This is a genomic window from Pseudophaeobacter sp. A-200-2, from assembly GCF_041008815.1.
Taxonomy (GTDB): Bacteria; Pseudomonadota; Alphaproteobacteria; order Rhodobacterales; family Rhodobacteraceae; genus Phycobacter; species Phycobacter gallaeciensis_A.
The window spans coordinates 1-56281 of the sequence record NZ_JAXGFU010000014.1 but is presented as its reverse complement, the minus strand read 5'-3'; the positions used below and the strand labels follow the sequence as shown (position 1 = coordinate 56281).

The window sequence follows — 56281 nt, the reverse complement described above, 5'->3', positions numbered from 1 at the left end:
GTACAGCCCTGTCCTACACCTACGACCAGACGGGTCTGGCATGGCGCGTCGGCCTATATGCGCGCCTCATGCATCACTGGCAAACCGTATTCCCGGATCAGATCCTGACGGTCGACTACGAAGACCTTGTTGCAGACCCGGTGGCGGGCAGCCGCGCAATCGCAGATTATTGTGGGCTGGAATGGTTACCGGAAATGGCCGCGCCGGAAGGTAGCAGCGCCCCGACCCTGACGATGAGCGCCTCGCAGATCCGCCAGCCGGTTCACCAAAGATCCATTGGCGGTTGGCGTACGCAGGCCGATGAACTGGCTGAATTCCTTGAGGCCCTAGACACGAGCCTGTGGCCGGACCTGGCGGACTGATCTGACGCCTCCGCGCCATCTCACTTTTCGCAACCCTCAGCAGAGACCGTTCAAACGAAAAACGCCCCCGCAATGCGGAGGCGTTTGTCAGGCTATGCCGGGTAAGGCTTAGCCTTTTTCTTCAACGATCTCGACCATGTGCGAAATCTTGTTGATCATGCCACGCACGGCCGGGGTGTCTTCCAGCTCGCGGGTTTTATGCATCTTGTTGAGGCCCAGACCGATCAGCGTCTGACGCTGTTTGGCGGGGCGACGGATCGGGGAGCCGATCTGCTTTACAACGATGGTTTTAGCCATGTGTCCGTCTCCTTACGCTTCAGCGGCTTCGGCAGCCGGTGCTTCGTCCCGCTTGGGCAGGATGTCGGCGACCTTTTTGCCACGACGCTGTGCAACGGCACGCGGGCTCTGCTCTTTGGTCAGGCCGTTGATGGTTGCGCGGATCATGTTGTAGGGGTTCTGCGAGCCGATCGACTTGGACACAACGTCCTTGACGCCCAGCATTTCGAACACGGCACGCATCGGACCACCGGCGATGATACCGGTACCTTCCGGAGCGGTGCGCATGACGACCTTGCCGGCACCGTGACGACCGTTCATGTCGTGGTGCAGGGTGCGGCCTTCTTTCAGCGGCACACGGATCATCTGACGCTTGGCCTGCTCGGTCGCCTTACGGATGGCCTCGGGCACTTCTTTCGCCTTACCCTTGCCAAAGCCGACGCGGCCTTTCTGATCGCCTACGACGACGAGCGCGGCAAAGCCGAAGCGCTTACCGCCTTTAACGGTTTTCGACACGCGGTTGATCGCAACCAGGCGATCTGCAAATTCCGGTGTTTCTTCTTCGCGGCGGCCACGGCCACGGCGGTTTTCACGTTCTGCCATGAGGCATTCCTTTCTGACTGGCGCGTCCAACAGGCGGGGCGCCGGTTATCTCAATCCTGGTGAGGGACCCCATGCAGGCTCCCTCCCGGATCATCGGGGCGGCGAATTCGCCGCCCGCAAGTCTTAGATCTTCAGACCACCTTCACGCGCAGCGTCGGCCAGGGCCTTCACCTTGCCGTGGAACAGGAAGCCGCCACGATCGAAATAGGCCTCGGAGACGCCTGCCGCCTTGGCGCGCTCGGCGATAACCGAACCCACTTTGGTGGCTGCTTCGACGTTGTTCTTGCCAACGAAGCCGAGATCTTTTTCCAGGGTCGAGGCCGCTGCCAGGGTCTTGCCCTGCACATCGTCGATCAGCTGAACCGAGATGTTCTTGTTCGAGCGGTGCACGGACAGGCGTACACGGCCTGCGTTGACCTTGCGAAGTTTGTTCCGGACGCGCAGGCGACGCTTCAGAAACAGGGTACGTTTGCTGTTTGCCATTTTGCTTGTCCTTACTTCTTCTTGCCTTCCTTGCGGAAGATAAACTCACCCTTGTAGCGGATGCCTTTGCCTTTGTAGGGCTCGGGACGGCGCCATTCGCGGATTTTCGCCGCGACTTCGCCCACCTGCTGCTGGTCGTTACCTTCCACAACGATTTCGGTCTGCTTCGGTGCGGTAATGGTGATACCTTCCGGAGCAACGAAGTCGACGTCGTGGCTGTAGCCGAGGTTCAGTTTCAGGGTGTTGCCCTGAACCTGCGCCCGGTAACCCACACCCTGGATCTCCAGCTCTTTTTTGAAGCCGGTGGTCACGCCGGTCACGAGGTTCGCGACCATGGTGCGGGACATGCCCCACTGCTGACGGGCACGTTTGGACTTGCCGCGCGGCTCGACCATTACAACGTTGTCGTCAACGGACAGGGTGACGTCGTCGGTGGCGGTGAAGCTACGGGTCCCTTTCGGGCCTTTCACTTCTACGGTCTGGCCGGATACCGAAGCGGAAACGCCGCTGGGCAGTGCGACCGGTTTTTTACCAATACGGGACATCTGTAAGCCTCCTTAGAAGACGGTGCAGAGCACTTCGCCGCCGACGTTGGCTGCGCGTGCGTTTGCGTCCGACATCACACCCTTGGGGGTGGAGACAATCGACACGCCCAAGCCCTGACGGACCGACGGGATGTCATTGACGCCCATGTAAACGCGACGACCGGGTTTGGAAACCCGCTTCAGTTCACGAATGACAGGTTCGCCATCGAAGTATTTCAGGCTGATTTCAATAGCCGGGTGGCCATTTTCACCAGTGGTCTTCTCATAGCCGCGGATGTAGCCCTCGTCCGCCAGCACATCCAGAACCCATGCCCGCAGCTTGGAAGCCGGGGTCAGGACGGTGGATTTACCGCGCAGCTGAGAGTTACGGATACGGGTGAGCATATCGCCGATAGGATCGTTCATATCTGTCTCTCCCTTACCAGCTCGATTTCACCATGCCGGGGATCTGGCCGTTCGAGCCCAGTTCCCGCAGAGCGATACGGCTGATCTTCAGCTTACGATAGTAAGCGTGCGGACGGCCGGTCAGCTGGCAGCGATTGTGCAGACGAGTTGCCGACGAGTTGCGCGGCAGTTTCGCCAGTTTCAGACGCGCTTTGAAACGCTCTTCCATCGGGCGGTTTTCGTCATTCGCGATTTCTTTCAACTCGGCGCGCTTTGCGGCATATTGTGCCACCAGGCGCTCGCGCTTCTTTTCGCGTTCGATCATGCTTTTCTTAGCCATGTCTCTTCCTTCCCGCGCTTAGCTGTTGAAGGGCATGTTGAAAGCTTTCAACAGCGCCTTTGCTTCCGCGTCGGTTTTCGCGGTGGTGGCAATCACAATGTCCATGCCCCAGGGCTCATCGATCTTATCGAAATCGATTTCCGGGAACACCATGTGCTCTTTCAGGCCCATGGCGTAGTTGCCACGACCGTCGAACGAGTTACCCGATACGCCGCGGAAGTCACGGATACGAGGCATTGCGATGGTGATCAGGCGGTCCAGGAATTCGTACATCCGTTCGCCGCGCAGGGTCACCTTGGCGCCCATCGGCATGCCTTCGCGAACGCGGAAACCGGCGATGGAGTTCTTGGCCACAGTGGTCAGAGCTTTCTGGCCCGCGATTGCGGTCAGGTCAGCCTGGGCCGACTTGGCTTTCTTGCTGTCTTTGACGGCAGCACGACCACAGCCGATGTTCAGAACGATCTTGTCCAGCTTGGGGATCATCATCTCGTTCTTGTAGCCGAATTCCTCTTTCAGGGCGCCACGGATGGTGTCCTTGTAGAGATCCTTCAGACGCGGGGTGTAGTTAGCGGAATCAAGCATCGATCACGTCCCCCGTGGTCTTGGCAAAACGCACTTTCTTGTCGCCTTCCATGCGGAAGCCAACGCGGGTTGCTTTGCCGTTTGCGTCCAGCAGAGCCAGGTTCGACAGGTCGATCGGCAGTGCCTTGGGCAGGCGGCCGCCCTGTGCAGTCTGGGACTGACGGGTGTGACGGATCGCCATGTTCACGCCGTCAACAACGGCTTTACCGGCTTTGGGGTCAACGGAGGCGATGGTGCCTTCTTTGCCCTTGTCCTTACCGGCCAGCACGACGACCTTGTCGCCTTTGCGGAGTTTAGCAGCCATGATTACAGCACCTCCGGAGCAAGCGAGATGATTTTCATGAAGTTCTTCGCGCGCAGCTCACGAACAACCGGGCCAAAGATACGGGTACCGACCGGCTCGTTGTTGTTGTTCAGGATAACGGCAGCGTTGCGATCGAAACGGATCGCGGTACCGTCTTCGCGGCGGACTTCTTTGGCGGTACGTACGACGACGGCCTTACGGACGTCACCTTTCTTTACGCGACCGCGCGGGATGGCTTCCTTGACCGAGACGACGATGATGTCGCCAACGGATGCGTATTTACGCTTGGAACCACCCAGAACCTTGATGCACTGAACTCGGCGAGCGCCGGAGTTGTCAGCAACATCCAGATTTGTTTGCATCTGGATCATGTGGTTTCTCCCGACCTTTGGGGCAGCGATGCGTGCTGTGATCCCCCAGGGTTTCGACTGTGCTAAAAAGCCTAGTCGCCAGGAGCCTCAAGTGAGGCTCTTAGGCTTCCAGAACTTCCCAGCGTTTCGTTTTCGATTTCGGCGCGCATTCGATGATGCGTACGGTGTCGCCGACCTTGAAAGCGTTCTTTTCATCGTGAGCCCGATACTTCTTGGACTTACGGATGGTTTTCTTCAGAACCGGATGCGTAAAGCGGCGCTCGACGGAAACGGTAACGGTTTGTGCGTTTGCGTCGCTGGTCACAACGCCTTGCAGGATACGTTTGGGCATCTCAGAGGCTCCTTATTCAGCTGCCGCAGCGGCTTTTTCATTCAGGATGGTTTTAACACGGGCTGCGTTACGGCGCGCGTTGCGCACTGCAGCGGTGTTCTCCAGCTGACCGGTTGCCTGCTGAAAGCGCAGGTTGAAGCTCTCTTTTTTCATGGATGCAAGCAGATCGCGGAGTTCATCCACGGTCTTTTCGCGCAGATCATTGGCGTTCATCGCCTTTGTTCCTTTTCCTTGGCACCAGAGGGCCCCTTTTGATGGGTCACCCTTACGTCTGGTGGGTTATGTAGCCCGCGCCCGAAGAGTTCAGGGCACAGAAAATGGATCACCGCGACTCATCACTGAGCGCGGTGATGGGTTCATATAGGAGAGTTGGTGGTTGGGGGCAAGGGAAAGATGCAGCTTGTGCCAAACGGGCGGCAGAGAACCACACAAGTCTATGCGCACAACTCAGTACGCCGTTTAAAGTCAGCCTGGAACGGGCTGATGCCCGGGCCGCGCCCAACCCTCCCGACAGGGAGGTGCTTCACGCCCGCCCAGGGTCAGGCACTGCACTCATGTTGCGCAAATCCCAAGCAAGCAATGGACTCCGCCCGTTCGCGCCTGAAATGATCCCCCAGATCATTTCCAAGACGGCGCTCACTCCCACTTATAGTTGAAGCTCACCGAAATCCGCTCTTCCTCGGCCATGTTCAGCGGCACCTCGTGGCGGATGAAGCTCTCCCAGAGCAGCACATCGCCCACCTTGGGGGACTGGTAGACGAAGGTCTTCAGCTCCTGGCGGCAGTCCTTGCGGCGTGGCGGGTGGGCCATCATCATCGCGTGGCGCGGGTCTTCCAGCTTTAGGGCGCTAGCGCCTTCGGGCATCGACACATATGTGGTGCCGGAGATCACCGAATGCGGGTGGATATGGCTGGCGTGTGTACCGCCCTCGGGCAGAATGTTGATCCAGAGATCCTCCAGCACCAACGCGCGATCATCCAGATCCAGTTCCAGGTCCTCAGCAAAAGCCGCCACATGGGCATCCAGCGATCTCACCAAATCGGCGAAGATCGGGAACCGCCAGGGCAGATCCGTCAGCGAGGCATAGGAGGTATAGCCGGGATAGCCGTTCTCCTCGCACCAGTCCTGTCCGGCTTCATCATCACCAGCGATGACAAGGCAGGAGTTTTCAAGTTCGCCTGCGTCGATGCTCGGTTCGTGTTCGGACAATGCAGCGCGGTAGAGACGGGTAACGAAGAGAGAGTCGATCTGTGCCATAGCTGCCTTTTATCCTCGCCCGGCGCACTATTGCGAGTCCCAATTGGCTGCACCCCGCGCAATGGAACCCACTCCGGACAACGTCCGCCACATCGGGACATATATCAGCACGGCCAGCCATGACACTCTGGCAAGCCTGCCATGCCCAGACCGCCACTGGGGCGCAACACAATATTAGCGCGGCACTGCTACCCTGCCCCAGTATGACCTGAGTTCCGGTTGTCACCTAGCATCCCTATCTACCGAGTGCCCCACCATGAAGTTCAAAGTATCCATCAATCTCGCCATCCTGTCGATCATCGTGCTGGCCGCCGGCATCATGTTCACCCTGGCGGGCATTTCTCTTTATACCCATCAGGTTCGCGACGACATGCAAGTCCGGGCCGCGCAGATCGAAGCGGTCGACATGTCTCTTGTCGATCTGGAGCAGCAGTTTCTTTCGGCCCGCCGTGCTGAAAAGGATTTCCTACTGCGGAAGGACGAAAAGTACACTGAGCGCCATGCCGCGATCATGGATCAACTGGCGTCGACCTTTGACGGCCTGAAGCAAAATATCGCGCAGGTTCCCGAACTGCGGTCTACTGCCGTCACGCTGCCTGAACTGGAAACCGCGATCGCCGCTTATGGGGCAGCCTTTCTAAGTCTCGCGGACAGCAACCGGCGCCTGGGGCTTGATGAAAACGACGGACTGCAGGGCAATCTGCGGACTGCGGTGAAGAACGTCGAGACCGAGTTGCAGGGCCTCGAACAGCCCGAGATGCAGGTCAAGATGCTGATGATGCGCCGCCACGAGAAGGACTTCATCATGCGCAAGGATCCGAAATACCTGGATCGGTTGAATGCACGTGTCGATGAGTTCCACGCCTTTCCCGAAAGCTATTACGCGGATCGCGCGCAGTTTCAGTTGATATCGGATCTGATGGACACCTATCAGACGTCTTTTGCGGCCTATGTTGATGAGACCCTGAAAGAACAGGATCTCCGGAAACAGATGTCAGAGACCTATGCAGCTGCAGAACCTTTGGTCGAAGCCCTGCACAAAGAGTCCCGTATCGTCATGAGTCAGATCCTTGCCGACACTGCCGCGATCAGCGAACAGGCCGCCAGTAACTCGACCCGCGCAGGTCTGGGCGGCGCAGCTGTTTTCATTGTGCTCGCGCTGCTTCTGGCCCGCGGGATTTCCCGGCCCCTGAAACGCACTGACAGGGTTCTGAAAAAGATGCGGGAAAACGATTTCACCCCTGCACTCCCCGTGACCCCTATCCGAGAAATCTCGGCAATCGCCGAGGCGGTTGGTGACTTCCGCAAGGACGAAGAGATCAAGCACCGTATGACCAAGGACATCGCCCGCGTCATCGACGCCTGCGCCGAAGGTGACTTTTCCAAACGGGTCGATACCGCTGGTAGCAGCGGCATGTTCGCAGAACTGGGTAACGGAGTGAACGCCATTGGCACCGTCGCCGAAAAGGGATTGAAGGACGTTCAAGAGGTGATCGGCGGTCTGGCAACCGGTGACTTGAACCAGGCGATGCAACCGGGGCAAAAGGGCGTGTTCCGGGAAATCTCTGATGCGATTGACCACCTAACCAACAGCCTTGATGGCATGATCCGGCAACTGACCGGCAGCAGTGAAATGCTGAACAACACCGCCAACGAGATTTCTTCAGCCATGAACGATGCCTCGCGGCGCGGCGAAACCTCAGCCGCCGCGCTGGAAGAAACCGCCGCCGCGCTGCAGACCGTCAGCGACACGGTGCGTGACACTGCCTCCAGCGCGCAGGACGCCAAATCGCTGGTCGACAATGCGCAGAACAATGCAGAGGGCACCCGCTCGATCGCTGAGCAGACCGTCACAGCCATGCAACGGATCAAGGACTCCTCGGATGCGATTTCCAAGATCACCGACATGATCGACGATGTCGCCTTCCAGACCAACCTGCTGGCGCTGAACGCCGGGGTCGAGGCCGCCCGCGCCGGAGAAGCCGGACGCGGCTTTGCCGTGGTTGCCTCTGAAGTCCGCGCGCTGGCACAACGCTCATCGGATGCCGCTCAGGAAATCAACAACCTGATCAACACCAGCAGGGGCGAGGTCACCGTCGGCGTGAAGCTGGTCGACGAGACTGGCGAGTCCCTTGCAAAGATCGTGCAGACCATCATCCAGGTCGTGGAGCGCATGAATACGATTGCCGACAATACGGTGGAACAGTCCAACGGGCTGACTGAAGTCAATGTCGCTGTCGACTCGCTCGACAAAGACTCCCAAAAAAGTGCTGCCATGCTGGAGCAAACATCCGCTGCGGGTCAGCTGTTGCAACAGGAGGCACACCGCCTGTTCGAGGCGATCTCGGGCTTCCGCCTGAAAGGCAGCCACGCGCACCATGGTTCTGCCCCTGCCGCTGCGGAAAACGACTGGGCCGCATAGACCGGGAGCTCCGGCGTGCCGCCCCTGGACTGACGCCCGCGCGCAAAACGATGGCCCGCTCTGCACTCCGCCGAGCCGGCCATTTACTGCCTTCCCGACACTACGCAGCCCCCACGCCATACTGCCGTTCGCCCCAGGAAGGCAGACGGATTTTCCGGGAGTGACCACAAAGAAAAACCCCCGCCGATTGCTCGGCGGGGGTTTCTGATTTTCCAAAGAGCCTGGGCTTACCAGTCTTCGCGAACCACGACGCGGGTCTTGATCGGCAGCTTCATCGCAGCAAGGCGCAGAGCCTCGCGGGCGATGTCGTCATTGACGCCATCGATTTCGAACATCACGCGACCGGGCTTCACTTTGCATGCCCAGTAGTCGACGGAACCTTTACCTTTACCCATACGAACTTCGACGGGCTTGGAGGTCACCGGGGTATCCGGGAAGATCCGGATCCAGACACGACCCTGACGCTTCATGTGACGGGTCATGGCACGACGTGCGGCTTCGATCTGACGGGCAGTTACGCGCTCGGGCTGCAGAGCCTTGAGACCGTAGGTGCCGAAGTTCAGGTCAGAACCACCTTTGGCGAGACCGGAAATCCGGCCTTTGTGCATTTTGCGGAATTTCGTACGCTTTGGTTGAAGCATCTCATCCCCTCCTTAGCGACGACCGCCACCAGCACCACGGGGTGCAGGGCCGTCCTGGATTTCCTGAGACTTACGATCACGCGCCTGCGGGTCATGCTCCATGATCTCGCCTTTGAAGATCCAGACCTTGATCCCGATGATCCCGTAGGGGGTCATGGCTTCGGAGTGAGCGTAATCGATGTCGGCGCGCAGGGTGTGCAGCGGCACACGACCTTCACGGTACCATTCGGTACGGGCGATTTCAGCACCACCCAGACGACCCGCGACGTTCACCCGGATACCCAGGGCGCCCATGCGCATTGCGTTCTGAACGGCACGCTTCATCGCGCGACGGAAGGACACACGACGTTCCAGCTGCTGAGCGATGGACTCGCCAACCAGCTGTGCGTCCAGCTCGGGCTTGCGCACTTCAACGATGTTGAGGTGCAGTTCCGAGTCGGTCATCGCTGCCAGCTTCTTGCGCAGGACCTCGATATCGGCGCCTTTTTTGCCGATGATCACGCCCGGACGTGCGGTGTGAATGGTCACACGGCACTTCTTGTGGGGGCGTTCGATGATCACGCGGGCCACACCGGCCTGCTTGCACTCTGCCTTGATGAACTCACGCAGTTTCAGATCTTCCAGCAGAAGATCACCGTAGTCCTTGGTGTCGGCGTACCAACGGCTGTCCCAGGTGCGGTTCACCTGCAGGCGCATGCCGACCGGATTGACTTTATGTCCCATTAGGCTTGCTCCTCAACTTGACGCACCTTGATGGTGATCTCAGCGAACGGCTTCAGGATCTTGCCGAAACGACCACGGGCCCGCGGGCGACCGCGTTTCATGGTCATGTTCTTGCCAACCCATGCCTCGGCGACAATCAGTTCATCGACGTCCAGGTTGTGGTTGTTCTCGGCGTTCGCGATGGCGGACTGAAGGCATTTCTTCACGTCCTGCGCGATCCGCTTGTTCGAGAAAGTGAGGTCGGTCAGAGCCTTGTCCACTTTCTTGCCACGGATCATCTGAGCCACCAGGTTCAGTTTCTGCGGGCTGGTCCGAAGCATGCGGGTTTTCGCCATTGCTTCGTTGTCGGCCACGCGGCGGGGATTTTGTACCTTGCCCATGACTTACTTCCGCTTCGCTTTCTTGTCCGCAGCATGACCATAATAGGTCCGGGTCGGCGAATACTCACCGAACTTCTGACCGATCATGTCTTCCGAGACGTTGACAGGGATGTGTTTCTTGCCGTTGTACACACCAAACGTCAGACCCACGAACTGGGGCAGAATGGTGGAACGACGCGACCAGATCTTGATCACTTCATTGCGGCCCGATTCACGCGCAGCTTCGGCTTTCTTAAGCACATAGCTGTCGACGAAAGGACCTTTCCATACAGAGCGAGACATAGATTAACGTCCCTTCTTCTTGGCGTGACGCGAGCGGATGATCAGCTTTTGCGACGCTTTGTTTTTGTTGCGGGTGCGCTTACCCTTGGTCGGCTTACCCCACGGGGTCACCGGGTGACGACCACCCGAAGTCCGGCCTTCACCACCACCGTGCGGGTGGTCGATCGGGTTCATAACGACACCACGGACCGAGGGACGCTTGCCCTTGTGGCGCATACGGCCAGCTTTACCGTAGTTCTGGTTGCTGTTGTCAGGGTTGCTGACGGCACCGACGGTGGCCATGCATTCCTGACGGACCATGCGCAGTTCGCCCGAGGATAGGCGGATCTGAGCGTAGCCACCATCACGACCAACGAACTGAGCGTAAGTACCGGCTGCACGGGCGATCTGACCGCCTTTGCCGGGCTTCATTTCGATGTTGTGAACGATGGTACCGATCGGCATGCCCGAGAACGGCATCGCGTTGCCCGGCTTGATGTCTGCCTTCGCGGAGGCGATGACCTTGTCACCCACTGCCAGACGCTGCGGAGCGAGGATATAGGCCTGCTCGCCGTCTTCGTACTTCACCAGTGCGATGAAGGCAGTACGGTTGGGGTCATATTCAATGCGCTCGACGGTCGCGGCGACATCAAATTTATTCCGTTTGAAGTCAACGATCCGGTAAAGACGCTTTGCGCCACCACCACGGCGGCGAGAAGTGATCCGTCCGGTGTTGTTCCGGCCGCCCGATTTGGTCAGACCCTCAGTGAGAGACTTGACCGGACGCCCTTTCCAAAGCTCCGAACGGTCGATCAGAACCAGCCCACGCTGGCCCGGCGTCGTCGGTTTATACGACTTAAGTGCCATGCTTTCTGTCTTCCGTTTAGCGTGCCGAGCCTTAGGTTCTTGTCTTTGGCCCAGCTATGTTAAAGCCCCCTGACGTGCCGCATGCGGCGGTTCAGGTGACCGATGTAGAGGGCCCCGAAGGTCCCAGGTTATTCAGTATCCCGACAAAAGAGACAGCCCCGGACGAATCCGAGGCCTTCAGGATTGGAGCCATGTAGCAGTGATGTGGAAGGGTGTCTAGAGGCATTGCCACGAACAAAAGCGCACCATGGCTAGCACTTTATGTCAAAAAGGGCTTTAAGCACACGACAGACAAGACTGCGGTAGTCTTCTAGCTCTGCATCCGTGATTTGTACGGTCGCTCGCTCATGGATCAGCTTGTTTCGACGATCGTAGTAATGCCGAACTTTCCCCCAATCTTCATCATTAATTTGTGGCAGATGTTCTTTGACTTTGTTGATTACCTCATGCCTTTTCTTGAACAACTCAAGAAGTTGAGCGTCCGTATTTTTTGTGGTGGATATAAATCGACCCGATGCACAATGAACTCTTTGAGAGCAATCTCCAGATTGCTATCTAAAATGATCAAACCTATTCTGTTCTTGGTATGCAGGCGCTTTCGGGCTATGGTATCTGCCACGCCCATCGCCTCAACCAGCCCTAGAGTCCAAGGCTTGCTAAGTGTGATTCCAGCGTTTTCGTCAATTATTCTCTCAGAATACGCCTTGCGACGACCTCTTGGCAAAGGAAGATCGACTACCTTCTTGTAACTTTCTTTATGATCTAAAGAAATCTCTTCCATTTCTCCCTTTTGGTGGGCATAGACCTTCTCCTCTCGCTCGTTCTTCAAACGCCTGCTGACTTTTACGAAGTGGGCGTTCAAAGAAACTATTCTGCTTCGTATCTCCAAGAATGTAGGATGACTCCAGTTGATACCGCTTTTGTTTGAGGTCCATGGCATCAACTCTGGCGCCCCATTTATCTCCACAATCGTGCGAGCAAGAGAAGCATCGGGGTGTGGCACACCTGCTTCGCCCTTATAGAAGCCAACTTCATGGGATTTTTCGTGCGCAAGAATCAGGCGGTCGTTGCAGTATATGTATACACCATAGTTGCCCTCTTTGGGCTCCCTATCCTGAATGAGACCTGCCGAAAGGCGCACAGCAACCGTAGTACCATCTTCACTTGGTGAGATCGCGAAGTTCGATATCTTGGGACGGTGCTCGGGAGGGTAGGCCCAGTTGTCAAATTTGGTTCTTCCAACGCTATTGCCGTTCAGCCTAATATCACAATTCTCTCCAACGAAGTTTGCGTATATCTCAGCCAAGCGCCTACCCAATGCGTCGATGTCGGAAAACGAAAACCCCTGCCTCAGGCTGGAAATAGACACATTAGTTGATCCGGGTTCAATCTCTGGGACTCGTTCAACTTCCACCTCCCATGTATCTTGTGTCAGCCAATCATCCGACAATACGAAACGAAGTGTCTCTCCTTCTCCATGGCGGCTAGTAACCTCGACACGTTGGCCCAATGCTATTCCCGCTCGCTTGCCGCCAACACCGAAATTCCCAATGAATTGATGACCAGCCTCGTCTCTTGAGGCGCCGGGTGACACCAGCAATTGAATGTCACTTCTCGGCACGCCCCCAGCATTATCCCTTATGGCTATCAGTTGCCTATCAGCGTTCAAAAACAGTTGGATTAGCAAGGTTCGTTGACGGCCTGATGCTGTCCAATGGTCTATAGCATTATCAATCAACTCACATATCGACGTTAGCAGGCCATAGTCAGCGATGATTGACCTAAAAAGCCTTTTTTGCGGTGTGCCATCAACGATGAATGAGTCAGGGGCCACTTTGAATGGACTTTCTACAATATGATCACACAACCATGATGACTCGTCAAACCAACCTTTTCAACTAAAGCCTTCCCTAGGCAACGAAAAAGGCCCCCGCTTTCGCGAGGGCCTTCGATCTTTTCAAAAGGAACAGATCTCAGAGTCCGGTGGACACATCGATGGTGTTGCCTTCTTCCAGGGTCACATAGGCTTTCTTCACGTCCTTGCGACGGCCGATCTGGCCGCGGAAACGCTTGACCTTACCCTTGGTGATGGTGGTGTTGACCGCTTTGACCTTCACACCAAAGAGGGTTTCAACCGCCTCTTTGATCTGGGGTTTGTTGCTGTCGATCGCCACTTCGAACACCACTGCGCCGTTTTCGGACGCCATGGTGGATTTCTCGGTGATGATCGGCTTGCGGATCACGTCGTAGTGTTCTGCCTTCGCGCTCATTTCAGTCGAGCCTCCAGTGCTTCGACACCCGCCTTGGTGATCACCAGGGTGTCACGCTTCAGGATGTCATAGACGTTTGCACCCATCGTCGGCAGGATATCCAGACCGTCGATGTTACGCGATGCTTTGAGGAACCCTTCGTTCACGGCTGCACCGTCGATGACCAGCGCGCGTTTCCAGCCCAGGTTTTTCACCTGCTTGGCCAGAGCAGCGGTCTTGCCCTCTGCGGTTGCGTCCTCGATCACGACCAGTTCACCCGCTTTCGCCTTGGCGGACAGCGCGTGGCGCAGACCCAGCTTGCGGAACTTTTTGGTCAGCTCGTGGCCGTGGCTACGCGGGGTCGGGCCCTTGTAGATACCACCCTTGCGGAAGATCGGTGCGTTACGGTCACCGTGGCGTGCGCCGCCGGTGCCCTTCTGGCGATAGATCTTCTTGGTCGAGTAGGAGGTTTCCGAGCGGGTCTTGACCTTGTGGGTACCTGCCTGCGCGTTGTTGCGCTGCCAGCGGACCACACGGTGCAGGATGTCCGCACGCGGCTCCAGACCGAACAGGTCTTCGGACAGTTCGATGTCGCCTGCCTTGCCGCCGTCGAGTTTGATCACATCAAGTTTCATGCTTCACCACCTTCCGCGGGAGCTTCCGCCGGTGCTTCGGTTGCTGCTGTCTTCAGAGCCGCCGGGAAGGGCAGACCTTCGGGCGCTTTCTTCTTGACGGCATCCTTGACGGTTACCCAACCGGATTTCGGACCAGGTACGGCACCTTTGATGAACACCAGGCCACGGTCGGCGTCGGTCTTGACGACTTCCAGGTTCTGGGTGGTCACGCGGGCAGCGCCCATGTGGCCGGCCATCTTCTTGCCTTTGAAAACCTTGCCGGGATCCTGACACTGACCGGTCGAACCGTGCGAACGGTGCGAGATCGACACACCGTGCGAGGCACGCAGACCGCCAAAGTTCCAGCGCTTCATGGCGCCCGCGAAACCTTTGCCGATCGAGGTGCCGGTCACGTCCACTTTCTGACCTGTCAGGAAGTGTTCGGCCGAGATTTCGGCGCCAACTTCGATCAGGGCATCGGCGGGTACGCGGAATTCAACCAGCTTACGCTTGGGTTCAACCTTTGCAGCGGCAAAGTGGCCTCGCATCGCCTTGGAGACGCGCTTCACTTTGGCCGAGCCTGCGCCCAGCTGAACGGCGGTGTAGCCGTCTTTGTCTTCGGTGCGTTGCGACACAACCTGCAGACCATCCAGGTGAAGAACGGTCACAGGAATCTGCTTGCCGTCTTCCATGAACAGCCGGGTCATGCCGACTTTCTTTGCGATAATACCAGAGCGCATATTCATTACCCTCCGATCTTACGACTGCAGCTTGATCTCGACGTCCACGCCAGCGGCGAGGTCGAGCTTCATCAGCGCGTCCACGGTCTGGGGAGTCGGATCAACGATGTCGAGCATGCGCTTGTGGGTGCGGATCTCGAACTGGTCACGGGATTTCTTGTCGACGTGGGGACCACGCAGAACGGTGAATTTCTCGATCTTGTTCGGAAGCGGGATCGGGCCACGAACCTGCGCGCCGGTGCGCTTTGCAGTGTTCACGATTTCCTGGGTGCTGGCGTCCAGCACGCGGTAATCGAAAGCCTTCAGCCGAATGCGAATGTTTTGACTTTGCATTTCGTCAGCCTTTTATAGGCGTTGGAGTTGAGAGGAGGGCCCACGACCACCGCACACCCTCATCGAACCCAAAAGGCGGGAATCACCCCGCCTTGATATTCTCATTGAGAACTCGCGCGTCTTAAGCCTGCAGCGGCGGTATTGCAAGGGCAAATGAGGCCCGTGCGAATGCTCCCACGCTTTGGGTCCACCTCAGAAGCCATTACGGCGATCGGGCAAGGTCACTCCCCAGAAATCTTGCCGTCCCGTGTTAAAAACTGACGCAGGGCGGCCAGTGGCCCTAGTGGCGCCCTCCAAGTCCGGTTAATCTTGCGCAAAGCCTCACAACGGACAACCCAATAGTGCCGCCTCACAGCCCCGAAACCGAGCAAGTTCTGCTGATTGCGCGCAGTATCGCTGGTGAAACCGGTCATGCGCTCCTGGCGCGCCTGGTTGAGGCCCTGAGCGAGCATCTGGATGCAGCCTTCGTCGCAGTCACCTTTGGCGAAGGGGTGCCACCCACCCACGCGCGGGCGCTCTACGCTCTGCAGGACCACAAGGTTGCCCGCGGGATACGCTACGAATTGCAGGGCACCCCCTGCGCCCGAGTATATGCCGGGGAGGTGGTGATCATCCCCTGCGGGATTGCCGATCTTTATCCGCGCGAAGCGAGGTTTGAAGGCTACATAGGGATTCCACTCCGCGACACCACCGGCGAAGTAACCGGCCACCTGGCGGTTTTTTCCAACCGTGAGATCAAGGAGTCCGAGATCGCCACCGCGATATCGACAATTTTTGCCCTGCGCGCCGAGGCCGAATTGCGCCGTCTCTCCGTGGAAAAGGAACGAAAGAAGCTAATCGCGGATCTCGCGCGGATGAACCGGCGCCTGCAGCAGGGCTATTCCGAGGTGCGGCGCGAAAACGCGGAAAAGATCGCGCTCATGGGTTTGATTGCCCACGATCTGCGCAGCCCGCTGGCCGCAGTCTTGTCGCAGGCGGAACTCGGGCTCGCCAGAACCCGCAGCAACGCGCCGGATCAGGCCCGGATCGAAACTGCATTTCAGAAGGTCATCGACAATGCGGACCGGATCGCGCAGTTGATCGACGCGACGCTGGACCGGGCCAGGGTCGAAGGCGAAGCGCTGCGCCTGGATCGCAAGCCGGTCGATCTGACCGGGTTGCTGCACATTGCTGCCGAAGCCAACCGGGAAGAGGCTGCACGCAAATCTATCTCCTTGTCCGTCGACCCACCGCAGCGGACCATCGCAGAGGTTGATGAAACACTGGTCATCTCTGCCATCGACAATCTGATTAGCAACGCCGTGAAATATACCTATCCCGGAGGCGAGGTCCGGATTTCGGTCGCGCAGGAAGGTGAAAGCGTCACCGTTGCCGTCTCCGATACCGGTCAGGGCCTGACGCCAGACGACCTGACGCGCGCCTTCGGCCGTTTCCAAAGGCTTTCCGCGCAGCCAACGGATGGTGAAAAGTCCACTGGCCTGGGACTCGCGAATGTACGCGAAATTGCCTGTGCGCATGGCGGCAGCGCTCATGCCGAAAGCGAAGGCCCGGGAAAGGGAAGTCGTTTCGTTCTGACGCTGCCCTGTTCAGCTTTGTACACATAGAAAAAGGGCCTCCCAAAGGAGGCCCTTTCCATCCACAATCAGGAGACCTGGTTGCTCGATGATCCTCGACACAGTCTTTTTGGTGCGTCTCGAGATCATCGCGTTCAAACAAAAAGGGCGCCACTGGGGCGCCCTTTCCGTTTGATCATTCGCGAGTGCGAATTACTCGATGATTTTGGAAACAACGCCAGCGCCGACGGTGCGGCCGCCTTCGCGGATGGCGAAACGCAGACCGTCTTCCATCGCGATCGGGGCGATCAGTTCAACTTCGAACTTCAGGTTGTCGCCCGGCATCACCATCTCGGTGCCTTCCGGCAGGGTCACGGTGCCGGTCACGTCGGTGGTCCGGAAGTAGAACTGCGGACGGTAGTTCGCAAAGAACGGGGTGTGACGGCCACCTTCTTCTTTGGTCAGAATATATGCTTCTGCCTCGAATTTGGTGTGCGGGGTCACGGAGCCCGGCTTACACAGAACCTGACCACGCTCAACGCCGTCACGGTCAACGCCACGCAGCAGCGCGCCGATGTTGTCGCCGGCTTCGCCGCGGTCCAGCAGCTTGCGGAACATCTCAACACCGGTGCAGGTGGTTTTCTTGGTGTCGTGGATGCCGACGATTTCGATTTCGTCGCCAACGTTGATCACGCCACGCTCAACACGGCCGGTCACAACGGTACCACGACCGGAGATCGAGAACACGTCTTCGATCGGCATCAGGAACGGCAGGTCAACGGCACGCTCGGGGGTCGGGATGTACTCATCCACAGCCGCCATCAGTTCCTTGATTTTGTTTTCGCCGATTTCCGGGTCACGGCCTTCCATCGCCGCCAGAGCGGAACCTGCGATGATCGGGATATCGTCGCCCGGGAAGTCGTAGGACGACAGCAGTTCGCGGATTTCCATCTCGACGAGCTCGAGCAGCTCTTCGTCGTCGACCTGGTCAACCTTGTTCATGAACACGACCAGCGCCGGAACGCCAACCTGACGCGCCAGCAGGATGTGCTCGCGGGTCTGGGGCATCGGGCCGTCAGCTGCGTTCACAACCAGGATCGCGCCGTCCATCTGCGCCGCACCGGTGATCATGTTCTTCACATAGTCAGCGTGGCCGGGGCAGTCGACGTGTGCGTAGTGGCGGTTCTCGGTCTCGTATTCCACGTGGGCGGTCGAGATGGTGATGCCGCGGGCTTTTTCTTCCGGTGCGCCGTCGATCTGGTCGTAGGCTTTGAAGTCACCGAAGTATTTGGTGATCGCTGCGGTCAGCGTGGTTTTGCCGTGGTCAACGTGGCCAACGGTGCCGATGTTGACGTGCGGTTTATTACGCTCAAACTTTTCCTTAGCCATGGTGGCCTCCTTTTGATTGGAAGAAGGTCCGCGCGGGCCGCGAACCTTCCAATGTCATGACGCTTACGCGTATTTCGCCTGGATCTCGTCCGAGATGTTCTGCGGAACCGGATCGTAGTGACCGAACTGCATGGTGAACTGGGCGCGGCCCGAGCTCATCGAACGCAGGGTGTTGATGTAGCCGAACATGTTCGCCAGCGGCACGTTTGCGTCGATCGCAATCGCGTTGCCGCGGGGCTCCTGGCCGGACACCTGACCACGACGGGAGGTCAGGTCGCCGATGATACCGCCGGTGTATTCTTCCGGGGTGATCACTTCGACCTTCATGATCGGTTCCAGCAGCTTGGCGCCAGCTTTGCGCATGCCTTCACGCATGCACATACGTGCTGCGATTTCAAAGGCCAGAACGCTGGAGTCAACGTCGTGGAACTTACCGTCGATCAGGGCAACCTTGAAGTCGATCACTGGGAAGCCAGCCAGCGGGCCGCTATCCATGACCGAGTTGATGCCTTTTTCAACACCGGGGATGTATTCCTTCGGAACAGCACCACCAACGATGCGGGATTCGAAGGAGTAGCCTTCGCCGGCTTCTGTCGGCGAGATGATCATCTTCACCTCGGCGAACTGACCCGAACCACCCGACTGTTTCTTGTGGGTGTAGGTGTGCTCGACCTCGTGACCGATGGTCTCACGGTAGGCAACCTGCGGGGCACCGATGTTGGCTTCAACCTTGAATTCGCGTTTCAGGCGATCAACCAGGATGTCCAGGTGAAGTTCGCCCATGCCCTTCATGATGGTCTGACCGGATTCCAGGTCAGTTTCCACGCGGAAGGACGGGTCTTCGGCGGCCAGACGGGCCAGACCCTGGGACATTTTTTCCTGGTCAGCCTTGGTTTTCGGCTCAACCGCGATCTCGATCACCGGATCGGGGAAGGTCATGGTTTCTAGAACCACCGGGTCGTTGACGGCGCAGAGCGTGTCACCTGTGGTGGTGTCTTTCAGACCAGCCAGCGCGATGATGTCGCCCGCGAATGCTTCCGTGATTTCCTCACGGTCATTCGAGTGCATCATCATCATCCGGCCAACGCGCTCTTTCTTACCCTTGGTGGAGTTCAGAAGGGTATCACCCTTGTTCAGAACACCGGAGTAGATGCGGGTAAAGGTCAGCGAACCGACGAAGGGGTCGTTCATGATTTTGAACGCCAGACCCGAGAACGCCATGTCATCATCCGCGCGGCGGGCGATGTTACGGGTTTCGGTTTCGTCACCGGGTTTGAAGCCCATGTAATCGACAACGTCCAGCGGGCTGGGCAGGTAGTCGATCACGGCGTTGAGCAGCGGCTGAACGCCTTTGTTCTTGAACGCGGAACCGCCCAGAACCGGAACGAAGTCCAGCGCCAGAGTGCCCTTGCGCAGCAGAGCGCGCAGTGTTGCAACGTCGGGCTCTTCACCTTCCAGGTAGGCTTCCATGGCGTCGTCGTCTTGCTCGACGGCCGCTTCGACCATCTTGCCACGCCATTCGTCGGCCATGTCCTTCAGGCTGTCACGGATCTCGACCTGCACCCAGGAGGCGCCAAGGTCTTCACCCTGCCACAGCCATTCCTTCATGGTGACCAGATCGATCAGGCCTTCCAGCTCGTTCTCGGCGCCGATCGGAATACCAACCGGAACCGCGCGGGCGCCGGTGCGGTCTTCGATCATGTTGACGCAGTTGAAGAAGTCAGCGCCGATCTTGTCCATCTTGTTGACGAAGACGATGCGCGGAACCTTGTAGCGGTCAGCCTGACGCCAAACGGTTTCGGTCTGCGGTTCAACGCCAGCGTTGGCGTCAAGAACACAGACAGCACCGTCGAGAACCGCCAGCGAACGCTCAACTTCGATGGTGAAGTCGACGTGGCCGGGGGTGTCGATGATGTTCAGGCGGTGCTTGGGCGTGTCAGCAGTTTCGCCATCTTCGGTGCGTTCCCAGAAAGTGGTGGTCGCAGCCGAGGTGATGGTGATGCCGCGTTCCTGCTCCTGCTCCATCCAGTCCATGGTGGCTGCACCATCGTGCACCTCACCGATGTTGTGGGATTTGCCGGTGTAGTACAGGATACGCTCCGAGCAGGTGGTCTTACCTGCATCGATGTGCGCCATGATACCGAAGTTACGGTAATGGTTGAGTGTATAGTCGCGTGCCATAGGTCTAAGCCCCTTGGGTTACCAGCGGTAATGCGAGAAGGCCTTGTTGGCCTCTGCCATCTTGTGGGTGTCTTCGCGCTTTTTCACCGCGGTACCACGGGACTGGACAGCGTCCAGCAGCTCGCCTGCCAGGCGCTCTTCCATGGTGTTTTCGTTGCGGCTACGGGCGGCTTTGATCAACCAGCGGATTGCGAGTGCTTCGCGGCGCTCCGGGCGAACTTCGACCGGCACCTGGTAGGTTGCACCACCCACGCGGCGCGAACGAACTTCGACGGCGGGTTTCACATTGTCCAGAGCTTCGTGGAAGACTTCCACGGGAGCGCGTTTGATCTTGGCTTCAACGCGATCGAACGCGTTGTAGACGATTTTTTCTGCGACCGATTTCTTACCATCGATCATCAGGTTGTTCATGAATTTGGTCAGAACGCGGTCGCCATATTTGGCGTCGGGCAGAACTTCGCGTTTTTCAGCAGCGTGACGGCGTGACATCTGTGCTTATCCTTCTTCTTACTTAGGACGCTTCGCGCCGTACTTGGAGCGACGCTGCTTACGGTCTTTGACGCCCTGGGTATCCAGAACACCGCGAAGGATGTGGTAACGCACACCGGGAAGGTCTTTTACACGACCGCCGCGGATCAGAACCACAGAGTGTTCCTGAAGGTTGTGGCTTTCACCCGGGATGTAGGAGATGACCTCGAAACCGTTGGTCAGGCGGACCTTCGCAACTTTCCGCATAGCGGAGTTCGGTTTCTTCGGCGTGGTGGTGTAAACGCGCGTGCAAACGCCACGCTTCTGGGGGCACTGCTCCAGATGCATGGATTTGGAGCGTTTAACTTTCGGCTGCCGCGGCTTGCGGATCAGCTGTTGGATCGTTGGCATTCCGGTCTATTCCCCGTTTCGCAACTTTCATGTCATGCACGCGCAAGGGCGTGCGGCTCATATTTCCGGCACTTACGCGTCCGCAAGCGCAAAAACCGCAATCGTTCCCATTCCGAGGTGAACGACGCGGTGGGTCTACAGAGGATCCGGACGATAAAACTGTCCGAACCTTGATCCACTACAATAGTGATATCGGCTTTAGGGGCGGCCCCCGGATGCCGGATAGGCGCGCGTATATGGGGAGTCGCGGGGCTTGTCAACTGTCAGGCGCCCAGTGACGCCCAGGGTCGGCGGATGGCTGCACGGGAACACGCCGCTGGCAATACATCCCCTGCCACACCCACCGTCTTGTCGCATCGGTACCGGCGATGCATAGTTCAACAGGTCGCAATAAGATTGGGCCATACGCATACTCAGGACGCCCCATTCATGCAAGTCATCGGTCTTTGTCGTTTTTCTTATCCCGCGATTGGCGGCTTTCAGGTTGAACATGCCAGCCTGGAGGAGCGCATTGCCTACCTTTATGCCGAAGACCGTCTAGAGGAGCGGTTCCAACTGATGGAGACCGTCGCCCTGCCCTGTCTGCGCGAACAGACAGATCAGGATTTCGAGCTGATCATCGTCATTGGCGACAGCCTGCCGAAACAGCACCGGGAGCGGCTTCAGGACATCACCGCCGACATACCGCAGGTCCGCATTCACAGCGAACCGCCGCGCAAACAGCGCCAGGTGATGAAAGAGATCCTCAACAAAGCCCGCCGGGATCCAGACGCGCCGTGTCTGCAGTTCCGGCATGACGACGACGACGCAGTGTCGGTGGATTTCGTCGAACGTCTCCGGCAGACGGTTGAGGATTGTTCTGGCCTGGTCGAAAAGAGCAAAACGGTCGCCGTTGATTTCAACCGTGGTTATGTGGCCGAGGTTGGGGCGTCCGGGATCGCCGCGACCGAGATACACCGGCCCTACTATGTCGCTTCGCTTGGCATGTATGTGCGCGGCGGCTGTAACCTGACGATCATGAACTTCGCGCATGAGAAAATCCTTCGCTTCATGCCGACGGTCACCATCAGCGATCAGCCGATGTTCGTGCGTACCCACAATGGCTATAACGACTCGCGCCAGAAACGGGTCAAACCGGTGCCCGTCACCCCACTGACGCCGGATCAGGTGGGTGAGTTTGAAGCGCGGTTTGCCATCCGGCAGGATGATCTCAAACGGGTCTTCGCGGCTGACTAGCCCCCACGCTTTTGTTTTTATCAGGGATCGCATGTTATGCAGGTTATCGGATTGTGCCGCTTCTCTTATGTAGGGCACGGCGGCTACAAGCAGGAGCACGCCAGCCTAGAGGAACGCCGCGCCTATCTTTATGCACCCGAACGGCTTGAGGAGCGGTTCCGCCTGTTCGAAACTGTCTGCCTGCCCTCGGTCATCGGTCAGACCGACGCGGATTTCCAGCTGCTGGTCGTGGTCGGTGAGTGCTTTCCCCTCCCCTATCTCGACCGGCTGCTGACCCTCACCGAACCTTTGCCGAATGTGGTCATTTCCGTGCAGCCGCCGGGTCGTCACCGGCGGGTGATGATCCAGATGCTGAACGACGCGCGCGAAAACCCGGATGCGCCCTGCCTGCAGTTTCGTCTAGACGATGACGATGCGATGGCGGTGTCATTCGTGGAACGGCTGAAACAGGCGGCGCAGGACCTAGAACCGGTCTGGCCGCGCTATCCGATGACCACCATCGATTTCAACCGCGGCTATGTCTATCGCGCCAGTGCCGATGGGCTGGCGATCAAACCGGACCGCTACCCCTACACTGCGCTTTCTATGGGAGTCGTAGTTGCGGGCGGGTCCAACCAGACGATCATGCATCACGGCCATCATACCCTTTGGCGGGTCACACCAACGCTGACCATTCCGGATGGCGACATGTACCTGCGTGGTTACAACAGCTTCAACGATTCCCGCTCCAAGGGGCGCGGCAAGGAGATCAGCGTAACCCCTGTCACACCAGAGGAAGCGCACCATCTGAAACAGACCTTCAACGTCGATAGCGCCGCAGTCGCGCGGGCGTTCTCATCCCCCGGTCTGCTGCCGCTCCCGGTAGAAGGTGAATAGGCCGGCCGCCACAACGACGGCCGCGCCGGTCAGAGTAAGTACACCCGGCCAATCACCAAAGACTGCCCAGCCGAGGAACAGCGCCCACAACAACCCGCTGTACCGGAAGGGCGAGACCACGGCGACGTCTCCGACCCGCATGGTCATGACCGAAAACAGATAGCCGGCAAAGATGAAGCAGGCCGCCCCCATAAGCAGACCCAGATGCCAGCCCTGCATCGGTTGCCAATCCTGCTGGGTGCTGTAGATCAGGCCAAAACTCAGCACTGTCAAAGAGGCCATTAGGGTCACCGTCATCGACGGAACCGCAGCCGACATCCGCCGGGTGAACAGATCCCGGGCCGTGACGCAGCCAACCGCACCCAGTGCATACAATGAGGCGCCATCGAACCCCTCTGGCCCCGGCTGCACGATCAGCAGCATACCGCAGAACCCCGCAAGGATCGCGGCCATGCGCCGCCAGCCAATGCTTTCGCCAAAGAACAGCGCCGCCCCCAGCGTTACGGTCAGCGGCAGCATCTGCAGTACGGCAGTCACATTGGCGAGCGGCATCAGCATCAGCGCGCTGAGGAAGAGGTAAGTCGCCCCCGCTTCGGACAGACAGCGGCCCAGAACCAGCATCCAGTCGCCCCGTGGCAGGTTCATCCGCAAGCTGCCCAGATAGCGCGCCAGCAGGAAAATCAGCAGTGACGCAACCCCGCCGCGGACCACAAGAATCTGCGACAGCGGCAGATCCGCCCCCACAGATTTCACCAGCGTATCATTGAAGGTAAAGGCCGCCATGCTGCCCATCATCAACAGGGCACCGGTCTGATTGGGTTTCATGCGCTATACCGCCTTCAGCTGCGACAGCGTCAGACCGAAATGGCGTTGCAGCGCGCCGTCGATCTTTTCCTCGGCCATCTGATGAGTGATCCCTTTTTGGGTGGGATCGGATTTATTGTCACCATGGATAGTGCGCAGGAAGGATGGCGCCGAAATATCCGAATAAAGGCTGTAGTGCCGCGCCAGTTTGCGGTGGTTGAACTTGTAGGGGTTCGCGGCGCTGCCAACCGGGGCCACCAGCGCGGTGCCTGCCGACAGGGGCGCCTGTTCGACCGCGTCGAAGACCTCCGGCCCATCCAGCGTCGCCCGCATGTAAAAGCCCCGGTTATAGGCAATGACAAAAGCACCGCCTTCGGGTTGCAGCGGCAGGATCCCAGCCGCCAGACGTTTTGTGCGTGCCACAAAATCAATATCAACCGCGTCATCATCATCCAGACGGAACAGGATGCGGTGACTGCCCTCCCCTGCCGGAATGGAATCATACCCCCGGCGTAACAGCCGGTAATGATTTCGGGTTCCGACCGGACGGCAATGCAGATTGCGATGCGGCGCAAGCAGCGCCTTCAGCCTTTGCATATAGAGATCAGGCATCGACGCCGCAGTCAGCACCACGACGTCAAATTCGGGATCGCTTTGCCGAAGCAGCGAAGGCAGGCACAGCTCTTCGAAAACGCGAAAGCGGAGCTCCATCCGGTCCTCGGAAAACAGATGTGCCGCCGTTTCCTCCAGTGTGCTGAAGCGTTCGGAATAATAGGTAGGCGTCAGAACCGAGAACCGGACCAGTCCAACCATCTTCAACTGCTCTGACATTTCCCCTCCCCCGGTTGCGCGCACAGAAAACACCGGGGCGCAGCACTTGGGAAGAGACATTCGCCGGTTGGGGGACGTCAGACAAAAGAAAACCCCCGCGCCATCGGCGCGGGGGCATTCATTTTCAAAAAGTCTGTCGACGGATCAGTCGCGGCTTTCCGGTGTTTCCACCAGATTGTCGAAGTCGCCACCGGACACGTCGTCCTCCATCACCGGAGCGGCCAGGGCAGCTGCGGCCTCGGCTTCTTCGCGGCGCGCTTCCAGAACCACATTGTCGCGGGACTGAGCGATATGGCGCATCTGCTGGGTTGCACCACCGGTACCGGCCGGGATCAGGCGACCAACGATGACGTTTTCCTTCAGGCCAACCAGCTTGTCCTTCTTGCCCTGAACCGAAGCCTCGGTCAGCACGCGGGTGGTCTCCTGGAAGGAGGCCGCCGAGATGAACGAACGGGTCTGCAGCGACGCCTTGGTGATACCAAGCAGGATCGGTGCGCCCTGTGCCGGACGTTTGCCGCGCGACAGTGCCTTCTCGTTGGCAGCGTCGAACTCCTGCTTGTCCACGTGTTCGCCTTTCAGCAGCGTGGTTTCGCCGGAGTCGGAGATCTCCCACTTCTGCAGCATCTGGCGAACGATCACCTCGATGTGCTTGTCGTTGATCTTCACGCCCTGCAGACGATAAACGTCCTGAACTTCGTCGATCATGTAGTTGGCCAGAGCCTCGACACCCATAATTGCAAGGATGTCGTGCGGCGCCGGGTTGCCGTCCATGATGTAGTCGCCCTTCTGCACGAAGTCACCTTCCTGCACCGGGATGTGCTTGCCCTTGGGCACCATGTATTCGACGGTTTCCAGGCTCTCATCCGCGGGTTCGATCGAGATGCGGCGCTTGTTCTTGTAGTCGCGGCCAAAGCGCACGTAACCATCGATTTCGGCGATGATTGCGTGGTCTTTCGGACGACGGGCTTCGAACAGTTCGGCCACACGCGGCAGACCACCGGTAATGTCCTTGGTCTTGGCGCCTTCACGCGGGATACGCGCAACAACGTCACCGGCCTCGATCTGCTGACCGTCTTCACAGGACAGGATCGCATCAACGGACATCGGGTAGGTAACCGGGTTGCCCAGATCGTTGCGGACCGGCTCGCCGTCAGCATCCACAAGGATGATTTCCGGCTTCAGGTCGTTGCCTTTCGGTGCCGCACGCCAGTCGACCACGATCTTCTGGGTCATGCCGGTGGCTTCGTCGGTCTCGTCGCGGACGGCAAGGCCCGAAACCAGATCGACGTATTTGGCAGTACCTGGCTTTTCCGCGATGATCGGCAGGGTGTAGGGGTCCCATTCGAACAGCTTGTCGCCACGGGCAACGGATTGACCGTCGGTGACGAACAGCTTGGAGCCATAGCCCAGCTTGTGGCTGGCGCGCTCTTCGCCGTGCTCGTCCTGAATGATCAGCTTCATGTTCCGGCCAACCACCAGCGTTTCGCCGTTGGCGTTCTGCAGGATCTGAGCGTTCTCGAAGACGATCTTGCCTTCCTGGCTCGCCTCTAGGAACGACTGCTGACCACCCTGGGCAACACCGCCGATGTGGAAGGTCCGCATCGTCAGCTGTGTACCAGGTTCACCGATCGACTGCGCGGCGATGATGCCGACAGCCTCGCCCGAGTTGACCATGGTACCGCGCGCAAGGTCACGGCCATAGCACATGGCACAGACGCCCTCTTCGCTTTCGCAGGTCAGAGGCGAACGGATCCGCGTGGATGCAACACCGGCTTCCTGCACGGCGTCGGCCATGCGTTCGTCGATGAGCTGCCCCTGTGCGACGATCACCTCTTCGGTGCCCGGACGTTTGATGTCCTCGGCCGCAACACGGCCCAGCAGACGTTCACCGATGCTGGCAACCACTTCACCGTCGTTGACCGCAGCCTCTGCTGTGATCGCACGCTCGGTGCCGCAGTCGCGCTCGCGCACGATGCAGTCCTGCGCCACGTCCACCAGACGACGGGTCAGGTAACCGGAGTTCGCGGTCTTCAGAGCCGTATCCGACAGACCCTTACGGGCACCGTGGGTGGAGTTGAAGTACTCCAGAACCGTCAGGCCTTCTTTAAAGTTCGAGATGATCGGGGTCTCGATGATGTCGCCGTTCGGCTTAGCCATCAGGCCCCGCATACCGCCCAGCTGCTTCATCTGCGTAACCGAGCCACGCGCACCGGAGTGGGCCATCATGTAAACCGAGTTCGGCTCCATCACGGCACCGTTCTCGTCCCGCTTGTCGGCGGAGATGGTGCTCATCATCGCCTCGGTGACCTTGTCGTTACACTTCGACCAGGCATCAACAACTTTGTTGTACTTTTCGCCCTGAGTGATCAGGCCGTCCATGTACTGCTGTTCAAAGTCCTTCACCTGCTCGCGTGTCTCGTCAACGATGGTCCACTTGCCGTCCGGGATCACCATGTCGTCCTTGCCGAACGAAATGCCTGCCTTGAACGCTTCACGGAAACCCATGGTCATGATCTGGTCACAGAAGATCACGGACTCTTTCTGACCGCAGTAACGGTAGACGGTGTCGATGACCTGCTGCACCTCTTTCTTCCGCAGAAGACGGTTGACCAGTTCAAACGGCGCCTTGGCGTTCTTCGGCAGCAGCGCGCCCAGACGAACACGGCCCGGGGTGGTCTCAAAACGCTTGAGAACCTCGTTGCCTTCTTCGTCGATCTGGGTGATCCGCGCGGTGATCTTGGTGTGCAGGTGCACTTCGCCGGCGTCCAGAGCGTGCTGAACTTCGTCGATGGTCCCAAAGACCTTGCCTTCGCCCACCATGCCTTCGCGTTCCAGGGTCACATAGTAGAGACCCAAGATCATATCCTGCGAGGGAACGATGATCGGCGCGCCGTTTGCGGGCGACAGAACGTTGTTGGTGGACATCATCAGGACGCGCGCTTCCAGCTGGGCCTCAAGGCTCAGCGGCACGTGCACGGCCATCTGGTCACCGTCGAAGTCCGCGTTGAACGCCGAGCAGACCAGCGGGTGCAGCTGGATAGCCTTACCTTCGATCAGCGTGGGTTCGAAGGCTTGAATACCAAGACGGTGCAGCGTCGGTGCGCGGTTCAGCATCACCGGGTGCTCGCGGATCACCTCGTCGAGGATATCCCAGACTTCGGGGCGCTCTTTTTCCACCAGCTTCTTCGCCTGCTTCACGGTGGAGGACAGACCTTTGGCCTCCAGACGCGAGTAGATGAAGGGCTTGAAGAGTTCGAGTGCCATCTTCTTGGGCAGGCCACACTGATGCAGCTTCAGCTCGGGACCTGTCACAATGACCGAACGGCCGGAGAAGTCGACGCGCTTACCCAGAAGGTTCTGACGGAAGCGACCCTGCTTACCTTTCAGCATGTCGCTGAGCGACTTCAGCGGGCGCTTGTTGGCACCTGTGATAACGCGGCCACGGCGGCCGTTGTCAAACAGCGCGTCAACGGATTCCTGCAGCATCCGCTTTTCGTTGCGGACGATGATGTCAGGCGCGCGCAGTTCGATCAGACGCTTCAGACGGTTATTCCGGTTGATCACACGACGGTAAAGGTCGTTGAGGTCGGAGGTCGCGAAACGACCGCCATCCAGCGGAACCAGCGGACGCAGTTCCGGCGGGATGACCGGGATCACGGTCATGATCATCCACTCGGGACGGTTGCCCGACTCGAGGAAGGATTCGACCACTTTCAGACGCTTGATGATCTTCTTGGGCTTCAGTTCGCCGGTGGCTTCGGCCAGTTCGGCGCGCAGCTGCTCGGCTTCGGCTTCCAGATCAATCGCGGCCAGCATTTCACGGATCGCTTCGGCGCCGATATTGGCGGTGAAGGCGTCCATGCCGTACTGGTCCTGGGCGTCCATGTACTCTTCTTCTGTCATCATCTGGCCGTAGGTGAGGTCGGTCAGACCCGGCTCGATGACAACGTAGTTTTCAAAGTACAGCACGCGTTCCAGATCGCGCAGGGTCATGTCCAGCATCAGGCCGATGCGCGACGGCAGCGACTTCAGGAACCAGATGTGCGCAACCGGCGAGGCCAGTTCGATATGGCCCATACGCTCGCGGCGGACCTTTTGCAGGGTGACTTCCACACCGCATTTTTCGCAGACAACGCCGCGATATTTCATCCGCTTATATTTGCCGCAAAGGCATTCGTAGTCTTTGATCGGGCCAAAGATACGGGCGCAGAACAGACCGTCACGCTCGGGCTTGAAGGTCCGGTAGTTGATGGTCTCGGGCTTTTTGATTTCGCCATAAGACCACGACAGGATCCGTTCCGGCGATGCCAGCGATACCTTGATCTCATCGAAAACCTTCGGCGGGGTCAGCGGGTTGAACGGGTTATTGGTGATTTCCTGGTTCATTTTGATACCTCAAATCTTGCGGAAGGGGGGACGGGAGAAGGGCAAACGCCCTTACTCCTCAACCTCCGCATCCAGGAGTTCCATATTCAGGCCAAGGCCACGGACTTCTTTGACCAGAACGTTGAACGATTCCGGTACGCCCGCCTCGAAGTTGTCTTCGCCTTTGACGATGCTTTCATAGACCTTGGTCCGGCCTGCGACGTCATCCGATTTCACGGTGAGCATCTCCTGCAGGGTGTAGGCGGCGCCGTAAGCTTCCAGAGCCCAGACCTCCATCTCCCCGAAGCGCTGACCACCGAACTGCGCCTTACCACCCAGCGGCTGCTGTGTGACGAGCGAGTACGGACCGGTCGAACGCGCGTGGATCTTGTCGTCGACCAGGTGGTGCAGTTTCAGCAGATACTTGATGCCGACGGTGACCGGGCGGGCAAACTGCTCACCGGTGCGGCCGTCAAACAGGATCGACTGACCGGATTTGTCAAAGCCCGCGCGGACCAGCGCGTCATTAACGTCATCCTCTTTGGCACCGTCGAAGACCGGAGTCGCGATCGGTACACCACGGGCAACATTGTTGGCCGCATCGATCAGGTCGGCTTCGGACATATCCGCAATGCCTTCGTCATAGACGTCCTGACCATAGGCGTGATGCATCGCATCGCGCACCGGGGTCAGATCGCCTGAACGACGGTATTCCTGCAGCGCCTCATCCACCTTGATGCCGAGACCGCGTGCAGCCCAACCCATGTGGGTTTCAAGGATCTGACCGACGTTCATACGCGACGGAACGCCCAGCGGGTTCAGACAGAAATCGACCGGGGTACCATCCGCGAGGAACGGCATGTCCTCCATCGGAACCACTTTCGAAATCACACCTTTGTTGCCGTGACGGCCGGCCATCTTGTCGCCCGGCTGCAGCTTACGCTTCACAGCGATGAAGACTTTGACCATCTTCATCACACCCGGCGGCAGGTCGTCGCCGCGGCGGACTTTTTCGACCTTGTCTTCGAAACGGGCATCCAGAGCGCGCTTTTGCACTTCGTACTGCTCGTTCAGGGCCTCGACGATCTGGGCGTCTTTCTCGTCCTCAAGGGCGAGCATCCACCACTGACCGCGGCTGAGGGAGGCCAACAGATCCTCGGTGATTTCCGAGCCTGCCTTGATGCCTTTCGGGCCTTTGACAGCGGTCTTGCCGACCAGCATGTCCTTTAGACGGGCATAGATGTTGCGATCCAAGATCGCCATCTCATCGTCGCGGTCACGGGCCAGACGTTCGACTTCCTCACGCTCGATCTGCAGCGCACGTTCGTCTTTTTCGACACCGTGACGGTTGAAGACGCGGACTTCGACCACGGTACCGTAGTCACCCGGCTTCACACGCAGCGAGGTATCGCGGACGTCCGAGGCTTTCTCACCGAAGATGGCGCGCAGAAGCTTTTCTTCCGGCGTCATCGGGCTTTCGCCCTTCGGCGTGATCTTACCGACCAGAATGTCGCCCGGCTCAACATCCGCACCAATGTAAACGATGCCAGCCTCGTCGAGGTTGCGCAGCGCTTCTTCACCGACGTTCGGGATGTCGCGGGTGATCTCTTCCGGACCCAGCTTGGTGTCACGGGCGGCGACTTCGAATTCCTCGATGTGGATCGAGGTGAAGACGTCGTCACGCGCAATACGCTCGGAGATCAGGATGGAGTCTTCGTAGTTGTAGCCGTTCCAGGGCATGAAGGCGACGACGACGTTCTTACCGAGGGCCAGTTCGCCCATATCGGTCGACGGACCATCGGCGATAACTTCGCCCTTGCGCACTTCCTGACCCACTTTCACCAGAGGACGCTGGTTGATGCAGGTGTTCTGGTTGGAACGCTGGAACTTGCGCATACGGTAGATGTCAACGCCCGCATCGCCCAGCTCTAGATCGGAGGTGGCGCGGATCACGATACGCTGGGCATCGATCTGGTCGATGATACCGCCACGTTTCGCCATGATCGCAGCGCCCGAGTCGCGGGCCACGATTTCCTCGATACCGGTGCCGACCAGCGGCGCTTCCGCGCGCAGCAGCGGAACCGCCTGACGTTGCATGTTCGAGCCCATCAGAGCGCGGTTGGCGTCGTCGTTTTCAAGGAACGGGATCAACGAGGCCGCAACCGAGACCAGCTGCTTGGGCGAAACGTCGATCAGGTCAACGTTTTCGCGCGGCGCCAGCGTGTAGTCGCCGGACTGACGGGTCGAAACCAGATCGTTCTGGAATTTGCCTTCATCATCCAGGGTCGCGTTGGCCTGCGCCACGGTGTGACGCATTTCCTCGGTCGCGGACATGTAGTGCACTTCGTCGGTGACCTTGGCGTCCTTGACGACGCGGTAAGGTGTTTCGATGAAGCCATACTTGTTCACGCGGGCAAAGGTCGCCAGAGAGTTGATCAGACCGATGTTCGGGCCTTCCGGCGTTTCAATCGGGCACATCCGGCCATAGTGGGTCGGGTGAACGTCGCGAACCTCAAAGCCTGCGCGCTCGCGGGTCAGACCGCCCGGGCCAAGCGCCGAGAGGCGGCGTTTGTGGGTGACTTCCGACAGCGGGTTGGTCTGGTCCATGAACTGCGACAGCTGCGAGGAGCCGAAGAATTCGCGAACAGCCGCAGCCGCCGGTTTCGCGTTGATCAGATCCTGCGGCATCACCGTGTCGATCTCGACCGAGGACATACGTTCCTTGATCGCGCGCTCCATGCGCAGCAGGCCGACGCGGTACTGGTTTTCCATCAGTTCGCCAACGGAACGGACACGACGGTTACCCAGGTGGTCGATGTCGTCGATGTCGCCCTTACCGTCGCGCAGCTCCACCAGAGCCTTGATGCAGGAGACAATGTCTTCCTTGCGCAGGGTCCGCTGGGTGTCTTCGGCGTCCAGTGCCAGGCGCATGTTCATCTTCACACGGCCAACCGCGGAGAGATCGTAACGCTCGGAGTCAAAGAACAGGGTGTCGAACAGAGCCGAAGCCGCTTCGACGGTGGGCGGCTCGCCCGGACGCATCACGCGATAGATATCCATGAGCGCGGTGTCGCGGCCCATGTTCTTATCCATCGCCATGGTGTTGCGCATGTAGGGGCCGACGTTGACGTTATCGATGTCCAGAACCGGAATCTCGGTGACGCCCGCGTCCAACAGTTCCTTGACGGTGCCGCCGATGATCTCGCCGTCCTTGTCGTATTCCAGCGTCAGCTCGTCACCGGCTTCCACATAGATGGCGCCGTTTTCTTCGTTGATCAGATCCTTGGCAACGAATTTGCCGACGATCTGCTCGAAGGGCACCAGAAGTTCGGTGATCGAACCCTCGTCGATCATCTTCTTCACGGCGCGCGGTGTGACTTTCTTGCCCGCTTCGCAGATGATTTCGCCGGTTGCAGCGTCGACCAGGTCATAGGTCGGACGGGTACCACGGACGCGCTCGGGGAAGAACGGCGTGACCCAGCCGCGGCTTTTGTCCAGCTTGAAGGTGACGGTGTCGTAATAGGCATCCATGATGCCTTCCTGGTCCAGCCCCAGAGCGTACAGCAGGGTGGTCACAGGCAGCTTGCGGCGACGGTCGATCCGGGCAAAGACGATGTCTTTGGCGTCGAATTCGAAATCGAGCCAGGAGCCGCGATACGGGATGATGCGGCAGGCGAACAGCAGTTTACCCGACGAGTGCGTCTTGCCCTTGTCGTGGTCAAAGAACACACCCGGCGAACGGTGCATCTGGCTGACGATCACACGCTCGGTGCCGTTGACGACAAAGGTACCGTTCGGGGTCATCAGGGGCATATCGCCCATGAAGACGTCTTGCTCTTTGATGTCCTTGACCGAACGGGCGCCGGTGTCTTCGTCGACATCGAACACGATCAGACGCAGGGTGACCTTCAGCGGCGCCGAGTAGGTCATGTCGCGTTGCATGCACTCTTCGACGTCGTATTTCGGTTTTTCCAGCGCGTATTTCACGAACTCGAGCACGGAGTTTTCATTGAAATCCTTGATCGGGAAGACAGATTGAAAAACACCGTTGATACCTTCGCCGTCCAGCGGTGCTTCGGCGTCACCCGAGCGAAGGAAAAGATCGTAGGAAGATTTTTGAACCTCAATGAGGTTCGGCATATCCAGCACTTCGCGGATCTTGCCATAATATTTGCGAAGACGTTTCTGGCCAAGGAACGTTTGAGCCATGTCAGATGTCACCTTTCGAATTTCTCACCGGACAAGGATGCCGCCGGGCTTCGGCATCTTGCCCATACGAGATAGAGCGTTCGGATCAATTCATGGCCGCCGTCCCGAATGGCTGCCTCCCGATCCTGTGAACCGCGCCTAAGAAAGAGACCAAATCAAAAGGTCCCTTTCTGAGACAGGTTCGGCTGGACCCGGGTTTCCCCGGATCCAGCCAAATTCTAAGGGAGCGCAGAGCAAGATTTCGCAGGGAAACCGCTGCCCTTATGTCCCGCCAAAGGTGGCTTAGGCCACTTCGACTTCGGCGCCAGCTGCTTCCAGCTTGCCTTTGATGTCTTCGGCTTCGGCTTTGTCGATGCCTTCTTTGATCTTGCCGCCGGCTTCAACCAGTTCCTTGGCTTCTTTCAGGCCCAGGCCGGTGATCGCGCGAACTTCTTTGATCACGTTGATTTTCGAAGCGCCGGCGTTCTTCAGAACGACGTCGAATTCGGTTTTCTCTTCTTCAGCTGCGCCACCGGCGTCGCCACCAGCTGCAACCATCACAGCGCCGCCAGCTGCGGGCTCGATGCCATACTCGTCTTTGAGGATGGTTTTCAGTTCTTGTGCTTCAAGCAGGGTCAGACCAACGATCTCTTCTGCCAGTTTCTTCAGATCAGCCATTTTATCAGCTCTTTCCGTTTGTAAGTATGTGTTTCCAGCGTATGAACATTTGCTCCACGCCGGTCATTCAGTGCCAACCGCTTACGCAGCTTCCGCCTTCTCTTCGATGGTCGAAAGGATGCTTGCGATGTTGCTTGCAGGTGCGCCAACTGCGCCAGCGATGTTGGAAGCGGGTGCGCCAAGCATGCCTGCGATGGTAGCAATAAGCTCCTCGCGGGACGGCATTTTCGACACGGCTTCGACACCGGCACGGTCCAGAGCGTTCTCACCCATTGCGCCGCCGAGGATCTCAAACTTCTTGTTATCCTTGGCGAAGTCCTCGGCCACCTTGGCTGCTGCCACGGGGTCCTCGGAATAGGTCAGTACGGTCATCCCTGTCAGCAGGTCAGACATGCTTTCACACGGCTTACCCTCGAGGGCGATTTTGGCGAGCCTGTTTTTGGCAACACGCACGGCACCGCCCGCGTCACGAGCACGTGCGCGAAGGTCCTGCATCTCGGCAACTGTCAGACCGGTGTAGTGGGCTACGACCACCACGCCAGAGCTTTCGAAGATCTGGCCGAGTTCCTCGACCAATTTCTCTTTCTGGGCTCTATCCACAGTTCTCTCCAGGTTTTGGGGGGCTTGCGCTCCCCGGCTCTTTGATGTGCCGAACCAGATGGCCCGGCGTTCAAGTCCGCAATACGGGGTTAGCCAAAGTCGCCCGAGGGTATAGAAACCCTCGATCTATTGGTCTTTCCCGTCTCAGGAGGGAAATTAAGGCCCGATCGAGAGGCCACCCACCATCTTGGACGAAATGAAATAAAGCGCACGACGAATCGCACGCTTTACCTCATGGCCGTAGTTAAAGCGTTGAGACGTGATTTCCAAGCGGAAATTTGACCCACAGAGCAGTTCGCACTCAGGCCGCCGATCGCCCTGGCAGGGTCAGCACGGAGAGATCCAGCATTCGCGCCAGCGGCGCGGCCGTATCCACCTCTGCTTCTAAACATACACCATGGGCCCGCATGCGCGCCAGCACTTCGGGACGGACCCGGTGCAACCGGTTGTAAAGGGCCAAAAGCGCAGCCTCTCGCGCCGCCTCGGCGTGCCCCGCTGCCTCAATCTCCCGGATGCAATCTCCGACGTATTTGGTGAAGCCGCTGGACGCCAGGCGCCAGGCCATCTTGCGGCGCCAGCCCTCATACTCCGGGGCCAGGTAATGCAGCAGGTAAAGCCCGCTAGCGGCCCCCAATACGACTTCAGGCAAGCGCTGCCCCTCGGCGTCATGCGCCCAATGCTGGCGCAGATAGATATCCTGCAGCCCAGCCCGGATAAAGGATTTCCCCTGCGGGTGGCCGACAAGCCCCATCCGGCGCGGCCCAAACAGCGGCACATCCTCACCATAGACATCACGCCGGACCGCCCGTGGCATCGGGGTGCGGAACACGGTTTTCTCAGACCGTTCAAGCGCCGGAACCACTTCGGCGGTTTCAATCCGTAGCGCCTGTGTCTCCACCCCCTGCCCGGCCAGCGCTGCGCGGATATCACCAGCCCCGCCGTTCGCAAATAGAAACTCATCCGCATCGACGGACAGCACCCACCCAGAGGCGATCTGGCGATAGGCCCAGGTCAGCGCCCGGATCTGTCGCTTGGGAAAGCGGGCGCGCGCGGCAATGCCGATGCTGCGCCAGAACCCGGTTGTGCAGGGAATGCAGGTGATGGCTGGATGTGGGGAAAGTACAGGGATGGCCGGATCATCGGGATTGTCGAACAGCAGGATCAGACTGCGCGCGCCAAGGTCAAGATACCAGCTGGCAAAACGCAAAGTCTCCTCCAGCGGCTCATTGACCACTGCGATCAGATGCCAGGCATTGCTCCCCTCTGCCATCCGCTGCTCCTCTAAGAAACGGCCCACCAAACAAAAAAAGGGCGGCGCCAACGGCACCGCCCTTCGACATTTATCATGCCAGCTTATTCGCTGACAGCTTTTTCCACGTCGACGGTGACGCCCGGGCCCATGGTCGAAGACAGCGCGATCTTCTTCATGTAAGCGCCCTTGGCACCCGACGGCTTTGCCTTGGCAACAGCCGAAACAAAGGCGCGGACGTTTTCGGCCAGCTTGGCTTCGTCGAAGGAGGCTTTGCCGACACCTGCGTGCACAACGCCGCCTTTTTCCGCCTTGAACTGAACTTCACCGCCTTTGGCTGCTTCCACGGCCGCTTTCACGTCCATGGTCACGGTGCCAACCTTGGGGTTCGGCATCAGGTTGCGCGGGCCGAGGATCTTACCCAGACGGCCGACGACAGGCATCATGTCCGGGGTTGCGATGCAGCGATCAAATTCGATGGTGCCGCCCTGGATGGTTTCCATCAGGTCTTCGGCGCCAACGATGTCCGCACCGGCTTCCTTGGCTTCGTCCGCCTTGGCGCCACGTGCAAAAACAGCAACGCGCATGGATTTGCCGGTGCCGTTGGGCAGACCGATCACACCACGAACCATCTGGTCGGCGTGACGGGTGTCGACACCCAGGTTCACGGCGATCTCGATGGTTTCGTCGAATTTCGAAGTGGCGTTGGCCTTCACCAGGGCAACAGCTTCTTCGATGGTCAGGTTCTCTTTGCCAGCGAAGGCTTCGCGCGCTGCGCGGGTACGTTTACCGAGCTTTGCCATCTTACTTCACCTCGATGCCCATGGAGCGGGCGGAGCCCAGGATGATCTGCATCGCCGCTTCGATATCGTTGGCGCTCAGATCTTTCATTTTCGCTTCGGCGATTTCCTTCACCTGAGCAGCGGTCACCGTACCAACGGTTTCACGGCTCGGGGTCTTGGCACCGGATTTCACCTTGGCAGCCTTCTTCAGGTAGTAAGACGCGGGCGGCGTCTTGATGTCCATGGTGAAGGACTTGTCCTGATAGTAGGTGATCACGGTCGGGCACGGCGCGCCGGGCTCCATGTCTGCGGTCTTGGCGTTGAACGCCTTGCAGAATTCCATGATGTTGATGCCGCGCTGACCCAGAGCCGGACCAACCGGCGGGGAGGGGTTCGCTTGACCTGCAGGAACCTGCAGTTTCATTGTACCAGCAAGCTTCTTGGCCATCTGGTTTCTCCTTATCCAACACCCTCGGGACGCGTCCTTCGGGCCTTACTGTTGTGTGGTCTGGTCCGGGTGCCGCGGCCCCCTCGCCTCCCACGATGTACGCGCACCGCACAAACGGCGCGCCAAAATCACATCAGGCCTGTTTGGTGACCTGTGTGAAATCCAGTTCGACCGGGGTTTCCCGGCCAAAGATCGATACGGTGACCTTGAGCTTCTGATGCTCGTCGTCGACCCCTTCGACAGTGCCGTCGAAATCCTCGAACGGGCCGTCGTTGACCTTGACCCGCTCACCGATCTCAAAGGAGATCAGGGTACGCGGTGCTTCTTCGCCTTCCTGAACTCGGTTCAGGATGCCGTTCACCTCGGCGTCGCGCATTGGCATCGGACGACCCTGCGGACCAAGGAAACCGGTCACGCGGTTGATCGAGTTGATCAGGTGATAGCCCTGATCGGACATTTCCATGTGCACCAGCACATAGCCCGGCATGAAACGGCGCTCGGTCGAGACTTTTTTGCCTCGACGAACCTCGATCACCTCTTCTGTGGGGACCAGAACTTCGTCGATTTCGTCCTCAAGACCATTTTCGGCAACCGAGGCGCGGATCTGCTCTGCGATTTTCTTTTCGAAGTTCGAAAGAACGCTGACCGAATACCACCGTTTCGCCATGAGCCTGATCGTCCTTGTTTTGCCGGGCGCGCTGCGCCGCCTTCACTTAAATTCGCTATCAGCCTCGGGACTGACCCTTTGGCTGTGCCCTAACAAAAATCGGCGCGCAACACGATTCGCCGCACGCCCATGCCAGAGTTACCGGCTCACCTACCGTCCAAAGGGATCAAGATCAAGAGGTAGGGAGGTATTTCCATGCAAGGAAACCCCTGCTCCGGAATCACCCTGCGGCTGTCAGCCGAACATGCCCAGGATGCCGGTCAGACCGGTGCGGATCAGCAGGTCGACCAGAGCAAAGAACACAGCCGTCAAAGCCGCCATGACAAAGACCATCACGGTGGTCAGCAGCACTTCGCGGCGGGTCGGCCATACGACTTTGCCAACTTCAGCGCGAACTTGCTGGATGAACTGAACGGGATTTGTGGTGGCCATGTGGCTTGGTCTCTCTGCTAGCAGGTTCGCCGGGATTTAGCCGTTGCGAGCGCTGAATTCAAGCCCGGAAGCACGCAACGCCTTCACTCAACGCCGCAAGCAGGAGCCAAAACGGACCAAATCGGCTGCGTCTTTTTTACCTGCTGCGGTCGCGAACAAGATCAATCCGATATTAATGCTCTTCCTTCATGGTCGGGACCAACGCCCCGTAAGCCACCAGAAGGTGCAGAGGCTGACCATAGCGTGCAATTGAGACAGGATGCCATGACCATCGCAACTTCTATGAACGAGGCTCAGCGCCTTGAACGCGACGCAAAGCTGGATGACGCAGCGCTCGTCTACACCGATATTCTGAACCGGTTTCCCAAAAATGCGCGGGCACGCAAGGCTCTGGAAGCCCTGCAGCAGCGGATGCAGCATGAACAGGAACTCCCGACCGACGCAAAAGAAAAACTGTCGGCCAGTTTCGCAGCAGGTCACTACCCACAAACGGCCTCTGTCTGCGCCACCCTCCTGAATACTTACCGCAAGTCTCACTTTCTTTGGGATACACTGGGTCAATGCCACCTCCACTCCGGCAATCTGGATGAAGCCGCAACCTGCCTCAACAAGGCGTGCGAGCTAAATCCGCGTGCGCCGGGCACCTATTCGGCAATGGGCGACGTCTGCGCCAGAATGGGCCGCACGAGTGATGCGATTGCCCTCTATAAAAAAGCCCTGTCGCTCGATTCCGATCACATTGTCGCCTTGAACAATCTGGCCAATCTGCTGGCAGGCCAGGGGCAGCAAGGCGAAGCCGCGCAACTGCTTGAACGTGCTTCCTCATTGGCCCCGAATAATCCGAGCCTGATCTACAACCACGCCAACACTCTGCGCCGCCTTGGGGATCTGGCCAAGGCCAAGACCCTGTTCGAAAAAGCCGCCACGCTGAACCCCGATTTGACCGAAGCACGCTTCAATCTGGGTCAAATGGAATTGGCTGCCGGCAATCAACATGAGGCCATCCGCAATTTCGAGGCCGTGTTGCAAACAAACCCCGGGAACGACCGTGCCCGCGTCCAGAAACTGCACATGATGGCACAACTGAACGACTGGAACTGGGTCACTGAATACAACGAACACCGGCGTCATCTGGGATTGCAGGGAACCTCTTGCGCACCCTTCATCATGATGACCCTTGAGGACAATCCGGATTTGTTGCGCCTGCGCACCCAGGCCTATGCTAACGAGCGGTTTGGTAATCGGCCTGCAGCGAAACCGGCGCGGGTTGCCAAACGTCCCCAAAAGCTGCGTATTGGCTATTTTTCCTCCGATTTTCACAGTCACGCAACCATGCACCTCATGGGCGGCTTGTTCTCACGTCATGACAGCACCCAGTTCCATATCAGCGTCTATTCCTATGGCGCCGCCCCTGCCGACAGTGAACAGGAGCGCGTGGCCCGCAATGTTGCGCAATTCCGCAATGTCGCGGGCCTACCGGACAGCCAGCTCCTGGATATTGTCCAGTCAGATGGACTGGATATTGCGGTTGACCTGAAAGGCTTCACCGGAGACACCCGAACCGAGCTGTTCGGCAACCGCCTCGCACCGCTTCATGTGTCCTATCTCGGCTATCCCGGCACCATGGGGACCACCGCTTTTGACTACCTGATTGGCGATGCAATGACCTGCCCCCCCGGCAGCGAGCGTTTCTTCGAAGAGCATCTGATCCGGATGCCGAACAGCTATCAGGTGAACGATCAGGATCGCGAGATTTCCGGCAAACAGTACACCCGGCGTGAGTGCGGACTTCCTGACACTGGCACCGTCTTCTGCTGTTTCAACAACAGCTACAAAATCACACCCCGGGAATTCGAGAGCTGGATGCGGCTGCTAAATCAGTCAGAAGGCAGCGTCCTGTGGCTGCTGGACAGTGGGGAAACCTCGAAGCAAAACCTGCGCCGCGAAGCACAGGCACGCGGGGTCGATCCGGACCGGTTGATCTTTGCCCCCCGCATGCCGCACGCTGAACACTTGGCCCGGCATCGCGCCGCAGACCTGTTCCTCGACACATTTGCCGTCAACGCCCACACCACCGCGAGCGATGCGCTCTGGGCTGGGTTGCCGGTGCTGACTATGCCCGGACGCCAATTCGCCGCCCGCGTCGGGGCCAGCTTGGTCAATGCAGTCGGATTGCCGGAGCTCATCGCCAAGGACGAAGCCGACTACGAAGAAAAAGCTCTGACCCTGGCCAATGATACGGAAGCCCTGGTCGCGCTGCGCGGTAAGCTGATGAGCAAGCGTCTGAAATCGCCTCTCTTTGACACGGACAGCTTTGCCCGTGATCTGGAGCAAGGTTTCAACATGATCTTTGACCGTCACTTGCAGGGACTGCCCCCGGCACATGTCGACATCCCAAGCCACCGGCAACACAAAACCTTGTCGAGCGAAGCGCGGGCCAGTGCAGCGGCCTGATCAGACACCCGGAACCTGCTAGAGATTCAATAGGCCGCAGAGGTTACCCACTGCGGCCTTTGTCGTGCCGCCGATCCACGCAGCGCTTCGGCCCAGCACCTGCGATGTTGCGCGCAACCGCAACGAATTCTCAGATGTCCGCATGTCCATGCTTTCAGCACTGCATTTTGCGGACTTCCTACTCCCAACGGGGCAGAAGGGCGCTATGCATACGCACATGGCGAGCCATCCGGGCAGGCATTGCTACAGGCACACACCATCCGCCATCCATACCCCCAACGGCTAGAGAAACGGCCTCGGGAGACACCGCCCTTGATCCACGCTTCCCGTTCTCCTGTCATGCCGTTGTACTACCGTCCTACGACCACGGCGCGACGGTCGAAACGACCAAAATGGGATGAGGCCTGACAATCCCTCCCATGGAAAAGCCCATCACTCCCCCAACAATCCGGAGCGCCCGCCGAACGCCTGACCACGTTTTAAAACGCGCCAAACCGCCCTGCTGGCCTGCCTTGGCCTTATGGGCGCGCTTTCTTGCTTTTCCCTGTGTGGGGTAGCCTTGACGGGTGACATGCCGGAATGACCGCCCCGGAAATGGTCGGGTTGTTGTGGCAGACGCCAGTGGGTAATGCACTGATCTACCAGATCTCTGGCGGCATCGCCCCCTGTTAGCAGGTGCCCTCATACCCCGCATTGAGCCCTGGGTTTAACTGGGCGGCGGCACGATGACATTGTGGTCCCCGGCCCAAATTGGCCGTGTGCCAGAGATTGGGTAGATCTGGTTGCGTCCGCTGTTGGTCCTGCGACTGACCCGCGCCGCATTCTGGGTCGGCATTCTTGCGTCGCTGTGGCACCCGACGCGGTGTCCGGATCTTTCGAAACCTCAGCACAGCTTAGCCACCGGTTCGGGCAGACTGCGGCGCTCGTTGTGCCCCGCCTGATCCTGGTCGGCCACATCATGGCCTGGCTCCTGCTGGGAGGTCTGGCCGCCCTTTTCTCCACCTCCTATGGCTTGGCGCTTGTTTGCAAGCAGGCCCTGGCCGCAGGTCGTTCGCCCCCCCCCGCAGCAGCAAACAAATTGCATTTCATTCCGGCCATGCAGCGCGGCGATCGCAACGCGGTGCACCATCTGCCCTGCTCAATCATCGTAGAGGCTTTTGTGATCCTCCTCATTCTGATTGCATCAGCCTATCTGACCAATAGCCTCAGCCCGCCGGGATAAGGTCATGCAGGGAAGCAACTGATTCTGTTTCCCCGTAACCTCAGCCCCGTGCAGGATCTCTTTTGCGCTGAAACCTATCGAAAGCCCCCGATGTTTCGCCTCGCGATGTAGGGGCTCTCAAAAACGTGATCCAAAATCTGTATGTAGGAATCGGCCTTCCAAAAAACATTACACGAAATTGTGAATCTACGTTATTGAGCCGGCCCTATTTGCCCCCACTTGGTTTGGAAAAGATTTAGAAACGGCCAGTAGGTGTACTCAAAGACCTAAATAAAAGCGGAAAGTTACCTGCTCGCCCGCGAAACACCTTTTTGCTTTACACGAACAGAAGGCTTTGCCGAATAGATCAGGCAGGCGATCGAATACGGTGAGCCCAAAATCAATCGCGCTCTGATCTACTGGGAAACAAACACTAGTTCACCCCACGACGCCAAAGAACCCTAGTAGACTTTTTTCCCTTAAATTCAGCACCTTAAAAAACACTCGCAGCACACTTCAAACGGGATACCTGCGCGAATACCCACCTCAAAGGTGATTAAAGTTGTAATATAATTTTTCCACCTCAAACTTCACACCTTTGCGAAAGCATTAAGAGTCCCGAGCGCATTAATTATCGGGAACCCTCACCAGAAATAACGGAGCTCCCAAATGTCACTCAGAAAAACAATGTTTGCAGCCGCCACTTTTGCAGCGTTGCCATTTATTGCGCAGGCAGATCAGGGGGTAACCGCGAACAATGTCTCTTTTGCCCAGGTCGCGGCCTTTGAAGGTCCGGCGGCGGCTCTTGGCCAAGGTATGCGCCTGGGGATTAGCGCTGCGTTCGAAGAGGCAAACGCCGCAGGAGGCGTGCATGGCCGGACCCTGACATTGGACAGTATGGATGACGGCTATGAACCTGATCGCTCCGCGGCGCTGGTCAAATCGGTGGTGGATGCAAACGACCACATCGGGCTGATCGGCGCTGTCGGCACCCCGACGGCCTCTGCGACCCAACCGATCGCGACCGCGGCAAATGTACCATTTATTGGTCCTTTCACCGGCGCCGGCTTCCTGCGCGATGCAAGCCACGGCAACATCTTCAACGTGCGCGCGACCTATGCCACCGAAACCGAAGCATGGATTGAATACCTCGTCGACCAGCAGGGAATGAAATCCATCGCACTGCTCTATCAGGACGATGGATTTGGCCGGGTTGGCCTCGCGGGCGTGACCGCCGCCCTTGAAAAGCGTGGCATGACGCTTGCTGCGGAAGGCACCTATACGCGCAACACCACCGCCGTCAAAAAGGCCCTGCTTACCATCCGCAAGGCAAAGCCGGACGCGGTCGTCATGGTTGGCGCTTACAAACCCGTGGCGGAATTCATCAAGCTCTCGCGCAAACTGAAGCTCGACGCGACCTTCGTGAACATCTCCTTTGTGGGATCCGAAGCCCTGGCACAGGAGCTGGGCGATGAAGGCGAAGGCGTCATCATCAGCCAGGTCGTCCCCTTCCCGTGGGACAGCTCCATTCCGGTAGTGGCACAATACACCGAAGCCTTGAAAGCCTATGACGCCGCAGCCAAGCCGGGCTTCGTATCGCTCGAAGGATACATCGTCGGTCGTCTCGCCATCAAGGCGCTGAAGGATGCGGGCAAGGACCTGACCCGCGAAAGCTTCCTGGCGGCGCTGTCTGGCCTGTCCACGGTGGACCTTGGCGGCGCCAAGATGGTCTTTGGCGCCGACGACAACCAGGGCATGGATGACGTCTTTCTGACCCGGATCACCGCGGATGGTGGTTTTGCACCTGTCGTGCCGGGCGGCGGATCCTGATCTCCAAACGCGCGACCTCTGACCGCGCAAGATAGGCGCCTGCCCGATACGCGGGCAGGCGCAGACCAAAGTTTCATCGCAAAGGTGTCATCATGATCCGGGAACTGGGATCCACCCTCTTACGCCGTCTGAACGTGCTGTCGAGTATTCGGGGCAAAATCACGTTCATCCTGCTGACCTTCACAGTCGTGACCGGCGGCGCAGGATATCTTATCTATCAGTCGTTCGACCGTGTTTCGGCCAGCGTCGCGGAAATGACCTCCGACGATTTGCCGACGCTGGCGCAAAGCAACGGGCTGATTGCGGCCGCGTCCAAAACCAAAGATGCCATGGTCGGTGTGATGATCGCGCAAAACATCGCTGCCCTCTCGTCGGCGGCCTCCGAGGTCGAGACATCTCTGAGCGGCCTGCAGACCTCGATCGCAGCCCTGCCGCCAGAGGCCCAGGAAGAATTCGAGACCGCCCGCAGCCAGGTCGAAGGCACCCTGCTGACTTCCATTGAGGCCCGCGAGAATGTTTTTGAATACTCCGACCGCTTTGCCACTATGACCAAGGAATTGCAAAACATCGCCGCCGAGCTGCAGGTGGTTTTGCTTGAGACGGCAGACAATGCCTACTTCGATATCTCGATCAATGGCGAAGACACGATCTCCTCGATCGAGGAGACCATGTTCGATCTGGTCGAGAACAAGTTTGCCACGCTTCAGTCCCTGTTGGAAATTCGTGCCGAAATCAACCTGATGTCCGGCGCAGCCCTGGCCCTAACCACGACCCGGGACAGCGCCATGGTGTCGATCATCCGGGATATCGCGGTGTCCTCGAACGACCGGCTCACCGGATCGATAGAGGTTCTCAAGGGATCGGAAAATGGCCTCTCCGTCGTGGAAGAGCTCGATAGCGTCCTGAGTACGCTGAACACAGCAATCGCTGCCGCAGGCACCTTTCGGCAGGTCGAACGCGACGCAGTGCTAGAGGCGCGCCAGTCCGCTGACGTCGCCCTAGCCTCTGCTGTGGATGACATGGTCTTTGAGCTGACCATCGCCGCCGAAGATGCCAGCACCAACAACCGCGACACCATCCAGAGCCTTCTGGACAACGAGGTCGCCTTCATGAACACGCTGCTGGAAATCAACGCCAAACTGGGCGCCTTCCAGATCGAAGCCCTGAAGATCGCGACCTCTGCCACCGTCGAGCAGGCGAAGGCCAGCCAGAAGGCGTTGTCCGGAGCCGCCACGGCTCTGGCCGGATACCGGGACTTCGGCGACGGCATCCTTGCTGCTGGGCTGGACGGTCTTGCCGCGATGGCAGCGCCCGACACTGGCCTCGCCCATTTCCGCATTCAGTCACTGCTTGCCGATGGCACTGCGGTTCAGGCGGCAGATGACACTGCCAAGGCGGTGCTGGAAATTGCCGGTCTCGCCTCGCTAAGGGGCCGCGCCAGCCAAGACGCGATCACGGATCGGGCGGTCAATATCGCCGAGGATTCGACTGAGGTGAAAAGCAACCTGGTGACTCTCGCCTGGATGGGCGCGGCCTTCGTGTCCTGCGTGCTGGTACTCAATCACCTGCTGATCGTGCGTCCCCTCAACCGGATCAGCCTGACAACCGAACGGCTGTCGCAGGGCGATATGAGCCCGGTCACGGGTTTCGACCGCGCCAGCGACGAAATCGCCCGCATCGCCGGGGCGTTGAAAGTGTTCCGGGATGGATTGGTCGAAAAAGAGGAAATCGAACGCGTTGCAGCGGAAGAGCGCGCGGCGAACCAGGCCCAACAGACCGCAGCCGTGAACGCGGTGGGCACCGGGCTTGCGAATCTGTCGCGTGGTGATCTGACCTATCGGATCGAAGAGGAACTGACCGATGGCTATGCCCAGCTTAAGGACGATTTCAACAGAACCGCCGAGACGCTCAACCTAACGGTGGTGGATGTGGTCGCCGTAGCGGAATCGATCCGCAATGGGTCCAGCGAAATCAGCCAGGCCTCGGACGATCTCTCGCACCGTACCGAAAGCCAGGCTGCAACTCTGGAAGAAACCGCAGCCGCGCTTGAGGAATTAACGGCCAGCGTCCGCTCTGCCGCCGATGGCGCACGGGATGCAGCCACGACAACGCAGGATGCCCGGAGAGAGGCAACCGACAGCGGTGAAGTCGTGGAAAACACAGTCAAGGCGATGAAAGATATCGCGGATAGCTCTGACCAGATTGCCCAGATCATCGGCGTGATCGACGATATCGCCTTCCAAACCAACCTGCTGGCGCTGAACGCGGGGGTCGAAGCTGCACGCGCGGGTGATGCCGGCAAGGGCTTCGCGGTGGTGGCATCTGAGGTCCGCAGCCTGTCCCAGCGGACCGCCGATGCGGCTCATGAGATCAAGGTTTTGATTACCAAAAGCACCGAACAGGTCGGGCTTGGGGTCAAACTGGTTGACCAAGCCGGGCAAGCTCTCAGGAGCATTGTCGACCGGGTCTCGTATATCTCCAGCCTCGTTGGCAATATTGCGGACGGCACCAGCGAACAGGCGACTGGACTGTCCGAAGCCAACATCGCGGTGTCCCAACTGGATCAGGTCACCCAGCAGAACGCGGCCATGGTCGAACAAACCAACGCAGCGGGCCACTTGCTCAGCAGCGATGCCGAAAAACTGGCAACGCTGATGGGCGGGTTCACGGTGTCTTCTTCAGCGCATGTGGCCGGTGATATCCTGGAACTCCGAGAGGTTCCTCCGGACGAATGGCCCATGGCCCAGTCCGCCTGAGACACGCTTCTCCCGAGCAGCCCCGGATCCCTCCGGGGCTGTTTCCATTTCGCGGGAAGAAATCCCTTATGAGTAAGAACCGAGGGGAGAAGCGTAGGTGGCTGAAACCACACCGATGGGAAACGCCCCAAAGAGCAAAATTCTTAAACGAACGACCAAGCGTCCACTCTTCGTCATGCCCAGAATTTTTTTGAGAGATTTGAATGGCAGGGGCAGCAGGGTTCGAACCCGCGACCTACGGTTTTGGAGACCGTCGCTCTACCAACTGAGCTATACCCCTACGGTGCGGCAGTTCCTAAGCCACCACCGCACAGGAGGCAAGAGGGAAATGGCCGGAAATGCGGGGAAAGTCCTTCTCCTCTTCCTCTCCCTTTGCTGTCACGCCCGCATACAGGCCTTGTCATGCCCTGTGGGGTGGCAGCGGGCCATCCGGTGCTTTATGACAGAGCCAAAAGGACCCTGCCGTGAGCCTGAGAAAACGCATCGCAGACAGCCCGCGCTTCAACCGCACCATTGAGGGGCTGTTCGCCGCCTACGTCCGATTCGCCTATCGCACCTCGCGCTGGCAACGCAGCGGCTTCGAGGAGATGGACGCCTGCGTCAAACGCGGCGAGCCGGTCATATTTGTTCTGTGGCATCAGCGGCTGATCATGGCGCCCTACCTGTTCGATACCTCTTTGGGGCGCATCTGCGCCCTGACCTCGGCGGCGCGGGCCGGGCGGCTGGCCGGGCAAATCCTGGTTCGGCTTGGTTTCGAGACAATCCCGATGTCCAGCCACAAGCGCCACGTTGCCCTGTCGCGGGAGGTGCTGCGCCGCACCAAGGAAGGCTGTTCCATCGGGATCGCCGCCGACGGGCCGCGCGGTCCTGCCAGGATTTCCTCGGGCGTGCCGATCACCTGGGCCCGCATGACCGGCTGCCGTGTTTTCACCGTGGCCTTTGCGGAAAAGAAGGTCCTGAAGCTGCCCACCTGGGACAAGCAGATGCTGCCGCTACCGTTTTCCCGCGGTGTGCTGATCTGTCAGGAATGGCAGGAAACCGTTCCTAAGAAACCGACAGACGACGAAGCAGAGGCCCTGAGGCAAAGCCTTGAGCAGGCTCTGGACCAGATCACCGACAAGGCGGACCACGCCGCCGGGCGCGCGCCTGATCCGATCAAATCTGCCTGAGGCCAAACGGCTCCATTGGCAAAGCGGCGCCTGCCCTGCTCAGCTTTGTGCACATAGAAAAAGGGCCTCCCGAAGGAGGCCCTTTCCATCCGCAATCAGGAGACCTGGTTGCTCGATGATCTTCGACACAGTCTTTTTGGTGCGTCTCGAGATCATCGCGTTCAAACAAAAAGGGCGCCACTGGGGCGCCCTTTCCGTTTGATCATTCGCGAGTGCGAATTACTCGATGATTTTGGAAACAACGCCAGCGCCGACGGTGCGGCCGCCTTCGCGGATGGCGAAACGCAGACCGTCTTCCATCGCGATCGGGGCGATCAGTTCAACTTCGAACTTCAGGTTGTCGCCCGGCATCACCATCTCGGTGCCTTCCGGCAGGGTCACGGTGCCGGTCACGTCGGTGGTCCGGAAGTAGAACTGCGGACGGTAGTTCGCAAAGAACGGGGTGTGACGGCCACCTTCTTCTTTGGTCAGAATATATGCTTCTGCCTCGAATTTGGTGTGCGGGGTCACGGAGCCCGGCTTACACAGAACCTGACCACGCTCAACGCCGTCACGGTCAACGCCACGCAGCAGCGCGCCGATGTTGTCGCCGGCTTCGCCGCGGTCCAGCAGCTTGCGGAACATCTCAACACCGGTGCAGGTGGTTTTCTTGGTGTCGTGGATGCCGACGATTTCGATTTCGTCGCCAACGTTGATCACGCCACGCTCAACACGGCCGGTCACAACGGTACCACGACCGGAGATCGAGAACACGTCTTCGATCGGCATCAGGAACGGCAGGTCAACGGCACGCTCGGGGGTCGGGATGTACTCATCCACAGCCGCCATCAGTTCCTTGATTTTGTTTTCGCCGATTTCCGGGTCACGGCCTTCCATCGCCGCCAGAGCGGAACCTGCGATGATCGGGATATCGTCGCCCGGGAAGTCGTAGGACGACAGCAGTTCGCGGATTTCCATCTCGACGAGCTCGAGCAGCTCTTCGTCGTCGACCTGGTCAACCTTGTTCATGAACACGACCAGCGCCGGAACGCCAACCTGACGCGCCAGCAGGATGTGCTCGCGGGTCTGGGGCATCGGGCCGTCAGCTGCGTTCACAACCAGGATCGCGCCGTCCATCTGCGCCGCACCGGTGATCATGTTCTTCACATAGTCAGCGTGGCCGGGGCAGTCGACGTGTGCGTAGTGGCGGTTCTCGGTCTCGTATTCCACGTGGGCGGTCGAGATGGTGATGCCGCGGGCTTTTTCTTCCGGTGCGCCGTCGATCTGGTCGTAGGCTTTGAAGTCACCGAAGTATTTGGTGATCGCTGCGGTCAGCGTGGTTTTGCCGTGGTCAACGTGGCCAACGGTGCCGATGTTGACGTGCGGTTTATTACGCTCAAACTTTTCCTTAGCCATTCTCTTGGCGCCCTTTTGAAATGTGGGGTCCCTATGCGACCCGGTTTCCTCTGCGCGCGCCGATTATTTGGTTTACGCGCAAAAATCAACCCGTTCCTGCTTGACAGTCGTGGATTTGGCAAACTTCGTCCGGATTGATGTGGTTTCGCACCCCGGAGCGGGGCAATGCCCTACTCGGCGGCCTCGGCCCGCAGATCGAACCAGCCGTTTTCCTTGTGCTGTTCGGCCATCCATTCTTCCACCGCATCGGCGATATTCAGCGACAATCCGGCGATCTGTTCTTCCTTGGTCCGGCTGTGGCCCGAGCCGACAATCGCGCTTTCGCCTGTGGTGTCCTCGAAGATCTCCATCTGATGCTTGTCGGCAAGGAACTCTTCCTTTTCCACGTCGTAGACAAAGACATTCACAACCGCGACGCTTTTGGGATTGAACAGCACCGGCACCCCCGGCGGCGCCAGCATGAAGCCCTCAAGGGTCACGGCAACGTCGTACTCCTGCGGCCCGTCATAGCGGCGCAGGCGGGCTTCCAGCGCTGTTTTCATCGGCTCGATCCACTCCGATTGCTCCGCAGCACGGGACATCGGCCATTTAAGCGCTTTTTCGGCATAAACATGGGCAACCCGCACCCGGAAGGCACCCAGATCCTCGGGTGGTTCGTCCAACAGCGTTTCAGTGCAGGCCGAAAGCAGCGCAAAAAGGCCCAGAAAGGCAAGAAGTCGGGTCATTCCATTTCCCTTGTATGAAGCTGGTGTATGAGGCCGGTCGCGCACAGATAGGCAGAGCCGCGCGCGCCGGTAAAGACGCGCGTCAGCAACACCGACGGCAGGTGGCAAAGGGGGCACAGATTTTCCGCGCCCCGCACCATCACTTGAATTTATAATTCCGCGGGAAGCCATAGGGCGGACGCTTGCCGACACCGGCGCGTTTGCCCAGCCATTGGCTCAGGTCCGTTTCATGGCGGGTCTTGCCGCCGCCCATTTCCCATGTCAGGCCATCATCCCAGTTGAAGGTGGTGACATCGCTAAGACCACCATCCAACTCCAGCGAGCCCTGCTTGCCGCGCGCCATATTGTACTTTTGCAGACGCACGCCCTTGCCACGGGACAGTTCTGGCATTTCCTCGACCGAGAAGACCAGGAACTTGCCGTTTTCCGAAACCACAGCCACGTGATCGCCAGTCACCGGCACACAGATTCGCGCCTGTTCGTCCTCCTTGACGTTCAGCACCTGCTTGCCGCCACGCGTCTGCGCCACGATGTCCTTTTCGGCGCAGATGAACCCGTTGCCCGCAGAAGAGGCGACCAGCAGCCGTCCTTCGGGGTTGTGGATCAGGATATCGACGATCTCAACCTCGTTGGGCAGGTCCACCATCAGGCGCACCGGTTCCCCCATGCCGCGGCCACCGGGCAGCGTTGCGGCGCTGACCGTATAGAATCGCCCGTTGCTGCCAAAGACCAGCAGCCGATCGGTGGTTTCCGCGTGGAAGATGAAACGCGGCCCGTCGCCGTCCTTGAACTTCAGCTCGCGCTTCAGGTCGATGTGACCGGTCATCGCCCTGATCCAGCCCATCTGCGAGCAGACCACGGTGATCGGTTCGCGGTCGATCATCGCCTCCAGCGGCACCTCTTCGACCTCACCCGCCTCAGCGAACCGGGTGCGGCGGGCGCCGCCTTCGTAGTTCTTGCCGAACTGCTTTTTGGTTTCCCGCAGTTGTTCGGTGATCCGGGTCCATTGCAGCTCTTCCGACCCCAGCAATTCCACCAGCCCGGCACGTTCCTCGCGCAGGGCGTCGCGTTCGCGGGTCAGTTCGATCTCTTCCAGCTTCCGCAAAGAGCGCAGCCGCATGTTGAGAATCGCCTCGGCCTGAACCTCGGACAGCTCTCCGGTGCCCGCACCGGGTGTTTTGTAGTCCGCCTCGTCATAGGCGCGCGGGTGATCCTTCGACCAATCCTCCCGCATCAGAGCGGCCTTGGGGTCCTCATCATAGCGGATGATGTCGATCACCCGATCGAGGTTGAGGAAGGCGATGATGAAACCGTCCAGAACCTCCAGCCGGTGGTCGATCTTGGCCATCCGATGGCGCGAGCGGCGCTGCAGCACGTCGCGGCGGTGATCAAGGAAGGCGCGCAGCACCTCTTTCATCGAGCAGACCTTGGGCGTGACCCCGTCGATCAGCACGTTCATGTTGAGCGAAAAGCGCAGTTCCAGATCGGAGTTGCGGTAAAGCATGCCCATCAGCACATCCGGGTCGACGTTCTTGGAGCGCGGCTCCAGCACGATGCGGATGTCATCGGCGCTCTCGTCCCGCACATCGCCGAGAATCGGCACCTTCTTGGTCTGGATCAGCTCGGCGATCTTTTCGATTAGCTTAGATTTCTGGACCTGATAAGGAATTTCGGTGACCACGATCTGCCACTGACCCCGGCCAAGGTCCTCGACCTCGTGGGTGGCGCGCAGCCGGAAGGAGCCACGCCCGGTGCGATAGGCCTTAGCGATGTTTTCCTGTGGCTCGACGATCACCCCGCCAGTCGGGAAATCCGGCCCCGGCACGTATTTCAACAGGGTATCATCATCGGCGCCGGGCGCCTTGATCAAGTGGATACAGGCGTCGATCAGCTCGGCAATGTTATGCGGCGGAATATTGGTCGCCATGCCCACCGCAATACCGCTGGCCCCATTGGCCAGAATGTTCGGAAAGGTCGCGGGCAGCACCGCCGGTTCGGTCAGGCGGCCATCGTAGTTGTCGCGGAAATCGACGGCGTCCTCGTTCAGACCATCCAGCATCGCCTCGGCGACAAAGGTCATGCGCGCCTCGGTATAGCGCGAGGCCGCCGGGTTATCCCCATCGATATTGCCGAAGTTGCCCTGACCGTCGACAAGCGGGTAGCGGACGTTGAAATCCTGCGCCAGACGCGCCATCGCATCATAGATCGCCGCGTCGCCGTGGGGGTGGAAATCCCCCATGGTGTCGCCGGAAATCTTCGCCGATTTCAGAAAGCCTCCAGTCGAATTCAACCGCAACCGGTTCATCGCATAAAGAATGCGCCGATGCACCGGCTTCAGCCCGTCACGCGCATCGGGCAGCGCCCGGTGCATGATCGTGCTCAGCGCATAGGTCAGGTAACGCTCGCCAATGGCGCGGCGCAGCGGTTCCAGCACTTCGCCGTTCTGCGGCGCGGAGGGGAGGTCGGGGTCTTCTACCAAGTCACTCATTCCGTGGTAATACTGCCCCCATGTGCCGCGGTAAAGCGGCGCGTTGTCCTCCCCCAGCCCGGATTTTCCCCCTTGGCACCACTTGGGGGAGAAGAAATCGGACTCTCCCCTGTGTTTACGATCCTTTTTCACCTAGGCTTAAACCCGCGCAGCCTAATGTTCTGGCGTCAGTGCCACAGGGTCGAACAGCAAGATTCGGCCGCCACCGCCCACGAACGATGCCGCAGGGGCATCTGCCTCGGGCTGTCGTTAAATATTGCTATTTTCCGGGGGACCACGCCATGTCGCGCTTTGTTCTGGCGTCTTTTGCCTTCCTTGGCTGGGGGTTCTATGAGCTCAGCGGCGGGGCGGATTTTACGCCGCCGCAACGGCCTGTGGTGGAAAAGAGCGCGGCCACGGACCCCGCAGACAGCCCGGCCAAACCCGCAACACCCCGCAATGAGATAACCGTCACCGCAAGCTCTCTGGTGACCCGGACGTCTCTTGATCAGCGACACAAGGCCCTGGCGCAGGCACGTGCCGCTGGCCAGCAGGGCCTATCCCCCAATCAGGGCGCCCAAGAGACCGAGACCGCCGCTGCCAAGGATGGCACAGCCGCGTTAAGCGCCACCTCCCCCCGCGAGACCGCCAGCCCCCCGGGCACCACACCATCCGTTACATCCCGGACCTCTGCGGCGCGGGTGATCTCCGCCGGCCTGGACACCGGAGGAATGCAACTTGCCTCGCTTGAAGAGGGCCTTGGCGGCGGGATGCAACTCAGCTTGCAAGGTCTGGGCACAACTCAGGCACCTTTGGCGGCCGCCACCAACCACCCCCCGGCGACAGGCACGGCTTTGCTTGCCCCTGGGCTGACGGAAGACCCCGAAACGGACAAACGCAGCATCCGGGCCGCGCGGGTCAATATGCGGCAGGGGCCGGGCACCGCCTATCCGATCATCACCCGCCTGCTGGCCGGGGACGAAGTGATCGTGATCGGGGACAGCGGCACCGGCTGGCTGCATCTGCGCACCCCGGACAATGAACATTTTGGCTGGATCGCCGCTTCACTGGTCAGTCAAAAGGCCCCATAACTGCGCTGGCGCGGGTATCCCCCGCGCAGATGCAACGGGGGCAATATGCAAAAAACCATCCTGATTACGGGCTGTTCTTCGGGCATCGGACTGGATGCGGCGCGCGGCATGCGGGATCGCGGCTGGCGGGTCTTTGCCTCCTGCCGCCAGCAGCAAGACTGCGACCGGATGCGCGATGAAGGTTTTGACAGCCCGCTGATCGACTACACCCGGCCAGACACCATCACGGACGGGCTGAAGCAGGTGCTGACCGCAACCGGCGGGGGCCTTGATGTGCTGTTCAACAACGGCGCGCACGGGCTGCCCGGCGCAGTCGAGGATCTGCCGACCGAGGCGTTGCGTGACATCTTCGAAAGCAATTTCTTCGGCTGGCACGAGCTGACACGTCAGGTGCTGCCGGTGATGCGGGCGCAAGGCCATGGGCGCATCGTGCAGAACTCGTCCATTCTGGGTCTGGTGACCTTCCCGTGGCGCGGCGCCTATGTGGCAACCAAATACGCCATCGAAGGGCTGACGGATACGCTCCGGATCGAACTGACGGACACCAACATCCATGTGATCCTGATCGAGCCCGGCCCGGTGACATCGAAGATTCGCGAAAACTCTATCCCGCATTTCGAACGCTACGTGGATTGGCGCGCCTCACCCCTGCGCGCCCGTTATGAGGAGAGCCTGCTGAAACGGCTTTACGAAAGCAAAGGCCCCGACCGGTTCGAACTCCCAGCCTCGGCGGTGACGGCGAAACTGATCCATGCCTGCGAGTCGCCTCGCCCCAGCCCGCGCTATTACGTAACCACGCCGACCCATATCGCGGGCTTCCTGCGCCGGATTTTGCCAACCCGGTCAATTGACCGCATCCTGGCGCGGCTTAGATAGCGGATTCGCGGTCGCCATCCGCCCATGCAGGCGATAGACCGGGGCAACGCAAATGCGAAGGAGCAAGAGCAATGGGTGATCCGCTCTATATTCTGGCCATCCTGGCCATGGCGGCCGTGGTGATCGTTCTGGTGATCGGCCTTGGTGGCTTTGGTAAAGGCGGCGCCTTCAACCACAAGTATGGCAACAAGATGATGCGCCTCCGGCTGCTGTTCCAGTTCATTGCCGTTGTACTGGTGGCCGCCTATGTCTACCTGCGCAATCAGGGAGTTTAAGAAATCATGGTTGTTCTGAACAAGATTTACACCCGCACCGGTGACAAGGGCGATACGGCTCTGGGCAATGGTGACCGGGTTGCGAAACATTCGGCCCGGGTCACCGCCTATGGCACCTCGGACGAGTTGAACGCCTTTGTCGGCGTTGCCCGTCTTGAGGCCTCAGGTGAAATGGATGCCGCCCTTGCCCGCATCCAGAACGACCTTTTCGATCTGGGGGCCGACCTTTGCCGCCCGGACATGGATAAGGACGGCGAATCGGAATACCCGCCGCTGCGCATGGTGCCCAGTCAGGTCGACCGGCTCGAAGCCGAGATCGATGTGATGAACAAAGAGCTGGCGCCGCTGCGCAGTTTTGTTTTGCCAGGCGGGTCGAAACTGGCTGCCCATCTGCACGTCTGCCGCACCGTGGCGCGCCGCGCTGAACGCCTGGCCACCGAGCTTGCCACCGAAGAAGACGTGAATCCGGCAGCGGTCAAATATCTCAACCGCCTGTCCGACTGGTTTTTCGTCGCCTCCCGCGCCGCCAATGACAATGGCGATCTGGATGTGCTCTGGGTTCCGGGCGCCAACCGCTGACCCCCGGATCATCGCCTCTGCGAATCGCAGGGGCCCAAGACATGCCCCGGCGACAACGCCGGGGTGGAAATCTGCCGTGGCGGCAGGCAGGGGCGCTTGCGAAACATTCTTGCAAAAATGATGCGCCAAACACGCGGACGCGACGTCCGGGGCCGCTAACATGACGATTTTTCACTGTTGCCCGCACCACTGACCCGGTATCAACGGCGCGAGAGCATGGAGGCCCGCCGTCCCCACGGCAGGCCGTTTGTTAAGGAGAGAACGCAAAATGAAGGTACTCGTGCCTGTCAAACGCGTGATTGACTATAACGTGAAGGTCCGCGTCAAAGCGGACGGAAGCGGTGTCGATCTCGCCAACGTCAAAATGTCGATGAACCCCTTTGACGAAATCGCCGTCGAAGAGGCCATTCGCCTGAAAGAAGCCGGTAAGGCGGATGAGGTCGTTGCGGTCTCGATCGGCGTAAAACAGGCACAGGAAACCCTGCGCACCGCGCTGGCCATGGGCGCAGACCGCGCCATCCTGGTTGTCGCCGCCGATGACGTGCACACCGATATCGAACCGCTGGCCGTGGCCAAGATCCTCGCCAAGGTCGTCGAGGAAGAGCAGCCCGGTCTGGTGCTCGCAGGCAAGCAGGCGATCGACAACGACATGAACGCCACCGGTCAGATGCTGTCCGCACTGCTGGGTTGGTCGCAGGGCACCTTTGCCTCCGAAGTCGACATCGACGGCGACACCGCCAAGGTCACCCGCGAGGTAGACGGCGGTCTGCAGACCATCTCTGTCAAGATGCCCGCCATCGTCACCGTGGACCTGCGCCTCAACGAGCCGCGCTATGCCTCGCTGCCGAACATCATGAAAGCGAAGAAAAAGCCGCTGGACGAGAAAACCGCTGCCGATTACGGCGTCGATGTCTCCCCGCGTCTCGAGATCGTCTCCACCACCGAACCGCAGGCCCGCTCGGCTGGCATCATGGTCGGTTCGGTTGACGAACTGGTTGCAAAACTCAAAGAAGCGGGGGCTGTGTAATGGCTGTTCTTCTCCTTGCTGAAGTGAACAATGGCGAACTGGCGATGGACGCCACCGCCAAGGCTGTCTCCGCCTCCAAGGCGCTGGGTGATGTGACCGTGCTTTGTGCCGGTGCATCGGCTGCTGCCGCAGGCGACGCTGCTGCCAAGATCGACGGCGTGGCCAAGGTGCTGGTCGCCGAGGATGCCTCGCTGGGTCACCGCCTGGCCG

The 56281-nt window shown here is 59.1% G+C and carries 56 protein-coding genes and 1 tRNA gene (1 of these 57 cut by a window edge); 16 read left to right on the top strand and 41 right to left on the bottom strand.

Annotated elements, in window-relative coordinates; genetic code table 11:
- Positions 1-362 carry the final stretch of a sulfotransferase gene (locus tag SM766_RS18740; protein WP_368948753.1) on the top strand. 1231 nt of this gene lie to the left of the window's left edge, so only the last 362 of its 1593 coding nucleotides appear in the window; its start codon lies beyond the left edge, outside the window; the stop codon is at positions 360-362.
- A 108-nt stretch (positions 363-470) separates the two neighbouring features.
- Here SM766_RS18740 and rpmD read toward each other — a convergent pair whose 3' ends face one another.
- The 12 genes from rpmD to SM766_RS18680 all read right to left on the bottom strand — a co-directional run bounded on the left by rpmD (position 471) and on the right by SM766_RS18680 (position 5838).
- Complete coding sequence (gene rpmD / locus SM766_RS18735; RefSeq protein ID WP_065271456.1) at positions 471-659, bottom strand: 50S ribosomal protein L30; 189 nt, start codon at positions 657-659, stop codon at positions 471-473.
- Positions 660-671: 12 nt separating this feature from the next.
- On the bottom strand, positions 672-1241 hold the full coding sequence (rpsE, locus tag SM766_RS18730; protein ID WP_065271457.1) for a 30S ribosomal protein S5: 570 nt from the start codon (positions 1239-1241) through the stop codon (positions 672-674).
- A gap of 123 nt (positions 1242-1364) precedes the next feature.
- Complete coding sequence (gene rplR / locus SM766_RS18725; RefSeq protein ID WP_065271458.1) at positions 1365-1724, bottom strand: 50S ribosomal protein L18; 360 nt, start codon at positions 1722-1724, stop codon at positions 1365-1367.
- A gap of 11 nt (positions 1725-1735) precedes the next feature.
- Complete coding sequence (gene rplF, locus SM766_RS18720) at positions 1736-2269, bottom strand: 50S ribosomal protein L6 (RefSeq protein ID WP_065271459.1); 534 nt, start codon at positions 2267-2269, stop codon at positions 1736-1738.
- 12 nt (positions 2270-2281) lie between these two features.
- The gene (rpsH, locus tag SM766_RS18715) at positions 2282-2674 is read right to left on the bottom strand and encodes a 30S ribosomal protein S8 (RefSeq protein ID WP_065271460.1); all 393 of its coding nucleotides are present in this window, start codon (positions 2672-2674) and stop codon (positions 2282-2284) included.
- Positions 2675-2687: 13 nt separating this feature from the next.
- The gene (gene rpsN / locus SM766_RS18710) at positions 2688-2993 is read right to left on the bottom strand and encodes a 30S ribosomal protein S14 (protein ID WP_065271461.1); all 306 of its coding nucleotides are present in this window, start codon (positions 2991-2993) and stop codon (positions 2688-2690) included.
- 18 nt (positions 2994-3011) lie between these two features.
- The gene (gene rplE / locus SM766_RS18705) at positions 3012-3575 is read right to left on the bottom strand and encodes a 50S ribosomal protein L5 (RefSeq protein ID WP_065271462.1); all 564 of its coding nucleotides are present in this window, start codon (positions 3573-3575) and stop codon (positions 3012-3014) included.
- The gene (rplX, locus tag SM766_RS18700; protein WP_065271463.1) at positions 3568-3879 is read right to left on the bottom strand and encodes a 50S ribosomal protein L24; all 312 of its coding nucleotides are present in this window, start codon (positions 3877-3879) and stop codon (positions 3568-3570) included. Before rplX ends, rplE begins: the two co-directional genes overlap by 8 nt.
- Before the next feature lie 2 nt (positions 3880-3881).
- Positions 3882-4250: a 50S ribosomal protein L14 gene (rplN, locus tag SM766_RS18695; RefSeq protein ID WP_005621870.1), complete on the bottom strand. Its 369-nt coding sequence runs from the start codon at positions 4248-4250 to the stop codon at positions 3882-3884.
- Between the two features lie 100 nt (positions 4251-4350).
- Positions 4351-4581, bottom strand: coding sequence for a 30S ribosomal protein S17 (gene rpsQ / locus SM766_RS18690; RefSeq protein ID WP_008555996.1), 231 nt, complete (start codon positions 4579-4581; stop codon positions 4351-4353).
- Between the two features lie 12 nt (positions 4582-4593).
- Positions 4594-4794 (bottom strand): 50S ribosomal protein L29, encoded by a 201-nt coding sequence (gene rpmC, locus SM766_RS18685; RefSeq protein ID WP_065271464.1) that lies wholly within the window; start codon positions 4792-4794, stop codon positions 4594-4596.
- A gap of 423 nt (positions 4795-5217) precedes the next feature.
- Positions 5218-5838 carry a TIGR02466 family protein gene (locus SM766_RS18680; protein WP_368948750.1) on the bottom strand — a complete coding sequence of 207 codons (621 nt, stop codon included), beginning with the start codon at positions 5836-5838 and terminating at the stop codon, positions 5218-5220.
- Between the two features lie 256 nt (positions 5839-6094).
- On the opposite strand from SM766_RS18680, the gene SM766_RS18675 reads away from it, so the two are divergent.
- Entirely contained in the window at positions 6095-8260 is a 2166-nt protein-coding gene (locus SM766_RS18675; protein ID WP_368948749.1) for a methyl-accepting chemotaxis protein, read from the top strand.
- 227 nt (positions 8261-8487) lie between these two features.
- On the opposite strand, the gene rplP is transcribed toward SM766_RS18675, so the two are convergent.
- The 10 genes from rplP to rpsJ all read right to left on the bottom strand — a co-directional run bounded on the left by rplP (position 8488) and on the right by rpsJ (position 15068).
- Entirely contained in the window at positions 8488-8901 is a 414-nt protein-coding gene (gene rplP, locus SM766_RS18670; RefSeq protein WP_065271467.1) for a 50S ribosomal protein L16, read from the bottom strand.
- A 12-nt stretch (positions 8902-8913) separates the two neighbouring features.
- Positions 8914-9624 carry a 30S ribosomal protein S3 gene (gene rpsC / locus SM766_RS18665; protein ID WP_065271468.1) on the bottom strand — a complete coding sequence of 237 codons (711 nt, stop codon included), beginning with the start codon at positions 9622-9624 and terminating at the stop codon, positions 8914-8916.
- Positions 9624-10004, bottom strand: coding sequence for a 50S ribosomal protein L22 (gene rplV, locus SM766_RS18660; protein ID WP_065271469.1), 381 nt, complete (start codon positions 10002-10004; stop codon positions 9624-9626). Before rplV ends, rpsC begins: the two co-directional genes overlap by 1 nt.
- Before the next feature lie 3 nt (positions 10005-10007).
- A complete protein-coding gene (rpsS, locus tag SM766_RS18655) occupies positions 10008-10286 on the bottom strand; it encodes a 30S ribosomal protein S19 (protein WP_065271470.1) in 279 nt (92 codons plus the stop codon).
- A gap of 3 nt (positions 10287-10289) precedes the next feature.
- Entirely contained in the window at positions 10290-11132 is an 843-nt protein-coding gene (gene rplB, locus SM766_RS18650) for a 50S ribosomal protein L2 (RefSeq protein ID WP_065271471.1), read from the bottom strand.
- Between the two features lie 439 nt (positions 11133-11571).
- Positions 11572-12999, bottom strand: a complete 1428-nt coding sequence (locus SM766_RS18645) for an ATP-binding protein (RefSeq protein WP_368948748.1) — start codon at positions 12997-12999, stop codon at positions 11572-11574.
- A gap of 106 nt (positions 13000-13105) precedes the next feature.
- On the bottom strand, positions 13106-13402 hold the full coding sequence (locus tag SM766_RS18640) for a 50S ribosomal protein L23 (RefSeq protein WP_065271474.1): 297 nt from the start codon (positions 13400-13402) through the stop codon (positions 13106-13108).
- Complete coding sequence (gene rplD / locus SM766_RS18635) at positions 13399-14016, bottom strand: 50S ribosomal protein L4 (protein WP_065271475.1); 618 nt, start codon at positions 14014-14016, stop codon at positions 13399-13401. The genes SM766_RS18640 and rplD overlap by 4 nt, the downstream gene beginning before the upstream one ends.
- Positions 14013-14735 carry a 50S ribosomal protein L3 gene (rplC, locus tag SM766_RS18630; protein ID WP_065271476.1) on the bottom strand — a complete coding sequence of 241 codons (723 nt, stop codon included), beginning with the start codon at positions 14733-14735 and terminating at the stop codon, positions 14013-14015. The genes rplD and rplC overlap by 4 nt, the downstream gene beginning before the upstream one ends.
- An 18-nt stretch (positions 14736-14753) precedes the next feature.
- Positions 14754-15068, bottom strand: a complete 315-nt coding sequence (gene rpsJ, locus SM766_RS18625) for a 30S ribosomal protein S10 (RefSeq protein WP_058289455.1) — start codon at positions 15066-15068, stop codon at positions 14754-14756.
- A gap of 341 nt (positions 15069-15409) precedes the next feature.
- Between rpsJ and SM766_RS18620 the strand changes: the two genes are divergently transcribed.
- Positions 15410-16672 carry a GAF domain-containing sensor histidine kinase gene (locus tag SM766_RS18620; protein ID WP_368948747.1) on the top strand — a complete coding sequence of 421 codons (1263 nt, stop codon included), beginning with the start codon at positions 15410-15412 and terminating at the stop codon, positions 16670-16672.
- Positions 16673-16834: 162 nt separating this feature from the next.
- Here SM766_RS18620 and tuf (SM766_RS18615) read toward each other — a convergent pair whose 3' ends face one another.
- The 4 genes from tuf (SM766_RS18615) to rpsL all read right to left on the bottom strand — a co-directional run bounded on the left by tuf (SM766_RS18615) (position 16835) and on the right by rpsL (position 21070).
- A complete protein-coding gene (tuf, locus tag SM766_RS18615) occupies positions 16835-18010 on the bottom strand; it encodes an elongation factor Tu (RefSeq protein WP_065271478.1) in 1176 nt (391 codons plus the stop codon).
- Positions 18011-18073: 63 nt separating this feature from the next.
- On the bottom strand, positions 18074-20191 hold the full coding sequence (fusA, locus tag SM766_RS18610) for an elongation factor G (RefSeq protein WP_065271479.1): 2118 nt from the start codon (positions 20189-20191) through the stop codon (positions 18074-18076).
- Positions 20192-20209: 18 nt separating this feature from the next.
- Positions 20210-20680, bottom strand: a complete 471-nt coding sequence (rpsG, locus tag SM766_RS18605; protein ID WP_065271480.1) for a 30S ribosomal protein S7 — start codon at positions 20678-20680, stop codon at positions 20210-20212.
- 18 nt (positions 20681-20698) lie between these two features.
- Complete coding sequence (gene rpsL, locus SM766_RS18600; RefSeq protein ID WP_005621086.1) at positions 20699-21070, bottom strand: 30S ribosomal protein S12; 372 nt, start codon at positions 21068-21070, stop codon at positions 20699-20701.
- A 429-nt stretch (positions 21071-21499) separates the two neighbouring features.
- Between rpsL and SM766_RS18595 the strand changes: the two genes are divergently transcribed.
- A complete protein-coding gene (locus tag SM766_RS18595; protein ID WP_065271481.1) occupies positions 21500-22306 on the top strand; it encodes a putative rhamnosyl transferase in 807 nt (268 codons plus the stop codon).
- Positions 22307-22342: 36 nt separating this feature from the next.
- Entirely contained in the window at positions 22343-23182 is an 840-nt protein-coding gene (locus SM766_RS18590) for a putative rhamnosyl transferase (RefSeq protein ID WP_274830261.1), read from the top strand.
- On the opposite strand, the gene SM766_RS18585 is transcribed toward SM766_RS18590, so the two are convergent.
- The 11 genes from SM766_RS18585 to secE form a co-directional block, all read right to left on the bottom strand.
- Positions 23141-24007 carry a DMT family transporter gene (locus SM766_RS18585; protein WP_274830262.1) on the bottom strand — a complete coding sequence of 289 codons (867 nt, stop codon included), beginning with the start codon at positions 24005-24007 and terminating at the stop codon, positions 23141-23143. The genes SM766_RS18590 and SM766_RS18585 overlap by 42 nt on opposite strands.
- Positions 24008-24010: 3 nt before the next feature.
- Positions 24011-24817 (bottom strand): glycosyltransferase, encoded by an 807-nt coding sequence (locus tag SM766_RS18580; protein WP_368948746.1) that lies wholly within the window; start codon positions 24815-24817, stop codon positions 24011-24013.
- Positions 24818-24961: 144 nt separating this feature from the next.
- Complete coding sequence (rpoC, locus tag SM766_RS18575) at positions 24962-29203, bottom strand: DNA-directed RNA polymerase subunit beta' (protein WP_065271485.1); 4242 nt, start codon at positions 29201-29203, stop codon at positions 24962-24964.
- A gap of 51 nt (positions 29204-29254) precedes the next feature.
- On the bottom strand, positions 29255-33391 hold the full coding sequence (gene rpoB, locus SM766_RS18570; RefSeq protein ID WP_065271486.1) for a DNA-directed RNA polymerase subunit beta: 4137 nt from the start codon (positions 33389-33391) through the stop codon (positions 29255-29257).
- Positions 33392-33673: 282 nt separating this feature from the next.
- The gene (rplL, locus tag SM766_RS18565; RefSeq protein WP_065271487.1) at positions 33674-34048 is read right to left on the bottom strand and encodes a 50S ribosomal protein L7/L12; all 375 of its coding nucleotides are present in this window, start codon (positions 34046-34048) and stop codon (positions 33674-33676) included.
- Positions 34049-34129: 81 nt separating this feature from the next.
- A complete protein-coding gene (rplJ, locus tag SM766_RS18560; RefSeq protein WP_065271488.1) occupies positions 34130-34648 on the bottom strand; it encodes a 50S ribosomal protein L10 in 519 nt (172 codons plus the stop codon).
- A 301-nt stretch (positions 34649-34949) separates the two neighbouring features.
- Entirely contained in the window at positions 34950-35918 is a 969-nt protein-coding gene (locus SM766_RS18555) for a glycosyltransferase family 2 protein (protein WP_368948745.1), read from the bottom strand.
- Positions 35919-36001: 83 nt separating this feature from the next.
- Positions 36002-36700 carry a 50S ribosomal protein L1 gene (gene rplA / locus SM766_RS18550; protein WP_065271490.1) on the bottom strand — a complete coding sequence of 233 codons (699 nt, stop codon included), beginning with the start codon at positions 36698-36700 and terminating at the stop codon, positions 36002-36004.
- A 1-nt stretch (position 36701) separates the two neighbouring features.
- Positions 36702-37127, bottom strand: coding sequence for a 50S ribosomal protein L11 (gene rplK, locus SM766_RS18545; RefSeq protein ID WP_065271491.1), 426 nt, complete (start codon positions 37125-37127; stop codon positions 36702-36704).
- Positions 37128-37260: 133 nt separating this feature from the next.
- Positions 37261-37794, bottom strand: coding sequence for a transcription termination/antitermination protein NusG (gene nusG, locus SM766_RS18540; RefSeq protein WP_065271492.1), 534 nt, complete (start codon positions 37792-37794; stop codon positions 37261-37263).
- Between the two features lie 234 nt (positions 37795-38028).
- On the bottom strand, positions 38029-38226 hold the full coding sequence (secE, locus tag SM766_RS18535) for a preprotein translocase subunit SecE (RefSeq protein WP_065271493.1): 198 nt from the start codon (positions 38224-38226) through the stop codon (positions 38029-38031).
- A gap of 264 nt (positions 38227-38490) precedes the next feature.
- On the opposite strand from secE, the gene SM766_RS18530 reads away from it, so the two are divergent.
- From SM766_RS18530 to SM766_RS18515, 4 genes are all read left to right on the top strand, one after another.
- Positions 38491-40680 carry an O-linked N-acetylglucosamine transferase, SPINDLY family protein gene (locus SM766_RS18530; RefSeq protein WP_368948744.1) on the top strand — a complete coding sequence of 730 codons (2190 nt, stop codon included), beginning with the start codon at positions 38491-38493 and terminating at the stop codon, positions 40678-40680.
- 862 nt (positions 40681-41542) lie between these two features.
- Positions 41543-41902, top strand: a complete 360-nt coding sequence (locus SM766_RS18525; protein ID WP_368948743.1) for a CopD family protein — start codon at positions 41543-41545, stop codon at positions 41900-41902.
- Positions 41903-42550: 648 nt separating this feature from the next.
- Positions 42551-43711 carry an ABC transporter substrate-binding protein gene (locus SM766_RS18520; protein ID WP_368948742.1) on the top strand — a complete coding sequence of 387 codons (1161 nt, stop codon included), beginning with the start codon at positions 42551-42553 and terminating at the stop codon, positions 43709-43711.
- A 92-nt stretch (positions 43712-43803) separates the two neighbouring features.
- Positions 43804-46467, top strand: a complete 2664-nt coding sequence (locus SM766_RS18515; RefSeq protein ID WP_368948741.1) for a methyl-accepting chemotaxis protein — start codon at positions 43804-43806, stop codon at positions 46465-46467.
- 204 nt (positions 46468-46671) lie between these two features.
- Here the strand turns inward: SM766_RS18515 and SM766_RS18510 are convergent.
- Positions 46672-46747 (bottom strand) — tRNA-Trp (locus SM766_RS18510).
- Positions 46748-46931: 184 nt separating this feature from the next.
- Between SM766_RS18510 and SM766_RS18505 the strand changes: the two genes are divergently transcribed.
- Positions 46932-47636 carry a lysophospholipid acyltransferase family protein gene (locus SM766_RS18505; protein WP_368948740.1) on the top strand — a complete coding sequence of 235 codons (705 nt, stop codon included), beginning with the start codon at positions 46932-46934 and terminating at the stop codon, positions 47634-47636.
- A 219-nt stretch (positions 47637-47855) separates the two neighbouring features.
- Here SM766_RS18505 and tuf (SM766_RS18500) read toward each other — a convergent pair whose 3' ends face one another.
- The 3 genes from tuf (SM766_RS18500) to SM766_RS18490 all read right to left on the bottom strand — a co-directional run bounded on the left by tuf (SM766_RS18500) (position 47856) and on the right by SM766_RS18490 (position 52244).
- Positions 47856-49031 (bottom strand): elongation factor Tu, encoded by a 1176-nt coding sequence (gene tuf, locus SM766_RS18500; RefSeq protein ID WP_065271478.1) that lies wholly within the window; start codon positions 49029-49031, stop codon positions 47856-47858.
- A gap of 170 nt (positions 49032-49201) precedes the next feature.
- Positions 49202-49756 (bottom strand): hypothetical protein, encoded by a 555-nt coding sequence (locus SM766_RS18495; protein WP_368948739.1) that lies wholly within the window; start codon positions 49754-49756, stop codon positions 49202-49204.
- Between the two features lie 139 nt (positions 49757-49895).
- Positions 49896-52244 carry a DNA topoisomerase IV subunit A gene (locus SM766_RS18490; RefSeq protein WP_368948738.1) on the bottom strand — a complete coding sequence of 783 codons (2349 nt, stop codon included), beginning with the start codon at positions 52242-52244 and terminating at the stop codon, positions 49896-49898.
- Positions 52245-52525: 281 nt separating this feature from the next.
- Here SM766_RS18490 and SM766_RS18485 point away from each other — a divergent pair, with 281 nt between their 5' ends.
- From SM766_RS18485 to SM766_RS18460, 6 genes are all read left to right on the top strand, one after another.
- Positions 52526-53314, top strand: coding sequence for an SH3 domain-containing protein (locus tag SM766_RS18485; protein ID WP_368948736.1), 789 nt, complete (start codon positions 52526-52528; stop codon positions 53312-53314).
- A gap of 45 nt (positions 53315-53359) precedes the next feature.
- A complete protein-coding gene (locus tag SM766_RS18480; RefSeq protein WP_368948735.1) occupies positions 53360-54190 on the top strand; it encodes an SDR family NAD(P)-dependent oxidoreductase in 831 nt (276 codons plus the stop codon).
- Between the two features lie 71 nt (positions 54191-54261).
- A complete protein-coding gene (locus tag SM766_RS18475; protein WP_274834408.1) occupies positions 54262-54465 on the top strand; it encodes a twin transmembrane helix small protein in 204 nt (67 codons plus the stop codon).
- Between the two features lie 6 nt (positions 54466-54471).
- A complete protein-coding gene (locus tag SM766_RS18470; RefSeq protein ID WP_274834407.1) occupies positions 54472-55044 on the top strand; it encodes a cob(I)yrinic acid a,c-diamide adenosyltransferase in 573 nt (190 codons plus the stop codon).
- A gap of 268 nt (positions 55045-55312) precedes the next feature.
- Positions 55313-56071 carry an electron transfer flavoprotein subunit beta/FixA family protein gene (locus tag SM766_RS18465; protein ID WP_368948734.1) on the top strand — a complete coding sequence of 253 codons (759 nt, stop codon included), beginning with the start codon at positions 55313-55315 and terminating at the stop codon, positions 56069-56071.
- Positions 56071-56281 (top strand): adenine nucleotide alpha hydrolase family protein (locus tag SM766_RS18460; protein ID WP_490363372.1); only part of this gene is annotated, 211 nt, incomplete at its 3' end. The genes SM766_RS18465 and SM766_RS18460, both read left to right, overlap by 1 nt.

What these genes read in the sequence shown, in the direction of transcription:
- rpmD (WP_065271456.1), bottom strand. Translation starts at nt 659, where the DNA reads ATGGCTAAAACCATCGTTGTAAAGCAGATCGGCTCCCCGATCCGTCGC.
- rpsE (WP_065271457.1), bottom strand. Translation starts at nt 1,241, where the DNA reads ATGGCAGAACGTGAAAACCGCCGTGGCCGTGGCCGCCGCGAAGAAGAA.
- rplR (WP_065271458.1), bottom strand. Translation starts at nt 1,724, where the DNA reads ATGGCAAACAGCAAACGTACCCTGTTTCTGAAGCGTCGCCTGCGCGTC.
- rplF (WP_065271459.1), bottom strand. Translation starts at nt 2,269, where the DNA reads ATGTCCCGTATTGGTAAAAAACCGGTCGCACTGCCCAGCGGCGTTTCC.
- rpsH (WP_065271460.1), bottom strand. Translation starts at nt 2,674, where the DNA reads ATGAACGATCCTATCGGCGATATGCTCACCCGTATCCGTAACTCTCAG.
- rpsN (WP_065271461.1), bottom strand. Translation starts at nt 2,993, where the DNA reads ATGGCTAAGAAAAGCATGATCGAACGCGAAAAGAAGCGCGAGCGCCTG.
- rplE (WP_065271462.1), bottom strand. Translation starts at nt 3,575, where the DNA reads ATGCTTGATTCCGCTAACTACACCCCGCGTCTGAAGGATCTCTACAAG.
- rplX (WP_065271463.1), bottom strand. Translation starts at nt 3,879, where the DNA reads ATGGCTGCTAAACTCCGCAAAGGCGACAAGGTCGTCGTGCTGGCCGGT.
- rplN (WP_005621870.1), bottom strand. Translation starts at nt 4,250, where the DNA reads ATGATCCAGATGCAAACAAATCTGGATGTTGCTGACAACTCCGGCGCT.
- rpsQ (WP_008555996.1), bottom strand. Translation starts at nt 4,581, where the DNA reads ATGCCCAAACGTATCCTGCAAGGCGTTGTGACCAGCGACGCAAACGCA.
- rpmC (WP_065271464.1), bottom strand. Translation starts at nt 4,794, where the DNA reads ATGAACGCCAATGATCTGCGCGAAAAGACCGTGGATGAACTCCGCGAT.
- SM766_RS18680 (WP_368948750.1), bottom strand. Translation starts at nt 5,838, where the DNA reads ATGGCACAGATCGACTCTCTCTTCGTTACCCGTCTCTACCGCGCTGCA.
- SM766_RS18675 (WP_368948749.1), top strand. Translation starts at nt 6,095, where the DNA reads ATGAAGTTCAAAGTATCCATCAATCTCGCCATCCTGTCGATCATCGTG.
- rplP (WP_065271467.1), bottom strand. Translation starts at nt 8,901, where the DNA reads ATGCTTCAACCAAAGCGTACGAAATTCCGCAAAATGCACAAAGGCCGG.
- rpsC (WP_065271468.1), bottom strand. Translation starts at nt 9,624, where the DNA reads ATGGGACATAAAGTCAATCCGGTCGGCATGCGCCTGCAGGTGAACCGC.
- rplV (WP_065271469.1), bottom strand. Translation starts at nt 10,004, where the DNA reads ATGGGCAAGGTACAAAATCCCCGCCGCGTGGCCGACAACGAAGCAATG.
- rpsS (WP_065271470.1), bottom strand. Translation starts at nt 10,286, where the DNA reads ATGTCTCGCTCTGTATGGAAAGGTCCTTTCGTCGACAGCTATGTGCTT.
- rplB (WP_065271471.1), bottom strand. Translation starts at nt 11,132, where the DNA reads ATGGCACTTAAGTCGTATAAACCGACGACGCCGGGCCAGCGTGGGCTG.
- SM766_RS18640 (WP_065271474.1), bottom strand. Translation starts at nt 13,402, where the DNA reads ATGAGCGCGAAGGCAGAACACTACGACGTGATCCGCAAGCCGATCATC.
- rplD (WP_065271475.1), bottom strand. Translation starts at nt 14,016, where the DNA reads ATGAAACTTGATGTGATCAAACTCGACGGCGGCAAGGCAGGCGACATC.
- rplC (WP_065271476.1), bottom strand. Translation starts at nt 14,735, where the DNA reads ATGCGCTCTGGTATTATCGCAAAGAAAGTCGGCATGACCCGGCTGTTC.
- rpsJ (WP_058289455.1), bottom strand. Translation starts at nt 15,068, where the DNA reads ATGCAAAGTCAAAACATTCGCATTCGGCTGAAGGCTTTCGATTACCGC.
- tuf (WP_065271478.1), bottom strand. Translation starts at nt 18,010, where the DNA reads ATGGCTAAGGAAAAGTTTGAGCGTAATAAACCGCACGTCAACATCGGC.
- fusA (WP_065271479.1), bottom strand. Translation starts at nt 20,191, where the DNA reads ATGGCACGCGACTATACACTCAACCATTACCGTAACTTCGGTATCATG.
- rpsG (WP_065271480.1), bottom strand. Translation starts at nt 20,680, where the DNA reads ATGTCACGCCGTCACGCTGCTGAAAAACGCGAAGTTCTGCCCGACGCC.
- rpsL (WP_005621086.1), bottom strand. Translation starts at nt 21,070, where the DNA reads ATGCCAACGATCCAACAGCTGATCCGCAAGCCGCGGCAGCCGAAAGTT.
- SM766_RS18595 (WP_065271481.1), top strand. Translation starts at nt 21,500, where the DNA reads ATGCAAGTCATCGGTCTTTGTCGTTTTTCTTATCCCGCGATTGGCGGC.
- SM766_RS18590 (WP_274830261.1), top strand. Translation starts at nt 22,343, where the DNA reads ATGCAGGTTATCGGATTGTGCCGCTTCTCTTATGTAGGGCACGGCGGC.
- SM766_RS18585 (WP_274830262.1), bottom strand. Translation starts at nt 24,007, where the DNA reads ATGAAACCCAATCAGACCGGTGCCCTGTTGATGATGGGCAGCATGGCG.
- SM766_RS18580 (WP_368948746.1), bottom strand. Translation starts at nt 24,817, where the DNA reads ATGTCAGAGCAGTTGAAGATGGTTGGACTGGTCCGGTTCTCGGTTCTG.
- rpoC (WP_065271485.1), bottom strand. Translation starts at nt 29,203, where the DNA reads ATGAACCAGGAAATCACCAATAACCCGTTCAACCCGCTGACCCCGCCG.
- rpoB (WP_065271486.1), bottom strand. Translation starts at nt 33,391, where the DNA reads ATGGCTCAAACGTTCCTTGGCCAGAAACGTCTTCGCAAATATTATGGC.
- rplL (WP_065271487.1), bottom strand. Translation starts at nt 34,048, where the DNA reads ATGGCTGATCTGAAGAAACTGGCAGAAGAGATCGTTGGTCTGACCCTG.
- SM766_RS18555 (WP_368948745.1), bottom strand. Translation starts at nt 35,918, where the DNA reads ATGGCAGAGGGGAGCAATGCCTGGCATCTGATCGCAGTGGTCAATGAG.
- rplA (WP_065271490.1), bottom strand. Translation starts at nt 36,700, where the DNA reads ATGGCAAAGCTCGGTAAACGTACCCGCGCAGCGCGCGAAGCCTTCGCT.
- rplK (WP_065271491.1), bottom strand. Translation starts at nt 37,127, where the DNA reads ATGGCCAAGAAGCTTGCTGGTACAATGAAACTGCAGGTTCCTGCAGGT.
- nusG (WP_065271492.1), bottom strand. Translation starts at nt 37,794, where the DNA reads ATGGCGAAACGGTGGTATTCGGTCAGCGTTCTTTCGAACTTCGAAAAG.
- secE (WP_065271493.1), bottom strand. Translation starts at nt 38,226, where the DNA reads ATGGCCACCACAAATCCCGTTCAGTTCATCCAGCAAGTTCGCGCTGAA.
- SM766_RS18530 (WP_368948744.1), top strand. Translation starts at nt 38,491, where the DNA reads ATGACCATCGCAACTTCTATGAACGAGGCTCAGCGCCTTGAACGCGAC.
- SM766_RS18520 (WP_368948742.1), top strand. Translation starts at nt 42,551, where the DNA reads ATGTCACTCAGAAAAACAATGTTTGCAGCCGCCACTTTTGCAGCGTTG.
- SM766_RS18515 (WP_368948741.1), top strand. Translation starts at nt 43,804, where the DNA reads ATGATCCGGGAACTGGGATCCACCCTCTTACGCCGTCTGAACGTGCTG.
- tuf (WP_065271478.1), bottom strand. Translation starts at nt 49,031, where the DNA reads ATGGCTAAGGAAAAGTTTGAGCGTAATAAACCGCACGTCAACATCGGC.
- SM766_RS18495 (WP_368948739.1), bottom strand. Translation starts at nt 49,756, where the DNA reads ATGACCCGACTTCTTGCCTTTCTGGGCCTTTTTGCGCTGCTTTCGGCC.
- SM766_RS18490 (WP_368948738.1), bottom strand. Translation starts at nt 52,244, where the DNA reads ATGAGTGACTTGGTAGAAGACCCCGACCTCCCCTCCGCGCCGCAGAAC.
- SM766_RS18485 (WP_368948736.1), top strand. Translation starts at nt 52,526, where the DNA reads ATGTCGCGCTTTGTTCTGGCGTCTTTTGCCTTCCTTGGCTGGGGGTTC.
- SM766_RS18480 (WP_368948735.1), top strand. Translation starts at nt 53,360, where the DNA reads ATGCAAAAAACCATCCTGATTACGGGCTGTTCTTCGGGCATCGGACTG.
- SM766_RS18475 (WP_274834408.1), top strand. Translation starts at nt 54,262, where the DNA reads ATGGGTGATCCGCTCTATATTCTGGCCATCCTGGCCATGGCGGCCGTG.
- SM766_RS18470 (WP_274834407.1), top strand. Translation starts at nt 54,472, where the DNA reads ATGGTTGTTCTGAACAAGATTTACACCCGCACCGGTGACAAGGGCGAT.
- SM766_RS18465 (WP_368948734.1), top strand. Translation starts at nt 55,313, where the DNA reads ATGAAGGTACTCGTGCCTGTCAAACGCGTGATTGACTATAACGTGAAG.